This window comes from Brevundimonas sp. (genome assembly GCF_035626535.1).
GTDB lineage: Bacteria > Pseudomonadota > Alphaproteobacteria > Caulobacterales > Caulobacteraceae > Brevundimonas.
The window spans coordinates 1-53,373 of record NZ_DASPNO010000059.1 but is presented as its reverse complement, the minus strand read 5'-3'; the positions used below and the strand labels follow the sequence as shown (position 1 = coordinate 53,373).

At 70.1% G+C, this 53,373-nt stretch carries 58 protein-coding genes; 29 read left to right on the top strand and 29 right to left on the bottom strand.

Annotated elements, in window-relative coordinates; all coding sequences use genetic code 11:
* The first annotated feature begins 55 nt into the window (after positions 1-55).
* Together VEC04_RS09375 and VEC04_RS09370 are read left to right on the top strand one after the other, a co-directional pair.
* A complete protein-coding gene (locus VEC04_RS09375) occupies positions 56-490 on the top strand; it encodes a hypothetical protein (protein WP_324776135.1) in 435 nt (144 codons plus the stop codon).
* 266 nt (positions 491-756) lie between these two features.
* Positions 757-1,101 (top strand): hypothetical protein, encoded by a 345-nt coding sequence (locus tag VEC04_RS09370; RefSeq protein WP_324776134.1) that lies wholly within the window; start codon positions 757-759, stop codon positions 1,099-1,101.
* Positions 1,102-1,123: 22 nt separating this feature from the next.
* Here VEC04_RS09370 and pgi read toward each other — a convergent pair whose 3' ends face one another.
* Entirely contained in the window at positions 1,124-2,749 is a 1,626-nt protein-coding gene (pgi, locus tag VEC04_RS09365; protein WP_324776132.1) for a glucose-6-phosphate isomerase, read from the bottom strand.
* Positions 2,750-2,850: 101 nt separating this feature from the next.
* Between pgi and VEC04_RS09360 the strand changes: the two genes are divergently transcribed.
* Complete coding sequence (locus tag VEC04_RS09360; protein ID WP_324776130.1) at positions 2,851-3,327, top strand: hypothetical protein; 477 nt, start codon at positions 2,851-2,853, stop codon at positions 3,325-3,327.
* On the opposite strand, the gene VEC04_RS09355 is transcribed toward VEC04_RS09360, so the two are convergent.
* From VEC04_RS09355 to VEC04_RS09345, 3 genes are all read right to left on the bottom strand, one after another.
* Entirely contained in the window at positions 3,299-5,479 is a 2,181-nt protein-coding gene (locus VEC04_RS09355) for a protein-disulfide reductase DsbD family protein (protein ID WP_324776128.1), read from the bottom strand. The two genes, VEC04_RS09360 and VEC04_RS09355, sit on opposite strands and share 29 nt — an antisense overlap.
* Positions 5,480-5,536: 57 nt before the next feature.
* Entirely contained in the window at positions 5,537-5,980 is a 444-nt protein-coding gene (locus VEC04_RS09350; RefSeq protein ID WP_324776126.1) for an OmpA family protein, read from the bottom strand.
* Between the two features lie 69 nt (positions 5,981-6,049).
* Complete coding sequence (locus tag VEC04_RS09345) at positions 6,050-6,391, bottom strand: YMGG-like glycine zipper-containing protein (protein WP_324776124.1); 342 nt, start codon at positions 6,389-6,391, stop codon at positions 6,050-6,052.
* Positions 6,392-6,553: 162 nt separating this feature from the next.
* Here VEC04_RS09345 and VEC04_RS09340 point away from each other — a divergent pair, with 162 nt between their 5' ends.
* Genes VEC04_RS09340 through VEC04_RS09330 form a run of 3 tightly spaced genes read left to right on the top strand, consistent with a single transcriptional unit; the run spans position 6,554 to position 8,785 of the window.
* Entirely contained in the window at positions 6,554-6,892 is a 339-nt protein-coding gene (locus VEC04_RS09340; protein WP_324776122.1) for a hypothetical protein, read from the top strand.
* 58 nt (positions 6,893-6,950) lie between these two features.
* Positions 6,951-7,934 carry a diacylglycerol/lipid kinase family protein gene (locus VEC04_RS09335; protein ID WP_324776120.1) on the top strand — a complete coding sequence of 328 codons (984 nt, stop codon included), beginning with the start codon at positions 6,951-6,953 and terminating at the stop codon, positions 7,932-7,934.
* A gap of 8 nt (positions 7,935-7,942) precedes the next feature.
* Positions 7,943-8,785 carry a metallophosphoesterase gene (locus VEC04_RS09330; protein ID WP_324776118.1) on the top strand — a complete coding sequence of 281 codons (843 nt, stop codon included), beginning with the start codon at positions 7,943-7,945 and terminating at the stop codon, positions 8,783-8,785.
* Between the two features lie 72 nt (positions 8,786-8,857).
* Here VEC04_RS09330 and VEC04_RS09325 read toward each other — a convergent pair whose 3' ends face one another.
* From VEC04_RS09325 to VEC04_RS09315, 3 genes are all read right to left on the bottom strand, one after another.
* Positions 8,858-9,025: a DUF1328 family protein gene (locus VEC04_RS09325; RefSeq protein ID WP_324776117.1), complete on the bottom strand. Its 168-nt coding sequence runs from the start codon at positions 9,023-9,025 to the stop codon at positions 8,858-8,860.
* 89 nt (positions 9,026-9,114) lie between these two features.
* The gene (locus VEC04_RS09320) at positions 9,115-9,522 is read right to left on the bottom strand and encodes a hypothetical protein (RefSeq protein WP_324776115.1); all 408 of its coding nucleotides are present in this window, start codon (positions 9,520-9,522) and stop codon (positions 9,115-9,117) included.
* Positions 9,522-9,902, bottom strand: coding sequence for a glycine zipper domain-containing protein (locus VEC04_RS09315; protein WP_324776113.1), 381 nt, complete (start codon positions 9,900-9,902; stop codon positions 9,522-9,524). Before VEC04_RS09315 ends, VEC04_RS09320 begins: the two co-directional genes overlap by 1 nt.
* Before the next feature lie 133 nt (positions 9,903-10,035).
* Here VEC04_RS09315 and VEC04_RS09310 point away from each other — a divergent pair, with 133 nt between their 5' ends.
* Together VEC04_RS09310 and maiA are read left to right on the top strand one after the other, a co-directional pair.
* Positions 10,036-10,689 (top strand): fumarylacetoacetate hydrolase family protein, encoded by a 654-nt coding sequence (locus VEC04_RS09310; RefSeq protein WP_324776111.1) that lies wholly within the window; start codon positions 10,036-10,038, stop codon positions 10,687-10,689.
* Positions 10,686-11,318, top strand: a complete 633-nt coding sequence (maiA, locus tag VEC04_RS09305; RefSeq protein ID WP_324776109.1) for a maleylacetoacetate isomerase — start codon at positions 10,686-10,688, stop codon at positions 11,316-11,318. Before VEC04_RS09310 ends, maiA begins: the two co-directional genes overlap by 4 nt.
* Positions 11,319-11,617: 299 nt before the next feature.
* Here the strand turns inward: maiA and VEC04_RS09300 are convergent, their stop codons facing one another.
* The 4 genes from VEC04_RS09300 to VEC04_RS09285 form a co-directional block, all read right to left on the bottom strand.
* Positions 11,618-13,312: an ATP-binding protein gene (locus VEC04_RS09300; protein ID WP_324776107.1), complete on the bottom strand. Its 1,695-nt coding sequence runs from the start codon at positions 13,310-13,312 to the stop codon at positions 11,618-11,620.
* Positions 13,313-13,392: 80 nt separating this feature from the next.
* Entirely contained in the window at positions 13,393-14,448 is a 1,056-nt protein-coding gene (locus tag VEC04_RS09295) for an FIST signal transduction protein (RefSeq protein WP_324776105.1), read from the bottom strand.
* A gap of 1,667 nt (positions 14,449-16,115) precedes the next feature.
* A complete protein-coding gene (locus tag VEC04_RS09290) occupies positions 16,116-17,048 on the bottom strand; it encodes an alpha/beta hydrolase (protein WP_324776103.1) in 933 nt (310 codons plus the stop codon).
* Between the two features lie 167 nt (positions 17,049-17,215).
* Positions 17,216-18,427 (bottom strand): M23 family metallopeptidase, encoded by a 1,212-nt coding sequence (locus VEC04_RS09285; protein WP_324776102.1) that lies wholly within the window; start codon positions 18,425-18,427, stop codon positions 17,216-17,218.
* Positions 18,428-18,944: 517 nt separating this feature from the next.
* Between VEC04_RS09285 and VEC04_RS09280 the strand changes: the two genes are divergently transcribed.
* The 8 genes from VEC04_RS09280 (at position 18,945) to VEC04_RS09245 (ending at position 26,471) form a co-directional block, all read left to right on the top strand.
* Positions 18,945-22,175 carry an intermembrane phospholipid transport protein YdbH family protein gene (locus VEC04_RS09280; RefSeq protein WP_324776100.1) on the top strand — a complete coding sequence of 1,077 codons (3,231 nt, stop codon included), beginning with the start codon at positions 18,945-18,947 and terminating at the stop codon, positions 22,173-22,175.
* A gap of 80 nt (positions 22,176-22,255) precedes the next feature.
* Positions 22,256-22,444 (top strand): YnbE family lipoprotein, encoded by a 189-nt coding sequence (locus VEC04_RS09275; RefSeq protein WP_324776098.1) that lies wholly within the window; start codon positions 22,256-22,258, stop codon positions 22,442-22,444.
* On the top strand, positions 22,444-22,830 hold the full coding sequence (locus VEC04_RS09270) for a DUF1318 domain-containing protein (protein ID WP_324776096.1): 387 nt from the start codon (positions 22,444-22,446) through the stop codon (positions 22,828-22,830). The genes VEC04_RS09275 and VEC04_RS09270 overlap by 1 nt, the downstream gene beginning before the upstream one ends.
* 340 nt (positions 22,831-23,170) lie before the next feature.
* The gene (locus VEC04_RS09265; RefSeq protein ID WP_324776094.1) at positions 23,171-24,220 is read left to right on the top strand and encodes a sensor histidine kinase; all 1,050 of its coding nucleotides are present in this window, start codon (positions 23,171-23,173) and stop codon (positions 24,218-24,220) included.
* A gap of 59 nt (positions 24,221-24,279) precedes the next feature.
* Positions 24,280-24,564, top strand: a complete 285-nt coding sequence (locus VEC04_RS09260) for a hypothetical protein (protein WP_324776092.1) — start codon at positions 24,280-24,282, stop codon at positions 24,562-24,564.
* Positions 24,565-24,595: 31 nt separating this feature from the next.
* Positions 24,596-25,408 carry a tryptophan 2,3-dioxygenase gene (locus VEC04_RS09255; protein WP_324776090.1) on the top strand — a complete coding sequence of 271 codons (813 nt, stop codon included), beginning with the start codon at positions 24,596-24,598 and terminating at the stop codon, positions 25,406-25,408.
* Between the two features lie 13 nt (positions 25,409-25,421).
* The gene (locus tag VEC04_RS09250) at positions 25,422-25,925 is read left to right on the top strand and encodes a hypothetical protein (RefSeq protein ID WP_324776088.1); all 504 of its coding nucleotides are present in this window, start codon (positions 25,422-25,424) and stop codon (positions 25,923-25,925) included.
* 60 nt (positions 25,926-25,985) lie between these two features.
* Positions 25,986-26,471 carry a PA2169 family four-helix-bundle protein gene (locus VEC04_RS09245; RefSeq protein ID WP_324776086.1) on the top strand — a complete coding sequence of 162 codons (486 nt, stop codon included), beginning with the start codon at positions 25,986-25,988 and terminating at the stop codon, positions 26,469-26,471.
* A 68-nt stretch (positions 26,472-26,539) separates the two neighbouring features.
* Here the strand turns inward: VEC04_RS09245 and rplS are convergent, their stop codons facing one another.
* Together rplS and trmD are read right to left on the bottom strand one after the other, a co-directional pair.
* The gene (gene rplS / locus VEC04_RS09240; protein WP_324776084.1) at positions 26,540-26,971 is read right to left on the bottom strand and encodes a 50S ribosomal protein L19; all 432 of its coding nucleotides are present in this window, start codon (positions 26,969-26,971) and stop codon (positions 26,540-26,542) included.
* Between the two features lies 1 nt (position 26,972).
* The gene (trmD, locus tag VEC04_RS09235; protein WP_324776082.1) at positions 26,973-27,728 is read right to left on the bottom strand and encodes a tRNA (guanosine(37)-N1)-methyltransferase TrmD; all 756 of its coding nucleotides are present in this window, start codon (positions 27,726-27,728) and stop codon (positions 26,973-26,975) included.
* Between the two features lie 194 nt (positions 27,729-27,922).
* Between trmD and VEC04_RS09230 the strand changes: the two genes are divergently transcribed.
* Positions 27,923-28,468: a hypothetical protein gene (locus VEC04_RS09230; protein WP_324776080.1), complete on the top strand. Its 546-nt coding sequence runs from the start codon at positions 27,923-27,925 to the stop codon at positions 28,466-28,468.
* A 51-nt stretch (positions 28,469-28,519) separates the two neighbouring features.
* Here VEC04_RS09230 and VEC04_RS09225 read toward each other — a convergent pair whose 3' ends face one another.
* The 3 genes from VEC04_RS09225 to VEC04_RS09215 form a co-directional block, all read right to left on the bottom strand.
* Positions 28,520-30,355, bottom strand: a complete 1,836-nt coding sequence (locus VEC04_RS09225; protein WP_324776078.1) for a DUF885 domain-containing protein — start codon at positions 30,353-30,355, stop codon at positions 28,520-28,522.
* An 86-nt stretch (positions 30,356-30,441) separates the two neighbouring features.
* Positions 30,442-31,020, bottom strand: a complete 579-nt coding sequence (locus tag VEC04_RS09220) for a DUF6655 family protein (RefSeq protein ID WP_324776139.1) — start codon at positions 31,018-31,020, stop codon at positions 30,442-30,444.
* Between the two features lie 40 nt (positions 31,021-31,060).
* Positions 31,061-31,501, bottom strand: a complete 441-nt coding sequence (locus tag VEC04_RS09215; RefSeq protein ID WP_324776076.1) for a VOC family protein — start codon at positions 31,499-31,501, stop codon at positions 31,061-31,063.
* Positions 31,502-31,656: 155 nt separating this feature from the next.
* Here VEC04_RS09215 and VEC04_RS09210 point away from each other — a divergent pair, with 155 nt between their 5' ends.
* From VEC04_RS09210 to VEC04_RS09200, 3 genes are read left to right on the top strand one after another with little or no spacing between them, the layout of a single operon-like run.
* Positions 31,657-32,232 carry a YqaA family protein gene (locus tag VEC04_RS09210; protein WP_324776074.1) on the top strand — a complete coding sequence of 192 codons (576 nt, stop codon included), beginning with the start codon at positions 31,657-31,659 and terminating at the stop codon, positions 32,230-32,232.
* Between the two features lie 52 nt (positions 32,233-32,284).
* Positions 32,285-32,818 carry a disulfide bond formation protein B gene (locus VEC04_RS09205; RefSeq protein ID WP_324776072.1) on the top strand — a complete coding sequence of 178 codons (534 nt, stop codon included), beginning with the start codon at positions 32,285-32,287 and terminating at the stop codon, positions 32,816-32,818.
* Positions 32,796-33,386, top strand: coding sequence for a demethoxyubiquinone hydroxylase family protein (locus VEC04_RS09200; protein WP_324776070.1), 591 nt, complete (start codon positions 32,796-32,798; stop codon positions 33,384-33,386). Before VEC04_RS09205 ends, VEC04_RS09200 begins: the two co-directional genes overlap by 23 nt.
* Before the next feature lie 83 nt (positions 33,387-33,469).
* Here VEC04_RS09200 and cobT read toward each other — a convergent pair whose 3' ends face one another.
* From cobT to VEC04_RS09185, 3 genes are all read right to left on the bottom strand, one after another.
* Positions 33,470-35,341 (bottom strand): cobaltochelatase subunit CobT, encoded by a 1,872-nt coding sequence (gene cobT / locus VEC04_RS09195; protein ID WP_324776068.1) that lies wholly within the window; start codon positions 35,339-35,341, stop codon positions 33,470-33,472.
* A 22-nt stretch (positions 35,342-35,363) separates the two neighbouring features.
* Positions 35,364-35,603 carry a zinc-finger domain-containing protein gene (locus VEC04_RS09190; protein ID WP_324776066.1) on the bottom strand — a complete coding sequence of 80 codons (240 nt, stop codon included), beginning with the start codon at positions 35,601-35,603 and terminating at the stop codon, positions 35,364-35,366.
* A gap of 62 nt (positions 35,604-35,665) precedes the next feature.
* Positions 35,666-35,920, bottom strand: coding sequence for a hypothetical protein (locus VEC04_RS09185; protein ID WP_324776064.1), 255 nt, complete (start codon positions 35,918-35,920; stop codon positions 35,666-35,668).
* 163 nt (positions 35,921-36,083) lie between these two features.
* On the opposite strand from VEC04_RS09185, the gene VEC04_RS09180 reads away from it, so the two are divergent.
* Positions 36,084-37,058, top strand: a complete 975-nt coding sequence (locus VEC04_RS09180; protein ID WP_324776062.1) for an ABC transporter ATP-binding protein — start codon at positions 36,084-36,086, stop codon at positions 37,056-37,058.
* An 18-nt stretch (positions 37,059-37,076) separates the two neighbouring features.
* Here VEC04_RS09180 and VEC04_RS09175 read toward each other — a convergent pair whose 3' ends face one another.
* From VEC04_RS09175 to VEC04_RS09145, 7 genes are all read right to left on the bottom strand, one after another.
* On the bottom strand, positions 37,077-38,354 hold the full coding sequence (locus VEC04_RS09175) for a hypothetical protein (protein ID WP_324776060.1): 1,278 nt from the start codon (positions 38,352-38,354) through the stop codon (positions 37,077-37,079).
* A 168-nt stretch (positions 38,355-38,522) separates the two neighbouring features.
* A complete protein-coding gene (locus VEC04_RS09170; RefSeq protein WP_324776059.1) occupies positions 38,523-39,107 on the bottom strand; it encodes a hypothetical protein in 585 nt (194 codons plus the stop codon).
* A 70-nt stretch (positions 39,108-39,177) separates the two neighbouring features.
* Positions 39,178-39,939 (bottom strand): transporter, encoded by a 762-nt coding sequence (locus VEC04_RS09165; protein WP_324776057.1) that lies wholly within the window; start codon positions 39,937-39,939, stop codon positions 39,178-39,180.
* Between the two features lie 143 nt (positions 39,940-40,082).
* Positions 40,083-40,460 (bottom strand): Tat pathway signal protein, encoded by a 378-nt coding sequence (locus tag VEC04_RS09160; protein ID WP_324776055.1) that lies wholly within the window; start codon positions 40,458-40,460, stop codon positions 40,083-40,085.
* Between the two features lie 24 nt (positions 40,461-40,484).
* On the bottom strand, positions 40,485-41,126 hold the full coding sequence (locus VEC04_RS09155; RefSeq protein ID WP_324776053.1) for a hypothetical protein: 642 nt from the start codon (positions 41,124-41,126) through the stop codon (positions 40,485-40,487).
* The gene (gene bioB / locus VEC04_RS09150) at positions 41,123-42,118 is read right to left on the bottom strand and encodes a biotin synthase BioB (protein ID WP_324776051.1); all 996 of its coding nucleotides are present in this window, start codon (positions 42,116-42,118) and stop codon (positions 41,123-41,125) included. Before bioB ends, VEC04_RS09155 begins: the two co-directional genes overlap by 4 nt.
* A gap of 48 nt (positions 42,119-42,166) precedes the next feature.
* A complete protein-coding gene (locus VEC04_RS09145) occupies positions 42,167-43,102 on the bottom strand; it encodes a pepsin/retropepsin-like aspartic protease family protein (protein ID WP_324776049.1) in 936 nt (311 codons plus the stop codon).
* Between the two features lie 174 nt (positions 43,103-43,276).
* On the opposite strand from VEC04_RS09145, the gene ahcY reads away from it, so the two are divergent.
* The 4 genes from ahcY (at position 43,277) to VEC04_RS09125 (ending at position 46,547) form a co-directional block, all read left to right on the top strand.
* A complete protein-coding gene (gene ahcY / locus VEC04_RS09140) occupies positions 43,277-44,668 on the top strand; it encodes an adenosylhomocysteinase (protein WP_324776046.1) in 1,392 nt (463 codons plus the stop codon).
* Positions 44,669-44,769: 101 nt separating this feature from the next.
* Positions 44,770-45,756, top strand: a complete 987-nt coding sequence (locus VEC04_RS09135; protein WP_324776044.1) for a bifunctional helix-turn-helix transcriptional regulator/GNAT family N-acetyltransferase — start codon at positions 44,770-44,772, stop codon at positions 45,754-45,756.
* A gap of 9 nt (positions 45,757-45,765) precedes the next feature.
* On the top strand, positions 45,766-45,969 hold the full coding sequence (locus VEC04_RS09130; RefSeq protein ID WP_324776042.1) for a twin transmembrane helix small protein: 204 nt from the start codon (positions 45,766-45,768) through the stop codon (positions 45,967-45,969).
* A gap of 5 nt (positions 45,970-45,974) precedes the next feature.
* A complete protein-coding gene (locus VEC04_RS09125) occupies positions 45,975-46,547 on the top strand; it encodes a cob(I)yrinic acid a,c-diamide adenosyltransferase (protein ID WP_324776138.1) in 573 nt (190 codons plus the stop codon).
* Between the two features lies 1 nt (position 46,548).
* On the opposite strand, the gene VEC04_RS09120 is transcribed toward VEC04_RS09125, so the two are convergent.
* Complete coding sequence (locus VEC04_RS09120; RefSeq protein ID WP_324776041.1) at positions 46,549-46,881, bottom strand: hypothetical protein; 333 nt, start codon at positions 46,879-46,881, stop codon at positions 46,549-46,551.
* A gap of 124 nt (positions 46,882-47,005) precedes the next feature.
* Here VEC04_RS09120 and VEC04_RS09115 point away from each other — a divergent pair, with 124 nt between their 5' ends.
* The gene (locus tag VEC04_RS09115) at positions 47,006-47,770 is read left to right on the top strand and encodes an electron transfer flavoprotein subunit beta/FixA family protein (protein WP_324776039.1); all 765 of its coding nucleotides are present in this window, start codon (positions 47,006-47,008) and stop codon (positions 47,768-47,770) included.
* Positions 47,770-48,699, top strand: a complete 930-nt coding sequence (locus tag VEC04_RS09110) for an electron transfer flavoprotein subunit alpha/FixB family protein (protein ID WP_324776037.1) — start codon at positions 47,770-47,772, stop codon at positions 48,697-48,699. The genes VEC04_RS09115 and VEC04_RS09110 overlap by 1 nt, the downstream gene beginning before the upstream one ends.
* Before the next feature lie 59 nt (positions 48,700-48,758).
* Here the strand turns inward: VEC04_RS09110 and VEC04_RS09105 are convergent, their stop codons facing one another.
* Together VEC04_RS09105 and VEC04_RS09100 are read right to left on the bottom strand one after the other, a co-directional pair.
* Positions 48,759-49,232 (bottom strand): SRPBCC family protein, encoded by a 474-nt coding sequence (locus VEC04_RS09105; protein ID WP_324776035.1) that lies wholly within the window; start codon positions 49,230-49,232, stop codon positions 48,759-48,761.
* A complete protein-coding gene (locus VEC04_RS09100; protein WP_324776033.1) occupies positions 49,225-49,575 on the bottom strand; it encodes a metalloregulator ArsR/SmtB family transcription factor in 351 nt (116 codons plus the stop codon). The genes VEC04_RS09105 and VEC04_RS09100 overlap by 8 nt, the downstream gene beginning before the upstream one ends.
* 652 nt (positions 49,576-50,227) lie before the next feature.
* Between VEC04_RS09100 and VEC04_RS09095 the strand changes: the two genes are divergently transcribed.
* Together VEC04_RS09095 and VEC04_RS09090 are read left to right on the top strand one after the other, a co-directional pair.
* On the top strand, positions 50,228-51,724 hold the full coding sequence (locus tag VEC04_RS09095) for an amidohydrolase (protein ID WP_324776031.1): 1,497 nt from the start codon (positions 50,228-50,230) through the stop codon (positions 51,722-51,724).
* A complete protein-coding gene (locus VEC04_RS09090) occupies positions 51,724-53,076 on the top strand; it encodes an amidohydrolase family protein (protein WP_324776029.1) in 1,353 nt (450 codons plus the stop codon). Before VEC04_RS09095 ends, VEC04_RS09090 begins: the two co-directional genes overlap by 1 nt.
* Positions 53,077-53,373 lie beyond the last annotated feature (297 nt).

The window sequence follows — 53,373 nt, the reverse complement described above, 5'->3', positions numbered from 1 at the left end:
AGGCGGACAGGCGCATACAGGCGGTCATCGCGCGCAGACCGTGAAAGGACCGACCATGAAGACGCTTTCGAAATTCGCCAGCGCCGCGCCCGCCGCGGTCGGCGCCATGGCGCTCACCCTGGCCGCCGCGACGCCCGCCGACGCCCAGAGCCGCTACCGCGACCGTGACCGCGGCGACGACGACGATCGCACCGAGGACGTGCTGATCGGGGCCGCCGTCGGCGCACTGGCCGGCGCCCTGATCGGCAATGGCGACGGCGCCTATATCGCCGGCGGAGCCCTCGCCGGAGCCGCCATCGGCGCCACGGCGGACGACGACGACGACTGCAACTACTACCGCGGCGGCCGCTGCTACCGGAACCGCGGCCACTGGGAGCGCGAGCATGGCATCAACAGCCGCGATTACCGCTCCGACTACCGCTACGAGCGACGCGACCGGCGTGACGAGCGGCGCTACGACCGCGACTACCGCTACGATCGCCGCTGGTAGGACAGCTCCCTTTCGCCCGGCCGCGTGAGTATGGCCGGGTGTGGGCGAGGAAGGCGGGCTCCGGAGACGGCGCCCGCCTTTTTCATGGGCGATCACGGGCGATGCCGACTTCGTGCGTCGCGGAACGAAGGTCCCCCTCAGCGATTTCCCGGGTGATCCGTGTTCGTGGAGAGGAGTGATCCGTTCGCCCCTCCACGGGACCCCGACGCCGCGACGGATGCGGCGGCGGGCGCGGAAACTCCCCGAAATCCTGCAGGAGTCCCATCGTGTCGATCAGCAGAAATCTACAGGCGGCCCTCGCGGCGGCGGCTCTGGCCGGCGCGGCCGCGGCCCCGGTTGTGGCCCAGGACGCCCCCACGCCCGCTCCCGCCGCCCCGGCAACCCGGACCGAGGCGCCCGTCGTCGTCGCCCGCGACGCGAACGGGCGCGCGACTTCGGTCCGCATCGGCGGAACCGTCTACAAGGTGTGCATGAGCGAAAACGAGGACGGCTGCATCCAGCCCCGCGACGCCGGCCTCAACTGGGGCGACCGCCCGCTTGCGCACTGGCCGGGCCGTCCGGCCAGCGAAACGAGCGGCCGCACCCGCGCTCCGGCGGCGACTCCCGGCTGATCGTCTCCCGCGGGAGACGATCCTAGACCATCAGCCGCTTCATCAGCTCGGCCGTCGACGGATCCAGCCCGGCCGACGGCTCGCCCGCCTGCACGTCCTTCAGGATCGCCTTCGCCAGCACCTTGCCCAGTTCGACGCCCCACTGGTCGAAGCTGTTGATGTCCCAGATCACGCCCTCGACGAAGGTCTTGTGCTCATACAGGGCGATCAGGGCCCCGACCGCCTCGGGCGTCAGGGCGTCCATCAGCAGGGTCGTCGACGGCCTGTCGCCCGGGAAGGCCTTGTGCGGCGCCAGCCGGTCGGCCTCCTCGGCGCCCGCGCCGGCCGCCAGCAGTTCCGCTCGCGCCTCGGCCTCGGTCTTGCCGACCATCAGCGCCTGGGCCTGCGCCAGGGCGTTGGACCACAGCGGCGCGTCGCCCTCGCGCGCGTCCACCGCTCCGTCGCCGGTGTGGCGAACGACGATGAACTCGGCCGGGACCACCTGCGGCCCCTGATGAATCTGCTGGAAGAAGGCGTGCTGGCCGTTGGTGCCCGGCTCGCCGAACACGATCGGCCCCGTGGCGGTGTCGACGGCTGAGCCGTCGCGCTTCACCCGCTTGCCGTTCGACTCCATCTCCAGCTGCTGCAGGAAGGCCGGCAGGCGGCGCAGCCCGTGGGCGTAGGGCGCCACCGTGCGCGCGTGACGGCTGCGGCCCTCAACATTGTAGACCTGCGCCAGCGCCATCAGCACCGGGGCGTTGCGCTCCAGATCCGCAGTCAGGAAATGCTCGTCCATCAGCCGGGCTCCGGCGAGGACGCGTTCGAACACGTCCCAGCCCAGCGCCACGGCCACCGACAGGGACACCGCCGACCACAGCGAATAACGGCCGCCAACCCAGTCGCGGAACCCGAAGGTGCGGCCGCAGCCCCAGGCTTCCGCCTTGTCCGGCGCGGCGGTGACGCCGACCAGATGCCGCACCATCCGGCGCGGCGACAGGCTCTCCGCCAGCCAGGCCTTGGCCAGGTCGGCGTTGGCCAGCGTCTCCTGGGTGGTGAAGGTCTTGGACACCACCACCACCAGCGTCGTTTCCGGATCCAGCCCGGCCAGGGCCTCGGCCATGTCGCGCGGATCGATATTCGCCACGAAGCGCAGGTCGATGGTCGGCTCGAGCGGGCGCAGCGCGTCCCACAACAGGCGCGGGCCCAGGTCCGACCCTCCGATGCCGATGTGCACGATGGCGGTGAACGGCTGTTTGGTCCCGCCGGTCTCGGCGCCGGAGCCGACGTCCGCGGCGAATTTCGCCATCTCCCGCCGGGTCGCGGCCACCTGTGCGGACACCGGTTCGCCCAAGGCGCGGAAATCGGCGTCGTCGGCGGCGCGCAGGGCGGGATGCAGCACCGCCCGGCCTTCGGTGTTGTTGACCGCCTCGCCTCCGAACAGCGCCGCCCGCCGTCCCTCGATATCGCAGGCCTTGGCCAAGTCCAGCGCGGCCTCGAAACCCTCGGCGGTCCAGCTCTGTTTGGACAGGTCGAGATAGAGACCGGCCGCCTCGACGCCCATGCGCTCGGTCCGGCGCGGATCGGTCGCGAACTGATGCACGATGCGCGATCCGGCGTCCTTGCGCGCCACGGCGCGAAGCATGTCCAGGGCCTGGGAGCGGGCGGTCATGAGCGGCACTCTGCGGGAGGAGGGTAAACCCTCGTTTACGGGTGGGGCGTAAGCCGGTTCAACGCCGAAACTGCGATTCGGCCAACATAACGAGGATCGCCATGTCCTGCGGCGTCGCCCTGGCCGTCTCCCTCCTGCTTTCGGATCCCAATGTGGCCATGGCCGCGGCGCGGCCGCCGGCTGCCGCGGACGCGCCCGTTTCGGTCGTCGGCGAGCCCCTGTTCGCCGACATCGTCGCCCGCTCGGGCCTTCTGCGCGGCGAGGTGCAGGGCTGGATGGCCGCCGGTGTCGCCGACCGGGCGGACTTCTTCAGCGGCGCCGACTTTCACGGCTTCAAGGCCCGCGCGACCGAGCTCGCCGCCCTCGACATGCAGGGCCACCTCGTTCTGAAGGAGCGCGGCGTCGACGGCGACCTCAAATGCATCCTGCGCGGCATCGCCGAGGACATCCCGGTCAAGCTGGAGAGCGTCGAAAACGCCGCCACCCCCGCCGAACGCCGCGTCGCCCTCGACGAATTGCACTACCTGCTCAACGACAACGTCGAAGTCATTACGGCGCCGCCGCAGCCGGAAGTGTAGGGCGAGAGAGGGTCTCCTCCAGCGCCTCGACCACCACCCCCTCCGTCAGCAGCTGCGGCAGGATGCGCGGCTCCGGCTCGCCCGGCGCGTAGAGCAGATAGAGCGGCACGCCCGAGCGGCCGTGGCGTTTCAGCTCGGCGGTGATGGCGTCGTCGCGCAGCGTCCAGTCCCCGACCAGATAGACGGCGTCGGCGGCACGGAACGCCTCCATGGTCCGGGCCGACGTCAGGGCGCCGGCCTCGTTGATCTTGCAGGTCACGCACCAGTCGGCGGTGAAATTGACCAGCACCGGCCGCCCCTGCGCCAGCGCCGCCTCCACCTTCGCCGGGGACCATGGCGCGCTGGCGGGACCGCTCCCGGGCGCGTCTGCGCCTGCCGGGCTGGCGGGCAGGCGGACGGCCATGACGGCGCCGGCGCCGGCGAGGGCGAGGGCGGCGAGGCCTGCGACGGCCGTGAGCCGCCAGCGCCGGTCCAGCGCCCGCTCGGCCTGGGCGAGGCCGAGAAGCCATCCCGCCAGCGCCAGCAGCAGGCCGGCGATGAACAGCAGGCCCAGGGCATCCCCGCCCGCCTGACGGCTGAACACCCAGGCCAGCCACAGGGCCGCGCCATACATAGGGAAGGCCAGCAGCCCCTTGAGCCGCTCCATCCACGGCCCGGGCCGGGGCAGGCGCGACAGCAGACCGGGCGTCAGGCTGACCAGCACATAGGGCAGGGCCAGACCGAGTCCCAGCATCAGGAAGACGAGCAGCGCCAGCGGCCACGGCATCAGCAGGGCCGAGCCGAGCGCCACGGCCATGAAGGGCGCTGTGCAGGGGGCGGCGACCACCACCGCCAGCACCCCTGTCAGAAAGGCCGCGGCGGCGCCGTTCAGCCGCGCCAGCGGGCCCGAGCCAACGCCCTGAAGTCCCGCGCCGACGTGGAAGACGCCGGACAGGTTCAGGCCGACGGCGAGCATCAGCAGGGCCAGTCCCGCGATGACGGCCGGCGACTGCAGCTGGAAGCCCCAGCCCGCCGCCTGACCGGCCGCCCGCAGCGCCAGCAGGACTCCGGCCAGCAGCAGGAAGGTGGTCAACACGCCCGCGAGGAAGGCCAGCCCGTCGCGCCGCGCCCGTGGGGCGTCGTGGGCGGCTCCGGCCAGCGCCGCCGCCTTCATGGCGAGGATCGGGAAGACGCACGGCATCAGGTTGAGGATCAGGCCGCCGAACAGGGCGAACAGCGCCGCCTGAAGGAAGCCGCCGGCCGGCGCCGGAGCGGCGGCGTCTCCCGGCGCCTCGTCCGGGGCGGGGGGCAAGTCGCCCGACCCGCCGGTTCCCGCCAGCGGCGGGCCTGCTTCGGCGGAAACCTCGAACGCCCCGAGCCGCGTCACCAGCACGCCCCGGATCGGGGTTTCCGCGCTCGCGAAACCGGCCCCCGGGGTCAGGGCCAGGGTCAGGCCCCGCGGGCCGTAGCGCCCCGACTGCGGTGCGGCGTGGTCGATCACCCGCGGCTCGAAGGCGAAGAAATAGCTCGGCCCGGGATTCTGTCCGGCCAGCGGCCCGCCCGCGGCGGTCAAGGTCGCGACCCCGCCCTGCAGGGTGATGCGGGTCGAAATGTCCGCCGGGCGGGGGGCGGTCTCGACGATGCGCTGGATGGCTCCGCCGTGCCGGGCGTCCGGCGGCGCCGCGCCCGTCCGGATCGGCAGGTCCAGCGACAGGGCCAGTTCGTCCGGCACGCACATCTCGGCGCTGCACACGAAGAACAGCGCCCTGACCCGCAGCGGCAGGGTCGATCCGGGCGCGGCGTCGGCGGGGACGGCGATCGGGACCGGCAGATAGACCTCGCCGGAATAGCCGTAGTTCATCAACGGTCCGAGCCGCTGGCGTTGGGGCAGGGGCCAGACGATGTCGCCGGCGGTGACCCTGGCGGGCAGGGTCCACGTCAGCGTGGTCGCGCCGCCGGAATCCCCCGGATTGCGCCAGTAGGTGTGCCAGCCCGGCTCGATGTCCTGCCGCACCGCCACGATCGCTGTGGATCCCGGGGCCGCCCATTGCGACATCGCGACCAGTTCGGCGGCGATGCGCTCGGTGCGCTGAACGCGCCCGTCCTGCGCCGCCACGGTGGTAGGGACGAACAGCAGGGCGACGAGGAGGAAAAGCTTGAGCAGACGGGTCACGCCGCGACCTTAGCCGCGTCGGCCGCGTCGCGTCACGCGTCGTGCTGTCTCAGTCCGTCAGCGCGGGGCGGCGTCGACCAGCACCTCGGTGCGGCGGCGCATCGGTTCGCTGGCCCCGTCGGCGGTCACCGAGCCGGACTCCCCGGCCACGATCAGGCTGAACACCGGCGTGGGCCATCCCGCCGCCTGCAGCGCCTCCGTGACCGCCAGCGCCCGGCGCTCGGACAGGTCCAGATTGGCGTCGGGTCCGCCCGAGGCGTCGGCGAGGCCGATGACATTGACCTTGCGGATGTCGCAGCCCTGCAGCTGGGTGGCGGTCAGGCCGATGGCGTGGCGCGCGGCGTCGGTCAGCCCCGCCTCGCCCTCGCGGAAATAGATGTCGAAGCGCTGCGGCGCGCAGGCTTGCGGCTCCGCGACCAGATCGCCGCGGCTCCACGGCGTCTGCGCGCACCCCGCCAGCGTCAGCGCCAGCGCGCCCAGCGATAAACCCAGCCGCTTCATTCCAGCCCCTTCACGAAAAGGGCGGCCCGTCGCCGACGAACCGCCCTGATCTCTCACGACCAGCCGCGCCTAGTAGCGCCGCTGCCCGTTCTCCCAGTAGCACTCGGTCTGACGGCCGTCGTAGCAATAGTAATAACGGCCCTGGCTGTCGCGGTAGCGCTGCTGGTTGGCGCGGTCCTGCTGCGAGCCGCGGATCGCACCCGCCGCGCCGCCCACGACCGCGCCGATGGCTGCGCCGGTTCCGGCGTCGCCGTCTCCGACATTGTTGCCGATGATCGCGCCGGCGACAGCGCCGATTCCCGCGCCGATCACGCCCTGGCGGACGGTTTCATTGGTGCCGCCGTACGGATCGCTGGCGCACGCGGAGGCCAGCAGACCGGCGCCGGCGATCGCGATGATTGCCTTTTTCATGGGTATGTCCTTCATCCCTCGGGTTCGCCCCACGGGTGATAATGCTGGATTACCGTCACGGTTCCCCGTCTATGCTGCCGGTCGGGCCTGTACCAGGCTTTGCAGTACGTCCCGCGGGGGGCGTGGGTGGGCCCCGCATGGGGCGAGAGACGGGGGTTTCGTATGCGTTTTTCTGAACCGGTCCGCATGGCGGATGACGGCGATCACAGTCCCGTGTGGGCGCGCGGCAAGCGTCGGCGGGGCAATCCGCTCATCAGCCTGCTGATCACCCTGCTGGCCCTGTTCGGCGTCCTGACGGCCGTGCTCGGCATCAAGGAGAAGTCGCTCGCCGAGGGCGGGGCGATGATGGACGGCTGGATCTCCAGCGCCGTCTCCAAGGTCAAGGGCGAGGCCCCCAAGGTGGCGGAAGAAGCCGGCGACGCCGCCGGAGCCGCCGCGGCCAAGGCCGGCGACGCGGCCCAGGCGGGCGCCGCCGCCGCCTCGGACGAACTGAAGAAATAAACAGCCACGCTTCGGCGACCCGCCCGGAACATCGCTCCGGGCGGGACGTTCGGGCGGCATGAGCGCAACTCCGACGCCGGCGGTCGAACCCGCGACCGCGCCTGAAACCACGACCGGCGCGGAGGCCGCGGAGTCGTGCGTGCTGACCAGTCATGTGCCGCTGAAGCGGGTCATGATCCTGGTGAATCCGCTGTCCGGGAGCGTCGGGCCGGGCGCGGCCGAAGAGGCCGGGACCATTCTTGAACGCTACGCCTGCGACGCCTCGGTGGTGACGCTGGAGCCGGGACAGTTCGACGCCCAGATCGAGGAGGCGCTCAAGGCTCGCCCCGACGTGCTGTTCGTCCTCGCCGGCGACGGCACGGCCGGCACCGTCGCCTCCCGCGCCGGGCCGGACGGGCCGCTGGTCGCGCCGCTGCCGGGCGGCACCATGAACATGCTGCCGCGCGCGCTCTACGGCACCTCCGACTGGAAGGCGGCGCTGAAGGTCGCGCTGGAGGAGGGCGCGCCCCAGACCGTGGCCGGCGGCGAGGTCTCGGACGGCGACACGACCCGCGCCTTCTATTGCGCCGCCATCTTCGGCTCGCCGGCCCTGTGGGCCCCGGCGCGCGAGGCCATCCGGGCCGGCAAGCTGGGCCTGGCCTGGGCCTATGCGCGCCGGGCGCTCAAGCGGGCCTTCACCGGCCAGATGCGGTTCGCCCTCGACGGCCGGCCGCCGCGCCGCGCCGAGGCGCTGGTGCTGATCAGTCCGATGATCTCGCGGGCGATGGAGGAGGATACGGGTCTCGAGGCGGCGGCGATGAATCCGGCGGACGCGATGCAGGCCTTCCGGCTCGCCGCCCACGCCGTGCTCGACGACTGGCGGCAGGACCCGGCGGTGACAACCCGGGCGACGCAACGGGTCCAGCTCCAGGCCCGCTCACGGATCCCGGCCGTGGTCGACGGCGAGCCGCTGCTGCTGCACCACCGCGCCCAGGTGCGGTTCATCCGTCGGGCCTTCCAGGCCCTGGCGCCCATCCCGGCGGCGGCGGAGGACAGCGTCTAGTGGGGCGCGTGCTGCAGTTCTCCGACGTGCATTTCGGCCGCGAACACCGTCACGCCTGCGCCGCGGCGCTCGACTACGCCCACGCCACCCCGTGCGATCTGGTCCTGATCACCGGCGACGTGACGCAGCAGGGCCTGCCCGACGAGTTCGAGGCCGCCGGCGACTGGATCCGGCGGATGCCCGAACCGACCTTCGTCATCGTCGGCAATCACGACGTGCCGTACTGGAGCCTCGCCGCGCGCCTGTTCCACCCGTGGCGGGCCTTCGAGCGCGCCATCGGCCATCCCGCCCACGATCACCAGTTCCTGTCCGAGACCGTCATGGTGCGCGGTGTGGTCACGGCCCGCGGCTGGCAGGCGCGTCCCAACTGGTCGAAGGGCGTCATCGATCTGGCCCAGACGCGCAAGGCCGCGGAGGCCCTGCGTCAGGCGCCGGCCGGGGCGCTGCGCATCCTCGCCTGCCATCATCCGCTGGTGGAGATGATCGGCGCGCCGATGACCGGCGAGGTCAGGCGGGGCGACGCCGCGGCGCTGATCTTCGCTGAGGCCGGGGTCGACCTGATCGCCACCGGCCACGTCCATGTCCCCTTCGCCCTGCCCATCCAGCTGGGCGACCACTGCTCCTATGCGGTCGGCTGCGGGACGCTGTCGCACCGGGAGCGGGGGGCGCCGCCCAGCTTCAACCAGATCGACTGGGACGCGAAGGAGATCGTCGTCACCGCCATCGCCTGGACGGGCGACCGGTTCGAGCCGGGGCAGAAATGGCATCTGCCGCGCCGTCAGGACACCCGCAAGCCCTCGACCGCGCCCGACCCGAATGTCCCCGGCGTCCGGGAACAGGCGGCGACCTGAAGTCTGCGCCCAGACACGGAAGAGGGCCGCGGTCCACGACCACGGCCCTCGTCACGTTTCAGCCTGTGAGGGCTAGATCCTCGTGCCTCGTCGGCCCTGGAAGAAGTGCACGGCCAGCAGGATGAGGAAGATGACGAACAGCACGATGGCGATGTTCATCGACAGGCCCGCGACGCCGCCCGCGCCGAGGGCGCCGGCGATGATCGCGAGTACGAGGAAGATAAGGGCCCAGCGAAGCATGAGCGGACTCCCGGAATGTTGATCCAAAGGAGCGGCTCAAGACCGCCGCGCCTGCCGGATCAACTCTCCGGACCCGCGCCTGTTCCGCCTCAGCGGCGACGCCGGCCGTGCGATTTCTCGGTGAAGGCGGCCGCGACCATGGTGGCCAGCGCCGGATTGCGCAGGAAAATCCAGCCGCCGGCCAACGCCGCCGCCGTGCCGAGGATCGGCCGGTTGCGGAACAGCGTATAGGCCCGTTCGCCGAGGCCCATCGGCTCGTCGTCCTCGATCTCTTCCTCATGGGCCTCGCGGCGCAGGAAGATCATCACCACCGCAAGCGCGAGGAGGGCGAACAGCAGCATGGTCAGGGCGGCCGCGGCGAGCGGCACGACCACGAGGCACAGGGCGTAGAAGATCGTCGCCCCGAAGGCGATCACGGCGACCAGCGCCGCCCCGGCCGCCACGGCGGCCGCGACGGCCTTCTTCGCCAGCTTGCGGGCCAGCCCTCCGCCCAACATCAGCGGCGACGGCCGGCGAGCAGCAGGCCGAGGACGACGCCGACGCCGAGCGCGATGGCGGTCGACTGCATCGGGCGCTCCTGCACCCGTTCGGTCAGGTAGCGCTGGGCCTCGTCGAAGCGCTCGGAGGCTTCGTCATAGTATTCGCGGCCGCGCATGCGGGCGGTGTCGTAATAGCCGCGGGCGCGTTCGCGCAGCACCTCCGACTGTTCGCGCAGGCGGGCCTCGGTCTCGGCCGCCTTGGCGCGCAGGCGGGATTCGGCCGCCGTCGCCTTCTCGCGCAGACGCGCCTTCTCCTCGGCGCCCAGGGTCTTGAGGTCGTCCTTGAGGGTGTTGATGTCGTTCTTCACGGCTGTCCGTGCCGCCTTGGTCGTGGCCATGTGCGCGCTCCGCTCTGCAAGCTTGACGGTTAGATAGAGAACCCTGAGCCGGAACGCCACTGCGACGTGCCGGTTCCGCACCGCAGCAAGGCGCGCGCTGGCGAAGCGGCGCGTCCCGGCCTAGACAACGGACATGACCGACTGGCTGTTCCCGCCCGCGCCCATCGCCTCCCTCGCCGTCGTCGGCCGCGCCGAACGCCTGCCCGTGCGGCGCATCCTCTGCGTCGGCCAGAACTACGCCGCCCACGCCCGCGAGATGGGCCACGAGCGGGCCGAACCCTTCTTTTTCTCCAAGCCCGCCGACGCCCTCGTCACCGACGGCGCCGACCCGCGGTATCCGACCGCGACGGCCGACCTGCATCACGAGGTCGAACTGGTCTGCGCCGTCGGCGAGGACGGCGGGATCGTCGGCTGGGCCGTCGGTTGCGACCTGACCCGCCGCGATCTTCAGGCAGCGGCCAAGGCCAAGGGCCGCCCGTGGGACTCCGCCAAGGGCTTCGACCAGTCAGCGCCGTGCGGGGCCCTGACCCTCGGCCCGCTGCCTGATCCAGCCGCCCCGATCCGCCTGTCGGTCAACGGCGATGCCCGCCAGTCGGGTCGGCTCGACGACATGGTCTGGGCGCCGGACGAGATCCTCGCCAAGGCGCGCACCCTCTGGGACCTCCGGCCGGGCGACCTGATCTTCACCGGCACGCCCGAGGGCGTCGGCCCGCTCCAGCCCGGCGACCGGGTCGAGGCTTCGATCGGCGGGCTGCAGACCCTGACCTTCACCCTGAGACCGCGATGATCCTGCACGGCTACTGGCGCTCCGGCGCCGCCTACCGCACCCGTATCGCCCTGAACCTGAAGGGGCTGGCCTATGAACAGAGGGGCGTCGACCTGCGAACCGGCGCGCAGCGGTCGGCGGCCTTCGTCGCGCTGAACCCGCAGGGCATGGTCCCGGCGCTGGAGGTGGACGGCGGGGTCCTGACCCAGAGCCCGGCCATCCTCGAATGGCTGGAGGAGGCCCATCCCGTTCCGCCGCTGCTGCCCGCCGACCCGCTCGACCGCGCCCATGTCCGGGCCATGGCGGCCCTGATCGGCTGCGACATCCACCCTCTCAACAACCTGCGCGTCGGCAAGGCCCTGCGCGAGACCTTCGGCGCCGACCAGACCGCCGTCGACGCCTGGGCCGCCCGCTGGATACGTCCCGGCTTCGAGGCGCTGGAGCGGCTGGTCCGGGTCCACGGCGATGGCTGGTGTTTCGGCGCCGCCCCCACCCTCGCCGATTGCTACCTGATCCCGCAGATCTACTCGGCCCGCCGCTTCAATGTTCCGCTCGAGGCCTTCCCGCGCCTGCTGGCCGTCGACCTCGCGGCGCGGACCCACGCCGCCTTCGTCGCCGCCCACCCGGACAACCAGCCGGACGCGGACTGAGGCCCGGTTGGTCAGCAGGTTCATCTGCAGGCATGGAGCCATTGGCGGCTTTCGCCCCATGGCGGGCGCCCGGTTTGTCCACTGCCGAGTGGTCAAAGGAACGCCGCAAGCCGACCATCGACGTCGCTCAGGCTTCACGTTCAGGGCGCGAGCCTGCGGGGGGCACGGCGATCCCTGGTACGGACAGCCGGGCTTCTCGGGGATCAGCGGTCCGGCCGCTCCACCACTCTGACGAAGCTCCTGTCCAGGACGAGCACAAGCATCTCTTCAGCCCCCGCCGGGCCCTTGCCTGCGGCGGATCACTGCCTGACGTCCTTGCGACGCCTGATGGCGGTCGTGGGCATGAGCGCGGCGATACTCGCCGCCAGTTCGGCCTGGCGGAAGGGTTTGCACAGCCGCGGGATTCCGGCCGGTACGCCGTCAGCTTCAGCATAGCCGGACACGATGAGCACGGGCAGGTCCTGGATTCTGGAAGTCAGCAGCCGAGCCAGCTGGGCGCCGCTCATCCTCGGCATGATGTGATCGGTGACCAGCAGATCAGGGCACAAACCGGCATCCAGCAGGCGCAACGCCGCCTCGGCCGAATTTGCTTCCTCCACGCGGTAGCCGAGCTCCATCAGCATCTGGGCGGTGCACATGCGAACCAGGTCTTCGTCGTCGACGAGCAGCGCCGTGCCGGAACCCCGCAGCGGCTCGGCGGCGTTGCCGGGTCCGTCGTTCGCACCCGCCGGCGCTCCGCTGACCGGCAGCCACAGGTCGACCGTGGTCCCGGCGCCCTCCCGGCTTGTGATCGCCAGATCACCGTTTTGCTGCAGCGCCAGTCCGTGAACCATGGAGAGGCCAAGGCCCGTGCCGCTGCCGACGCCCTTCGTCGAGAAGAAGGGTTCTATGGCGCGAGAAAGCGTCGCTTCATCCATACCGACGCCTGTGTCCGACACGGACAACCGCACATAGCGGCCTGCGCGCAGGCGGTGCGACTTGCCCGGGATGACCTGCTCCGGTTCGGCCGATATCTTCAGCATCCCGCCGCCAGGCATGGCGTCCCGGGCGTTCACCGCGAGATTGAGAAGCGCCATTTCGAGCTGGTTGGCGTCGGCGGTCACGGGAGGAAGATCATCCGGCAGCTCGACCCGAACCTCCACCGTTGCGCCCATGGTGCTCGCGATCAGCTGAGCCATGTCCCGGACGAGCTGGTTCAAATCAACCGCGCCTGGCTGAAGGGGCTGACGTCGTGCAAACGCCAGCAGGCGCTGAACCAGGATTTTCGCCCGCTCGGCGGACTGTAGTGCGCCGTCAACCAATCTCTGCTCGCGCTCGCCGCCCACGCCACGCCGCACGAGCATGTCCAGACTGCCGATAATTGGCGAAAGAAGATTGTTGAAATCGTGTGCGACGCCGCCCGTCAGGCGGCCGATGGCCTCCATTTTCTGCGCCTGGCGCAGTGCGTCCTCGGCCTTCGCGCGCTCGGCGATCTCGTTGCGCACGCGCTGCTCCAGCGTCTCGTTCAGCAGGCGGAGCTCGTCGTTCAGGCGCGCTGCATCGGACAATGCATCGCGCAACGCCGCGGCGTTTTTCGCCAGATCCGCCCGAGCACGGTCCAGAGACGACGCCAGCGCCGTGGCGCGGCGGGTCACGTCGCCGGACGCCCGCGCGCTGGCGGAGGCGGCGTCTTCGCGAGCTTCGGATCGCAGCAGCGCAAGCACCAGACCAGCGGCGCCGGCGAGTTCGGAGGCGCGAACGCGGGGCTGCCCGCCAATGAGCATCAAGACCGCCCCGTCAGGCGTGATGAATACATCCGCCGGGGACAGGCGCTGCACGTCGGGATAGGCGATGGTGGCGCGGAACTCTCCTCCGCCGGCGCATCGACCCAGAAGCTCGGTCCAGGTGGAGCCCCCCGGAAGAGTCTGTCGAAAGCCTGGGGCGGGTCGCAGTATGCCCAGCTCGGGATCCGGCAATAGTATGAGCAGATCGAGCGCGCCGAGCCGCTGCGCCATTGCCGCGGCCTCGGACGCGCGACTCCTTCTGCCGGCGAGAGCCGAAAGAAGGAGGATCAGGTCATGGTCGCCCCGGAGTCTCACGCAGGAACAACAACAACCACTGCCGTGCAGTTGTGGAAGCCCTCGAACTGACCCTCTGCCCGGGCGATCTGGCCGTGGGTGTTGCATCCGACAAGGTCGGCTCCGGCGAGCTGCTCGCGCACGCTGGCGACCTCTTCGCTGAAGTGGTCGCCCATCCGGAGTCTGGTCGCGACGCAGTCGAAGAAGAGCGCCGCCTGCGGCTTCAGCCCTCCGAGAGCGGCGAGAGCGGCCTGGGTCGCCTCCTGGGCGGCCTCGACGGCGGACGCCACGGAAGCCCGCATGATGTAGACGACGGCGCCTTCGGGCACTTCCGCGGCGCAAAGGATCGAGCCGTCGGGGAGGACGGCGAGCGGAACGCGCAGGCGGTGGGACTCACCGGTCTCGACGCCCAGAATATTGTGCAGGAAGAATGGGATCGGCGCCGCGCGATCGAGGGATTGGCCGGTCGTGGCGGCGTAGGTCTCGAAGGCTTCGGCCGCGGGCAGGCCATTGAGGCTGATAAGCCTCATCCCGTCGGCTTCGGTTACCCGGAAGGGAGCGGACGCGGGCGTCCATCCGTGGCGTACGCCGATACCCACTGGCTTCGCCGTAAGCATCTCCAGGGCGACGGCGGCTCCATTCAGCACCTCGCGCCCCAGGAATACCGAGGTGCGTTGAAACGCGGCGTTGTCTCCGGCGCCGCCGCCAAAGAACTGATACTGACCGCCGGTCGCGAGTGTGAGCTCGTCCACCAGCAGGTCGGCGTGACCCGCCAGGGCGTCAGCCATCACCAGAGCCGACCGGTGCGGGAAGGCAAAGTCGACCAGGCCCGTGAAGCCGGACGTGATCTGCCGGGCCGCTTCCGCGGCGCCTCCGGCCACGTCACGAGCGACGCCAACGCCGAAACGGGCATCGTCGCCTGCCAGGCCAAGGGCGCAGGCCAGACCCTCGCCGCGCTGATGGTTCATGAACTCGCCCGCCGATGAGGCGCCCACCACGAGCGCCTCGGGGCAACAGTTGGCGAGCTCGTCCAGAAGCGCTTCGTGGTCGTACGAGGGGGCGGCGAACACCATCAGAGCCTGCGGCTCTCGCCCCAGCCCCCGGGTGATGTTGGCAGCCAGCCGTCGTCCAGCCTCTCGAGCGCCGCGGACATCGGTGGACGCTGCTGCTGTCTGCATGGTTAATTCCCCCGTCCGGCTTCGCCTGCAAGGCGGTCAGAACGTTCGGCTATTCGTCCGGGTTCCCTGCTGCTGGTAGCCGCAGGCAGTCGACTGGAGATGCGGGCGGGGTCCGCCATCGCGCTTGGCCGACGGTCCGCTCCCGACCCATTGCGGACGTTCCCGGGAACCTGTCCTTCAGAATGGCGGCGGCAAACTGCACATCGGCAAGCCGCCGAATGTATCGCCAATGATCGAGTGGTCCCTCGCGGCGACCAGCCTCGCTTGTCTCGGCTCGTTTGCAGGCTTCTGTCCGGTCAGACATGTTGCCGTGGCGACAAATCTGTTCGGTGGCCCGCAGGTTCGACCTTCTGATCCCCACTGGACGCTGGCGTCCGCCCATGCGCCGTCTTGGGCCATACAACGAAGCCAAGGTTCCTCCGCGGTATTTGAGGCGAAATGGACCGTGCCCTCGGAGGCGAGCGGAAGAGCTTCTTCCGGGCTAGCCGCGCAACTGCACAGGATCAGAAAAGCGGAACAGATCAACGGGCGCATTGTAAGAGCCTAGCAGTTCAACGTCCGCTTTCCACCCTTTGCGGACGTTGGCCGCGGCCGCTTAGCGCTGTCAGAACTGCAGACGTTGCAGCGGCCCCAGTCGCCCTTGCGATGCACGACGAACAGCCGCGCGGTGGAACTTCTCGGCGAACTCTCTCGCAAGCATGATGACGGCGACTGCCAACGCCGGCCAGAAAACGATCCAACGCCAGGGCGAGGAGATTGCCTCGGACAGCCCCACCAATGACAGAGCGTTGGGGTTGAGGGCGACCAAGGCCACAAGAATCAGGCTTGATCGAACAAAGGCCAACGTGCTCGCCCGCTTCCCAGGGAGCGGACTGCCTAATCGCATTATCGCCCTGCGGAGAAGCTGGATCATCACCTCAATGCTAACCCGCTCCCGGCGTTCAGCACAAGCTGATCCAAGCAGGGCCGCGAACTCCCCTTACCCGTGGCCGAACTTCAGCGAGGCCACTCCTCGGCCGGCGCGGGGCTGTGGTGCTGAACCAGTGTCAGGCGTCGCGAGGCGACCACGAGCCACCCTCGATCCGGCGCGCGAGTGAGGCGCTGGCGCTCACCGGAATGCCGCTCGCGGGCGTGATCGGGTCACGCGTCGCCTAGCAGCAGTCCTGGCTCGCGGCCTCGCCGCGGGCGAAATCGGCTCGGTCGCGGCGGCGATCGAGATCCGCAACCTGTGGGATTACGCTTCGTCGCTGCTCGCAGGCGCTGGAACACAGACGAACTCTTCCCACCTGAAGCTCGCAAGCGCCTGATGGTGGTGGCCGGATACCGAAACCAAGACGGCGGAGGGCCGCCGCGGCCAGCAAGGGACCGTGGCTCATGCGGCTCTTCATGGGTTGGCTCAGGCGCGGACTCCCACGCTCCTTCTGGTGATCGGCAGGGCGGCCGATATCACCCGGCACGCAGATCCTGCACGGGTCCGACAAGGCATCCATTCTTCGACGTTTGGCGCCGTTTCCGACGACAGCGGAGCCAGGCCGTCTTGTGCGGGCAGAGGCTTCTGTCGCTCAGGAGCAGAGGGTAGAACACCCGCCCTGGTCCAGGAACCGATCCACCGCCGCGAGGAACCGGTTCGGCTGGTCGATCATGACCATGTGCTCGGCCCCTTCGATGCGCTCGAAGACAGCCGGGCGCGGCAGGGAGGCGTAGGCGCCGCGGAACAGGCTGTCGGTGCGGCTGCGCGGCGACGATTCGTCCGGGCTCCAGCCGTAGACAACGGTCACCGGGGCGGTGATGTCCGGCAAGCGGTGGCGCAGGTCGACGGTCATGACCTCGTACAGCGCCTGGGCCAGCACGCGGCGGTCGCCCCCCTGCCAACCCATGGAGCCGAACACCGCGTCGGCGGCGCCGCCCAGCTCCAGCCCGAGGGCCCGGCCGCGTTCGCGCAGGCCCTCGTCGCCGAGGAACTGGACGGCCTGATAGGCGACCTGGGCGATCGGCTCGACGTCGCCCACGGTGGCGCCGGGGCTGATCAGGGCGGGGAAGAAGGGCGAGGCGTCGACCGTCATCAGCCGACCGACCCGGTCCGGCGCATCGGCCGCGACCCGAAGCGCGATCTGCCCGCCCATCGAGTGGCCGATGACCGCGGGCGCCTGCAGCCGGCTCTCCGAAATATAGCGGCGCACCTCGCCTGCGATCCCGGCCATGACCGCACCGCTGGCGTTGCCCTGCGCCGGCAGATCGCCGAACCCCCGCACGGACACCAGATGCAGCCTGCGCCGGTCGGCCAAGCGGGCGGCGGTGCGGCTCCACACCGCCGAGGTGGAGGCGAGGCCGGGGATCAGGATCAGGTCCGGCCCGCTTCCCCGGGTCTCGATCACGATCCGGCGGGACTGGAACGGGGCTCGCGCCAGGGCAGGGGCGCCCGCGAGCGTCCACAGCGCGGCGCCGCCGGCCAAGCCCTTGAGGAAGTTGCGTCGTTGTTCCATCGCGCCATCCATCAGGTCCCTCCGCGCAGAACACGGAGACGGTCCAAGATGATCCGGAGGGTGGGGCCGGATTTTGACGGCGCCGAAAGATCAGGGCGAGCAGCGTCGGCCGCGAGACGGTGCGGCGTTCATCATCAACCGCGCCGCAAACGATTCAGGCGGGTAGCTGAAGCTCCGGATCAGCCCTGGGCGGGACGCAGTCCGCTGTTCAGGCTGGCGCGCTGGACCACCGGGCGCCGCTCGCCGCCCGCGGCGATGATGCGGTCGATGCGGGCCTTCTCGGCGCGGAACGCGACCAGATCGGCCCCCGACAGGACCGTGCCTTCGGTGGTGCGGACGCCGGCCGGATTGATCCGCCGGCCGCCGCGCCAGATCTCATAGTGCAGGTGCGGACCGGTCGAGGCGCCGGTCGAGCCAACGTAGGCCACGACCTGGCCCTGACGGACCCGCTGGCCGGCGCGCATGCCCGAGGCGTAGCGCGACAGGTGGCCGTAGCCGGTCTCGAGGCCGTTCGAATGGCGGATGCGCAGCCAGTTGCCGTAGCCGCCCCAGCGCCGGGCCTCGACCACCACGCCGTCGGCGGGGGCCACGACCGGCGTGCCGGTGCCGGCCGCAAAGTCGATGCCCTGGTGCATCTTGCGATAGCCGGCGATCGGGTGACGGCGGAAGCCGAACGACGACGACACGCGGAAGCCGCGCTCCAGCGGCGTGCGCATGAAGGCCGAGCGGGTGTTCTTGCCGGTGGCGTCGAAATACTGGGCTTCCTTCGCGCCGGCGGGCTGGAAGCGGTAGAAGGCGACGCCCTTCAGCTGGGCGTAGAGCAGGCCGTCGGTGCCGATGGTGCGGCCGTTCTCGGTCACCGTCCGTCCATAGACATAGGTGAAGTCGTCCGAGGCGCGGATGTCGCGGTCCATGTCGAACTTGTGAGAGAACAGCTGGCCGGCCTTGCGGCGCACGGCGGCGGGAACGCCCTCGCGCTGGGCCGAGCGGGACAGCGAGCCCTCGACCTTGCCGTTCAGGACGACGATCTCGTGGGTGACCTTCTCCTCGAGCGCGCGCAGGCGAAGGGCGCCGTCGAAGGTGCGCGACACGGTGACCTGGCTGGCCGGGCCGGTGCGCATGGTCAGGCCGATCAGACGGGGGTCGCCGCGGCCGCCGCGCGGCTTGGCGATGGCGGTCTCGAAGCGGACGCCGGGGCGGATTTCGCTCATGTCCATGGCGTTGGACAGGGTCGCGGCGATGGCCGAGGCTTCCTCGGCGGCGATGCCGGTGCGGCGCACCGCGTCCTCGAAGGTCTCGCCGCGGCGAATCTGGACGGGGATGGCTTCCGGGGCGGTCAGGCCGGCGGGCGTGCCGGCGGCCGCGAAGGCCTGCGCCTCGATCACGGCCATCTGCTGCGGAGTCAGCGCGGGAACTTCTTCAGCCTGTGCGGGCTGGTAAACACGTCCTGCAAGAAGAGCCACCGAGAGCGCTGCAACCGCCGTGAGAGCGTGAGGCGCGAGACGCATCGGCTGGCGACGTGGATCGAACTGAGCCATCGGTCCCCGAAAACTGACGACGCCGAACCGGCGCCCAAGCTACTAAGAAGCAAGGATCGCGCCTGAAGAAGCCCCCGACGCGAGACAGGCCGTATAACCCGTCCATCCCATCATGGGAAGGCAGTTCGTTACAGACCGTTAACCGGAGCGGCTACGGGCGGTAAAGCCTGCGTGAAAGGCCAGCTTATCGTCGGGAGCGAACAGTGTATTGACGACGTTTCGTTGAGGTATTCGGGATCATTTCGTCGCTCCGCCTTGATACCGCCGTCACTGCACTGAAAGTGGCCGATGCGCCACTCTACTGTGTTTCAATAGCCACGCCTGCTGTGCTGTTCCAGGAGTCCGGTTTGTTCATCGTCCAGGTCACGGCATGAGCGACGCCGCCCCAGCAGCGACTGGCCCGGAGCCCACGCCAGCGCGCGCGCCCCGACCACGCCGGAGCGGATCCGGCCGTCGCATCCTGATCGGCCTCGCCGTAGCCCTGTGCGTCCTGCTGGTGCTGGTCGGCCTGCTCTATCTCAACCGCCGGGCGGCGACGCGGCAGATCCTCATCGGCTGGCTCGAGCGGCAGGGCATTCCCGCCGACCTCGACATCGAACGCGTCGAGCTCGACGGCATCGTGGCCCGCGTCCGCATCGGCGACCCGCGGAATCCCGATGCCGTGGTCGAACGGGTCGAGGTCGACTACGCCATTGGCGCGCCCTGGTCGAAGGCGGGACTGGGCGTCACCCCCAGCCGCATCCGGCTCGTCCGCCCGGTGCTGCGCGCCTCGTTCCGCGACGGCGAGTTCTCGGTCGGCAGTCTCGATCCGCTGGTCGAGCGTTTCACCGGCCGGCCGCCGCGGCCGGACGTGCGCGGGCCGTTGGTCCTGATCGAGCAGGGACGGATCCGGCTCGACACCGAATACGGTCCGGTCAGTGTCCTCGGCGACGCCCGCGTCGACGACGGCAAGCTGATCCGGCTCAGCGCCCGGATGCCCGCGGCCGATCTGAAGAGCGGCGGGATCGAGGCCCGCGCCCTCGCCGCCACCTTCAGCGTCGTCACGACCGGCGACCGCATGGCCTTGCAGGCGACGGCCGCCGCCGGTCAGGCGACCCTTCCCGGCTTCACCGGCGCCGGGACCCGGATGACCGTGACCGGGGACCTGCCCTATCCCGATCTGAAGCAGCGTCGGGGCGACGGCCGGGCTCGGCTGGCTGTCCGGCTGGTCGCCGCCCGCCTCACCGCCGGCGACGTCGCGGCCCGGCAGGCCGTCGCGGACCTCGACTTCGACGGCCAGACCACCGGCTGGCTCGAGACGTTCCGGATCGAGGGCGCGGCCGACGCCGACCTCCGCGCGGCCCGTATCGACGGACCCGATCTGGACGCCTCTGCCGCCGCCTTGCGCTGGACCGGGGCGCGTGCCGTGATCGCGCGAAGCAATGCCGGCCTGGGCTGGCGCTTCGACGGTCCGGCCCGGGCCTCCGCCGCCCGCGCCTCCGGCGCCGGACTGGAGGGGGAAGGGGTGGCCCTGACATCCCGCAGCCTCACCGTCGGCGGCCGCGACGCCGCCTTCGAGGTGACCGGGCCGCTGGGCCTGGCCGCCGACCGGCTCGGCTGGGGCGATCTGTCGCTGGCCGGGGCCCGGGGCGCGGCCGACCTCGAACTCGTCTCCGACGCCGGGCTGCGCCTGGGCGTGGCCGGCGGGCTGCGCGCGAGCAGGGGCGCGTGGCCGCTGTTCGGTCCGGCGGCCCGCGACGACGGCGCCGATCTGGCGGAGATGAAGCGGGCTCTCGCCGCCTTCGCGGTCGACATTCCCGCTTTCGCGGTGGTCTCGGGGAGCGGCGGGACCCGGGTGACGCTCGACCGGGCGGCGACCCTGCGCCCGGCCAACGGCGGCGTGCTGACGCTCCGCCCCGCCGCCGGCCCGATCTTCGCCGCCGCGCCCGGCCAGTCCGGCGGCGGCGCCCTCGCCCTCACCGCCACGCGCGGCCGCGGCCTGCCTGAGGCGAGCTTCGCCATTCCGGTCTGGCGGCTGACGCCGGACGGCTTCACCGCCCAGCTCGATGGCCGCGCGGCGCTGGACTTCGAGCTGGCGCGAGGCATCACGCTGGACACCCGCGGGCGGCTCACCTCGTCCAGCGGCCGGGTGACCTATGTCGCTGCCGGATGCACGCCGCTGACCGTCGAGCGCCTTGAGCTGGGCCAGAACGACGTGGTCGACCTCTCCGGCCAGGCCTGCCCGATCGACCGGCCGCTGGTCAGCATCGCCGACGGACGCTGGCGGGCGGACGGCGCCCTGGCCGGAGTCGACGCCTCGGCCCCCTTCCTCGCCCTGCATTTCCGCGACGCCCAAGGGCGGTTCGCGGCCACCGGCGGCCCGGCCGGCCTTGGCCTCGAGACCCGGGTCGACCGGGCGACGATCGAGGACGCCACCTCGCCGCTGCGCTTCGATCCGCTGACGGCCTCGGGCGCGGCCCGACTGGCCGACGAGGACTGGACCGGCGCCTTCGACCTGTCCCGCGGAGGTACAGCGCTCGGTCGCCTCGACCTGACCCACGACGGCCAGTCCGGCGCCGGCGGCCTGACCATCGACGCCCCGTCGATCGTCTTCGCGCCCGAGGGGCTGCAGCCGGCCGACCTCAGTCCGTTGGCCGGAGACTTCGTCGGCTCGCCCGCGAGCGGCTCCGTCGCCTTCGACGGGCGGGTCGACTGGCTGGCCGAGGCCGAGGGCTCCAGCTCCGGCCGCCTGACCATTCCGAACCTCGACTTCGTCAGCCCGGCCGGTCCGGTGAAGGGGATGAAGGGGACCATCGACTTCATCAGCCTGGCCCCGCTGGTCACCGCCCCGGGCCAGCGCCTCACCGCCGATGTTCTCGAATCCGTCGCCCCGCTGACCGACATCGAACTGACCTTCGGCCTCGACAAGGCAGGGGTGACCATCGAGGGCGGCGATCTGACCGTGGCCGGCGGCGTCATCCGGGTCGAGCCCTTCGCCCTGCCCCTGGACCGCAGCCAGCCGTTCAGCGGCGTGATCGTGCTGGAGAACGTCCAGCTGGGCGAGGTGCTCGCCGGCTCGGGGTTCGGCGACAAGGTGACCCTTGACGCGGTGGTGTCGGGACGGCTGCCGTTCACGTCCGATCCGGTGTCGGGCCTGCGCATAACGGCGGGAACCCTCGCCGCCGTCCAGCCCGGCCGGCTGTCGATCCAGCGCGAGGCGCTCAGCGGCCTCGAAGCCGGCGGGGGCGGCGAGGGGGTGCCGCCGAACACGGTGCAGGACCTCGCTTACCAGGCCATGGAGAACCTGTCGTTCGACATCCTCTCGGCGGAGGTCAACAGCCTCGACGAGGGCCGCATCGGCGTCCTGTTCCACATCCGGGGCCGCCATGACCCGCCGCAGCACCAGGAACTGCGCATCGGCATCTCCGAGTTCATCAGCCGCGAATTCCTCAACCGCGAACTGCCCCTCCCGTCGGATACCCAGATCGACCTGACGCTCGACACCACCCTCAACGTCAACCAGTTGATCGGCGACCTGCTGGAGCTGAACCGCGCCCGCGCCGGCCAGCCCTCGGCGGAGGCCGCCGCTCCGCCGCGAACCGAGCCCGTCCCGACGCCTTGATCCCGCCGGCTTGGCCGTTCAGAACCCGTTCACCCTGCGCGGCGTTACATCGTCGCAGATCACCACCGGAGACCTCCGCCATGACCCGGACGCGCGCACGCCTCGCCCTGATCGGCTTCATCGCCGCCGTCAGCGCGGGCGCCTGCACGCCCACGGTCCGGCTCCAGGTCGACCCGATCCAGATCTACGCCAAGCTGGACGCTGATATCCGCGTCCGCCTCGACAAGGAGCTTCAGGACCTCCTCGTCGAGAATCCGAACCTGTTCTGATGCGAAAGTCGCCTCCGATGTCCTTCCGCAAGCTCTTCGTCCTCGCCGCCGCCGTCGCCGCGCTCGGCGTGGCCGCCGGCGCCGCCTTCGCGCAGACGGCCCAGCAGAAGGCGATGATCGACGCCGCCAAGGCCCAGGGAACCGTCGGCGAACAGGCCGACGGCTACCTCGGCTTCCGCCAGCCCTCGCCCGACCCTGCCCTGACGCAGGCCGTGACGGTGACCAACAACGCCCGCCGCGAGGGCTACGCCCGCAGCGCCCAGGCGGCCGGCGACGGCGCGACGACCGAAGCCGCCGCCGCGCGGGCCTTCCAGACCATCGTCATGCCGCGCATCCAGAGCGGGCAATGGTACCGCAACGCCCAGGGCCAGTGGGTCCAGCGCTAAGGGTCAGCGGAGCCTTTGGCCTCCGGCAGGGTTATCCCTGCGGCCGTTTCGTCCGGCCGTCACCGGAAAGCCGATGCGAACCGCCTCAGAATGTATGGCCATGGCCGCGCGAATGGACGGCTACGCCGCGCGCGATATCGAGCCGCGCCTGCGCGCCGAATGGACCATCATGGCCTCCCATTGGCGCGGTCTGGCCCGTCAGGCGGACTGGCAAGACCGCTACGCCGCAAGCGCGTCCCAGAGTCGGCTTTCCGACTTGTTGCTCCCAATGGCTGCGAGTGTGTCATAGGTATCCGGTCGGCCGCCCTTTCGCGCGCCCGCCCCGGACTGCCCTTCCGTCATGCCGACCACGATACCCGCGATCGAGGATGCCCAAACGCTCGCTCAGGCGATCGTCGACACCATCCATGAGCCGCTGATCGTCCTCGACGGGGGCCTGCGGGTCCTCGCCGCCAGTCGCGCCTTCTACGAGATATTCAGGGTCGACTCCGAGCGCACCATGGGCTGCCTCCTCTACGACCTGGGCGACGGCCAATGGAACATCCCGGCCCTGCGCCTGCTGCTCGAAACCATCATTCCCGAAAAGACGGCCATGGACGGGTTCGAGGTCGATCACGACTTCCCCGGTGTCGGCCGACGCACCATGCTGCTCAACGCCCGCAAGGTGATCTACGAGACCAGCGCTGACAGCACCATCCTGCTGGCCTTCACGGATATCACCGCGCGGCGGGCCGTCGAGCGCAACCTCGCCGACCTGCTCGAACACACCGAAGAGCTTCTGCGTCAGAAGCAGGTCCTGCTGCAGGAGATGCAGCACCGCGTCGCCAACAGCCTGCAGATCATCGCCAGCATCCTGCTGATCAAGGCGCGCGCCGTGACCTCCGAGGAGACCCGCCTCCATCTCAAGGATGCGCACCAGCGGGTCCTGTCGGTGGCGGAGGTTCAGGCTCACCTCCATGCCTCCGGCGACCTCGACCAGATCGAGGTCGGGCCCTACCTGTCCAAACTGTGCGCCAGCCTCGCCGCCTCGATGATCGGCGACAGCTATCCCATCGCCCTCGACGTGGAGGCGGACCACGGCTGGATCGGTTCGGACAAGGCCGTGAGCATGGGCCTGATCGTCACCGAACTGGTCATAAACGCCATCAAATACGCCTTTCCGACGACGCGCGCCGACGCCCGGATACGGGTGGGTTTCGACAGCACCGACGCAGGCTGGTTGCTGACCGTCAGCGACAACGGGGTCGGCGGCGTCGAAACCGCCGCGCCGCTCGTCCACGGCGGCCTCGGCACGGCCATCGTCGAAGCGCTGGTCAAACAGCTCGACGCCCGAATGCAGGTGCAGTCCGCCGAGGGCATGGCGGTGTCCATCCGACACCCCGCGGCCTGAGGGTCCCTGCGGAAGGGGCGCCGCTCGCCCGGGGCGATCCTGCGCGCTAGTCTTCCGCCATGCCCCGTCCGGTGGTTCGACTGATCGGCAATCTCCTCGTGGCCGCGGGCGTGGCGATCGCGGCCACTCTCGGCATCGGCGTCGCCTGGGCGGCGATCGGCGGCGGGGACCTGCCGGTCCATGGCTGGATCGCCCTGCTGCTGGGCGTCTTCGGCACCGTCGGCCTCGCCTGGGGGCTGATGGCCCTGGCCTTCAAGTCGGACCGCGAGGGCTGGGACGACCGGGTCGACAACACCCTCGATCCGGCCGGCGACCGCGACGCCGATCACGACGACAAGTCTTGAGCCCGGCTCCGGCGCGGGCGATAGGTCGCGGATGACCGACGCTCCCGACGCGCCACCCTCCGTGATCACCTACGCCGGCTATCTCGCCCTCGACGACCTGCTGGCGGCCCAACACCCGATCTCGTCCGAGCATGACGAGATGCTGTTCGTCATCATCCATCAGGCCAAGGAGCTGTGGCTGAAGCAGATCCTGCACGAGGTGGCGATGGCGCAGCGCCTCGTCCGCGCCGGCGATCTGGTCCCCGCCTACAAATGCCTCGCCCGGGTCAGCCGCATCCAGGCGGTGATGACCATGAGCTGGGACATCCTGGCCACGATGACCCCGGCCGAATACCTGCGCTTCCGCGGCGTGCTCGGCTCCTCCTCCGGCTTCCAGAGCGACCAGTTCCGCCGCCTCGAATACATGCTGGGCCTCAAGGACGAACGCTTCCTGCGCTTCCACGAAGGGCGGCCCGCCGCCCACGCCGCGCTGAAGGGGGCGCTCGAGGCGCCCAGCCTCTATGACGACGCCATGGCTCAGCTCGCCGCCGCAGGCCTGCCCGTCCCCGCCGAGGTGCTGAACCGGGACTTCAGCAAGCCGTGGGAGCCGTCGGAAGGCGTGGAGGCGGCGTGGCTGGAGGTCTACCGCGACACCGCGCGCTGGTGGTCGCTCTACCAGTTGGCCGAGAAACTGGTCGATCTGGACGACGCCCTGCTGACCTGGCGGCACAAGCATGTGGTCACGGTCGAGCGGATCATCGGCCGCCGCCGTGGAACGGGCGGCACCGAGGGGGTTTCCTATCTGACCGAGACCCTGCAGCGCCGCTGCTTCCCCGAGCTGTGGTCGCTGCGCACCAGACTCTGAAGGAGGCCCCGGGATGCGAACCGCCCTGTTAGCCGCCGCCCTGCTGGCCCTGGCCGCGTGCGGCCGGAACGAGACGGCCGCCCCGACCGAACCGGCCGAGCCCGCGCCGATCCCGTCCAAGCCGCCGCTGGTGGAGCCGCCCGAGACGCCCGCCGCCGCCTCGCCCGGGCGGCTGACCCTGGTCGACGCCTCGGGCGCGCCCGCCCTGCATCTGTCCTGCGACGACCGGCCGGGGGCCATCGTCATCCATGTGCCCGGCTTCGAACCGATCGGCAGCGAGGACCGGCTGACGCTGGGCGCCGGGGACGAGGCCTTCGCCTTCGTCGCGGACCTCGAAGCGTCGGGACCCGGGGTTACCGCCGGCGGCGCGCCGGAAGCGGATCTGTTCGCCCGGATGGCGCGTGGCGAACCGGTCCGGGCCGTCTACGGGGCCCAGTCCGTCGGCCCCGCCCGGGCGGCGACCCCCGCGGCGCTGCGCGCCTTCGTCGCCCGGTGCGGCGGCCTGCGGGACCGCTGACAAGGCAACCAATACCGCCACGGTGAGGTTTAACCCCGCACAGCCTGCGGGAATCCCGTCATGTCCAACGCCAATCGCCACGACATCCACGTCCTGAACAGCCTGATCCAGACCGCCATCGACAGCGCCGACGGCTACCGCGAAGCCTCCACCGAGGCCGAGGATCCCGGCCGCCGCGACCTGTTCGGACGGCGCAGCTTCGAGCGCCGGCAGGTCGCCGAGGAGCTCCAGTCGACCGTCCGCGCGCTCGGCGGCGACCCCGCCGCCGACGGCTCCATCCTGGCCAAGGCCCAGCGCGCCTTCGCCGACGTCAAACACGCCCTGATGCGAGACGAGACCAGCATGGTCGGCGCCGTGGAAAGCGCCGAGGAGGCCGTCCGGGCCCGGTTCGAAAAGGCGCTGGAGGACAGCCAGATCTCCGCCACCACCCGCGAGACCATCCGCCGCGCCTTCGCCCGGGTCAGCGGGGGCCGCGACGAGATGCACGAGCTCCGTCACAGCCTCGAAGGCCAGCGCGACGCCGGCAACCGGCTGTATCCGCACTAGCGGCGGCGCATGAAAAAGGCCCCGGCGTCACCGCCGGGGCCTTCGTCATTTCTGGACCGTGAAACGGATCAGGCTTCGGTGTCGACCGCCGGGGTTTCGGCCTGGCCGGTTTCCGGGACCACGACGCCCTTGGGCGCGCGGACGGTCTGCTTCTCGGCGATCCGCGCCGACTTGCCGCGGCGATCGCGCAGGTAATAGAGCTTGGCGCGACGCACGACGCCGCGACGCTTGACCTCGATGGAGTCGATGTTCGGCGACAGGATCGGGAACACCCGCTCCACGCCCTCGCCGAACGAAATCTTCCGCACGGTGAAATTCTCGTTCACGCCGCCGCCGGCGCGGGCGATGCAGACGCCCTCGAAGGCCTGGATGCGTTCGCGCTCGCCTTCCTTGATCTTGACCATGACCCGCAGCGTGTCGCCGGGCTGGAAGTCGGGGATCGCGCGCTTCTCGATCAGGCGGGCTTTTTCTTCGGCTGCGATCGTCTGCAGGATGTTCATGTCATTCTCCTCGAGCTTTTTTGCTCTTTACCTGTGATTTGGCGGAGTCAGGCTCCGCATGGGTCGTCTTCGCCAGATGCGCCGCCCAGAGGTCCGGCCGCCGCTCCCGGGTCGTCTTCTCCCGCTGCTCTTCGCGCCATTGTGCGACCTTCTTGTGGTCGCCCGACAGAAGCACCTCGGGAATCTCCAGCCCCTCGAACGTCCGCGGTCGCGTGTACTGCGGATGCTCCAGAAGACCGTCCTCGAAGCTCTCCGAACTCAGGCTTTCCGCCTGGCCCAGCACTCCGGGGATCAATCGAACGCACGCCTCGATCACCACCATCGCCGCCGCCTCGCCGCCGGCGAGCACCGCGTCTCCGACGGAGACCTCCTCGAACCCGCGCGCGTCGAGCACACGCTGGTCCACCCCCTCGAAGCGGCCGCAGAGGACGGTAATCCCGTCCGCCTTCGCCCATTCCTTCACCCGCGCCTGGGTCAGGGGCCGACCCCGGGCGCTCATGTACAAAAGCGGCCGGGGCGGCCCGGAAACGCTGTCCAGCGCCCTCGCCACCACGTCCGCCTTGAGCACGGCTCCCGGTCCGCCACCCGCGGGGGTGTCGTCCAGGAAGCCGCGCCTATCCTCGCTGAACCCCCGAATGTCAAGGGTTTCGAGGCTCCACAGCCCCCGTTCGCGCCACGCCGAGCCGATCAGCGACACGCCGAGCGGGCCCGGAAAGGCTTCCGGAAACATGGTCAGGACGGTGGCGGTGAAGGGCATGGGCGGAGGATGTAGCCGTGAAACGCACGGCCGCGAAGACCCAACTGGAAGCCTGTGGAGGGCGCTTGACTTGGTCCGGAGAGGCCAATCACAGTCGGGAAAACAGGACGCCACGAATGCGAACGCTCCCCTGGGCCCTTACAGTCCTCGTTCTCTCTTCCTGCTCGACGCTGCCCGAAACCGACGCAGATCGGATGCGGACGGAGACCGTCAGGCTTGAGCCGACAGGGGATCTGTCCCTCAAGGCTGGAGGCTATGTCGATGTCGCGGGATTCGCGTTCGACATCTGGTTCGAGAATGACGCCGTCGATCTGTCCACGCCCAAATCAGTGACGTGGTCGGTTGGTTTCAGGAACTACTGCCGAACTCGGGACAGCTGGGTTCAGTCCGTGGTCGAGGGGCCTTCGGGGCAGGTCTGGCGCGGCTATCGCACTTTCGTTCCCGCGGGGCCGGACCACCCACAGCATTGGTCCAGCGGTGGGAGCGGAGCCCATGTCTACGGCGGTCCCGCAACACCGGGACTTCTGGAAGCTGTCACCCAGGGCGGTCGCTTCATCCTCGCGGTTGAGGACGACGAGGGTCGGCGTTGGAATGCTGTGGAGATCGACACGCTCACGCCGACGGAAAGAAGCCAGCTTTTTGCTGCCCAGCCCGCATCGGAGCCTCGTGAGACCGAGATGCTGGTGGTCGCCTCGGCTCCGCCGGTGGCCGCGGTCTCCCCTCCCCGGACCTGTCCCTGAGAGGTTGCGCCGCGACCAGGCTGCGAGCGATCGCGTCGCGCGCGTTGCGCCCTACCGCCGGGACTCGATCCAGCTGTCCACCTGGTCCTCCAGCACGTCCAGCGGCACCGAGCCGGAACCCAGCACCACGGCGTGGAAGTCGCGGATGTCGAACCGCTCTCCCAGCGCCGCCTGCGCCCTTTGCCGCAGCTCCATGATCTTCAGCTCGCCGATCTTGTAGCTGGTCGCCTGCCCCGGATTGGTGATGTAGCGCTCCACCTCCTTGACGATGTCGCGCTCGCTCAGCAGCGAGTTCTGGCGGAAGTAGTCGATGGCCTGCTCACGGCTCCAGCGCTTCGAATGCAGGCCGGTGTCGGTGACCAGCCGCACCGCCCGCCACAGCTCGGTCGAGAGCCGGCCGAAGTCCGAATAGGGGTCCTGGTAGAAGCCCATCTCCTTGCCCAGCCGCTCGGCGTAGAGCCCCCAGCCCTCGGCGTAGGCGCCGTAGCCGCCAAAGCGCCGGAACGACGGCAGGCCCTGCATCTCCTGTGCCCAGGCGATCTGAAAATGGTGCCCCGGCGCGCCCTCGTGATAGCTGATGCCCTCGATCTGCGGCTTCAGCACCTGGGTCATGTCCGACAGGTTGACGTAGTAGATGCCCGGCCGCGAGCCGTCCGGTGCCGGGGCGTTGTAGAAGGCGATCGAGGCCGTCGCCTCGCGCCACGGCTCCACCGCCCGCACCTCCAGCGCCGCCTCCGGCAGGTCGCTGAACCACTGCGGGGCCGCCGCCATCACCTGGGCGATGAAGGCGCGGCTGTCGGTCAGATACTGCTCCTTGCCCTCCGGCGTGTTCGGATACTGGAAGCGCGAATCGGTCTTCAGATGCGCGAACATCTCCTGCAGCGAGCCCTCGAACCCGACCTGGTCCATAATCGTCTGCATCTCGCCGTGCAGGCGCTCGACCTCCCTCAGACCGATCTCGTGGATCTGGTCAGCGGTCAGATCGGTCGTCGTCGAGAGCCTCAGGCGGGCGTTATAGTAGTCCTCGCCCTGCGGCAGCCGCCACACGCCGCCGTCGCGGTCCGGCATCGTCGCCGCCAGCGCCTGCACCTCGGCCAGGGCCGTCAACACGTGCTCGTAGCCGCGCTTCCACTCGCCCGTCAGCGCCGCGCGCCCCTCGGCCAGCAGCCGGTCCTTTTCGGCCCGGTCCGCCGTCAGGGCGGTGACCTTCTTCTGGAAGTCCGCCCACACCGGATTGTCGGCCCCGCCGTCGAACGGTGCGCCGGTGATGATATTGCGGGTGTTGGCGATCGACGGCTCGAACACGAAATTCGGCGAGATCACCCCCGCCGCGGCCCGCTGGCGCAGCTCGGCGGCGATCTCGCCCATGACCCGCTCCGAGTCGCGCAGGCGCGAAACATAGGCGTCGGCGTCGCTGACGCTGTCGACCCGGTGATTGTTGATCATGAACACCGGCAGGCCGGTGGTCGGATTGCCGTTCGCCGCGAACTGATAGCCCCAGTCCCGCCAGCGGTTCGCCAGCCGCGCCTGCTCGACGCCGTATTCGAACAGCCGCCACGACATACGGCTCTCTGCGCTTAGCGCCTGCGGATTGAACTGGTCGTTGAGCTGCTCCAGCTGCCGCTCCGCCAGCGCCAGCCCGCGCTCGGCCGCGGCGTCCGTCGCGTCGTCCAGCCTGCCGTAGTCGCGCTTGATGCCCAGCGAGGTCATGGTCTGCGGCGACAGGGCGATCCGCTCCTGGAAGGCCTGTTCGAAGAAGGCCGCCAGCCGCGCGTCCTCCCTCTGGACGGTGGCCGCCGGCGCGGCGGCGTCCTGCGCCAGAACCATGGCTGGCGCGCCCGCCAGAACAGCGACGGCGCAGACGGTGGAGACGAGCAGACGACGCATGGAAACCCTCCCGGACACTTCAGGCCGGGACCATCACCGCTGACACGCCGCGGCGCAAGTTACGGCCCTGTCAGGTGTGCGCGCCTCTAGAACTCCCGCCAGCTGTCGCCCGGATCCCGCTCGCCGGGGTCGATACGCTGCTGGCCCCAGGCGACGATCATCAGCAGCTTGTGGCTGCGCAGGCGGAACTCGCCGGTCATCGGAATGACCGCCCCCAGCGGCGCCCCGGTGCTCGGCTCGTAGAGGAAGCCCGAGAATTCGGCCACGCCGACCCGGTCGCGGCGGCTGTAGACCGACAGCTCGGGCACCGAGACGACGTTGAAGCTGTCGTTGATCGGGATGCGCATCTCCGGCACGCCGAACACCCGCCGCATCTGCTCCAGCGACAGGGCCCCGGCGCGCAGCTCCAGCACCGCGGCGGCCTCCTGCTTCGACGCCGCCAGCGAATAGCCGGCCTCGGACAGCGCCGCCCGCACGGCGCTGACCGCATAGGGAGCGTTCTCGGCGCGGAAATAGGAGTCGTCGACGAACACCCGGGTGCCGCGAGGGATCGGCAGGGTCAGGCCCTCGACGGCGCGGTCGGCGGCGCGGGCCACCAGCAGCTGCTCGGTGGCGGTGCGCGACGGATAGGTTTCCGAGGTCGAGGCGCAGGCGGCGAGGGTCAGGCCGGCCGAGGCGAGGGCGGCGAGGGTGCGAATGTTCAGCTTACCAGCTCCCGGTGTTGGGCATGGAGATCCAGGGTTCGGCGGGCGGCAGGTGTTCGCCCTCCTGCAGCAGTTCGATGGAGATGCCGTCCGGCGAGCGGACGAAGGCCATGTGGCCGTCGCGCGGCGGGCGGTTGATCGTCACCCCGCCGTCCATCAGCCGCCGGCAGACGGCGTAGATGTCCTCGACGCGATACGCCAGATGGCCGAAATTGCGGCCGCCGCCGTAGGGCTCCGGGTCCCAGTTGAAGGTCAGTTCGACCTCGGGGGACCGTTCCGCCTCCGAGCGCGCCCGGTCGGCCGGCGCGGCCAGGAAGACGAGGGTGTAGCGGCCGGCCTCGTTCTCCATCCGGCGCACCTCCTCCAGACCGAGCAGGTCGCGGTAGAAGCGCAGCGAGGCGTCGAGGTCCGTTACGCGGACCATGGTGTGCAGATAGCGCATGGTCTTCCGGTCCTGGGGAGAGGCGGGGAGGCGGTCTCTATAGCGACCGATGGCCGCGACCGCGACTCACGCCCTGTTTCGGCAGGTGCGCCGGGCGGCGACGCCTGCTAGAGCCGAAGGTTCAGGCGCCCCGCGGGGCTTCCGTCGGGGATCGAATGTTCCGCAAGCTTTACGACTGGGTCTTCTCTCTGGCCCGACACCGGCACGCCACGCCGGCCCTCGCCGTCATCTCCTTCGCAGAGAGCTCGATCTTCCCCGTTCCTCCCGACGTGATGCTGGCGCCGATGATCCTGGCGCGGCCCGACAAGGCCTATTTCTACGCCTTCGTCTGCACCGTCGCCTCCGTTCTGGGCGGCATTCTCGGCTACGCCATCGGCTATTATCTGACCGACGTCGGCCTGTGGCTGATGAATCTGCTGGGCCATTCCGACGGTCTCGCCGAGTTCCAGCACTGGTTCGACCGGTGGGGCCTGGCGGTGATCCTGATCAAGGGGCTGACGCCCGTGCCCTACAAGCTGGTGACCATCGCCTCCGGGCTCGCGGCCTTCAGCTTCCCGGTGTTCGTTGCCGCCTCCGTGGTCACCCGCGGCGCCCGCTTCTTCCTCGAGGCCTGGGTGCTGCGCCGCTGGGGACCGGCCATGCTGGCCCAGGTCGAGAAGCGGCTGGCCATGTGGAGCATCATCGGCATCGTGTTGCTGGTCGGCGCCATCGTCGCGGTGAAGCTTCTCTGACCGGGCGAGCCGCATCGACGCCGCCCTCCGGCCCGGCTATGAACGGGGTCCGATGAGAGGCCTTTATCGACTCCTGACGCGGTGGTGGACCGCCTTCGCCCTCGCCGCCTCGCTGGCGCTGCTCGGCGCGGCGCATGCGTTCGAGCGTTTCGGCGGTCTCGCGCCCTGCAATCTCTGCCTCAAGCAGCGCGAGGTCTACTGGGGCGCGGTCGCCATCGCCCTGACCGCCACCCTGTGGCACGTGATCAGCCGGGGCAGCCGCGGCACGCCGCGCATCGCCGCCTTCCTGCTGGCGGTGGTCTTCACCACCGGCGCCGTCGCGGCGGTCTTCCACATGGGCGGCGAGAACGGCTGGTGGGAGCTGCCGGCCGCCTGCATGGGCGGCGGCGACGTCAGCCTCGAAGGCCTCGCGGCCCTGGCCATGGGCACGGCCCAGATCGAGCCGCCGGTCTACTGCGACGCGGTGACGTGGCGCTTCCTCGGTCTCAGCATGGCAGGATGGAACGCGCTGATCTCGATCGCGCTTGCGGTGTTCAGCCTGTTCGCCGCCAAGAGGCCCAAGGATGCCCGTGCGCCCCGCCCCTGACGCCGCCGCAAGGCCGGTTCGTCTGGCCCACCCGGGCCGGGGCGCCGGCCGCCGCCGCCGCGCTGAAATCCTCCGCGTCGACCACGCGGGCGAATACGCCGCCGTCCACATCTATCGCGCCCAGCGCGCCGTCTTCGAGGGTCGCGCCGGCAAGGACGCCATCGCCGCCGACATGAGAGAGATGCAGGCGCAGGAGGCCGTCCATCTCGCCCGTTTCGACGCCCTGCTCAACGCCGAACGGGTGCGACCCACGCTCATGACTCCGGTCTGGCGCCTCGCCGCCCTGGGTCTCGGCGCCGGCACCGCCCTGCTGGGCGAGAAGGCCGCCCACGCCTGCACCGAGGCGGTCGAAAGCGTCATCGAGGAACACTACGCCGAGCAGATTTCGGAACTGGCGGACCGCGACCCCGAGCTGGCCGCCGAGCTGTCGAAATTCCGCGAAGAGGAACTGGCCCACCATGACCACGCCGTCGACCACGGCAGCCGCGAGGCGCCCGGCTACGGCCTGCTCAGCGCGGTGATCAAGGCCGGCTGCCGCGCCGCCATCAAGATCAGCGAGCGGGTCTGAGCGGACGCCGGCGGCGGGGCCTGCTGGCGACCGTCCTTCGCGGCGGCGCCGCGCCGCCCTGTCATTGACCGGGCGATGGCCGGTCAGGCCGCCTTTCGCCGCCGCTTCGGCGCCGCCTTGGGCTCGCTGTCGAAGAGCTCGGCCAGCTTCTCGATCATGACGCCCCCCAGCTGCTCGACGTCGACGATGGTCACCGCCCGGCGGTACCAGCGGGTCACGTCGTGGCCGATGCCGATGGCGATCAGCTCGACCGCCGAGCGGTTTTCGATCTCGGCGATCACCTGCCGCAAATGCTTGTCCAGATAGAGGGCGGCGTTCGCCGACTGGGTCGAGTCGTCGACGGGCGAGCCGTCCGAGATGACCATCAGGATCTGCCGCGCTTCGGGCCGGCCCAGCAGCCGCTCGTGCGCCCAGGTCAGCGCCTCGCCGTCGATGTTCTCCTTCAGCAGCCCCTCGCGCATCATCAGGCCGAGGTTCTTCTTGGCCCGACGCCACGGCGCGTCGGCCGACTTGTAGATGATGTGCCTCAGGTCGTTCAGCCGCCCGGGATTGGCCGGCTTGCCGGCGCTGATCCACGCCTCGCGGGCCTGGCCGCCCTTCCACGCCCGGGTGGTGAAGCCGAGAATCTCGACCTTGACCCCGCAGCGCTCCAGCGTTCGCGCCAGGATGTCGGCGCACACTGCCGCCACCATGATCGGTCGCCCGCGCATCGAGCCGGAGTTGTCCAGCAGCAGGGTCACCACCGTGTCCCGGAACGGGCTCTCGCTTTCGGCCTTGAAGCTCAGCGGGCTGGTCGGGTCGGTGATGATCCGCGTCAGCCGGGCGGTGTCCAGCACACCCTCCTCGAGGTCGAAGGCCCAGCTGCGGTTCTGCTGCGCCATCAGCCGCCGTTGCAGCTTGTTGGCCAGCCGCGCCACCACCGACGACAGCGCCGTCAGCTGCTGGTCCAGCAGCGACCGCAGCCGCTCCAGCTCGTTGGGGTCGCACAGGTCGGCCGCGTCGATGACCTCGTCGTGGGCGGTGGTGAAGACGCGGTAGGCGTCGATCGGTCGGCCGTCGTCGCCGACCTCCTGCCGGTTGGGCAGGGCCCCCTCATTGATCTCCGGCCCCTCGTCCGAGGCGTCGCCGTCCGGATCGGCCGGGGCGCCGTCGGGGCGAGCGTCGCGTTCCTGGCCGGCGGTCTGGTCGTCGGTCGAGCCGTCCATCGACTGGCCCTCGCCGCCGCCGGCGTCGTCCTCGTCATCCTGCTCGTCGGAGGCGTCCGGCTCCTGCGGATCGGGCTCCTCGTCGCCCTTGTCGTCCGAGGCGTCGTCGCCGCGTCCGTCGCCCGGATCGAGGTCCAGCGCGCGCAGAACCTCCTTCAGCCGCGCCGCGAAGACCGTCTGGTTGCCCGCCACCTCGGTCAGGGCGTCGATCTTCGTTCCGGCCCGGCGCTCCAGGTCGCCGCGCACCAGATCGAGCAGGGCGCCCGCCCCGTCCGGGGCCCGCTGGCCGGTCAGCCGTTCGCGCACCAGCAGGGCCACCGCCTCGGCGGCCGGCACGCGCTCGGCCTCCGTGACCCGCAGCGCCCCCGACCGCTCCAGCCGCGTCAGCAGCGCCGCGTTCATGTTGGCCCGCACCCCCGCCAGAGATTGCGAGCCGACCGCCTCGACCCGCGCCTGCTCGACCGCCTCGAAGACGTCGGCCGCCCGGCTGTCGACGGGCCGCAGCCGGGCGTGCAGCCCCTCGTCGTGATTGGCCAGTCGCAGGGCCAGCCGGTCGGCCTGTCCGCGCAGCGCCGCGCTCTCGGGGCCGGCGGGGTCGCGCGGCGGATGGGGCAGGGTCAGGACGCCGTCGGCCAGCTTCGGTCCGTCCGAGCCGAACAGCACCTCCAGCTCCGACTGCTCCGCCAGCGCCCGCGCCGCATGGGCCAGCGCGCGCTTGAAGATTTCGGCGGGTGTCTCGGCGGAGGCCATGGCGTCCGGTCAGCCTTTCGCCTCAGTGCGCGTCGGGCGGCCGGGCGGCGGGGCTGAAATATTCGCTCTCCGGCTTGGGCCGCGGCGACAGCACGAAGCGCCGGTCGCAGTAGCCGCACTCGACGTGGTCGTCATCGCCCATGTCCATATAGACCAGCGGATGGCCCAGGGCGCCGCCGCCGCCGTCGCAGGCCACGCGCTTCGTCGAGACCACGATCTCTTCCGGCGGCGGGATGATCGCATCGGGGTGGCGGGGCGGCATGATCGACCTTTGGGACTGGGAGGGCGCGTCGGCGGACTCCCTAGGCGGCAAGCCCGCCGTCGTCAAACCTCGCGGGGCTTGCGGTTGAACATCCGGTCGAACAGGGCCTTGCGCCGCCGGAAGATGGTCCAGCCGAGGCAGCCCGCCGCCACCCACAGGCCGATCTCTCCGATCACCGCAGCCGGTCCGCCGAAGACCAGCAGGTCGCGCGTCCCCAGCTCGCCCATCCGGTTCAGCACGAGGATCGCCGTGAAGGCGCCGTAGCCGAGCACGCAAAACCCGAAGGCCGTCCAGCCGATCAATTTGGTCCGGGACATTCCATTACTCCGTCAAGCAAACTGTCCATAATGACAAGGATGCTAGACATCACGCCCGATTGTGTCAAGCACCGTTGACACGATGCCTTCCCGCTCAAGCGAGGGCTTGGCCGCGGCGGGTCGCGCGCCTACCTAGGCGAACCGCTCCGCCTGAAAGCCGCCGATGATCGCCCACGACCCGCTCCCCGCCAACGCCATCGAGGTCCGCGGGCTGGAGAAGACCTACGCCGGTTCGAAGAAGGCGCCGCCCAAGACCGCCCTGCGCGGCGTCGACCTGATCATCCCGCGCGGCTCGATGTTCGGCCTGCTCGGCCCCAACGGCGCCGGCAAGTCGACCCTGATCAACATCCTCGCCGGGGTGGTCAACAAGACCGGCGGCTCCGCCTCGATCTGGGGCCGCGACATCGACCGCCAGCCGCGCGACGCCCGCGCCGCGCTCGGCGTGGTGCCGCAGGAGATCGTCGCCGACGTCTTCTTCACCCCCCGCGAGGCGCTCGAGGTCCAGGCCGGCTTCTACGGCGTGCCGGCCCATGAGCGCCGCTCCGACGAGCTGCTGGCCGCCCTCGGCTTGACCGACAAGGCCCACGCCTATGTCCGCACCCTGTCCGGCGGTATGAAGCGCCGCCTGATGGTGGCCAAGGCCCTGGTGCACAATCCGCCCATCCTGATCCTCGACGAACCCACCGCCGGCGTCGACGTCGAGCTGCGCCGCCAGCTCTGGGAGTACGTCCGCCGCATCAACGCCGAGGGCGTCACCATCCTGCTGACCACCCACTATCTGGAGGAGGCGCAGGAGCTCTGCGACACCATCGCCATCATGAACCGCGGTGAGGTGGTGGCGTGCGAGCCGACGCCGCAGCTGCTGCGCCGCCTCGATACGCGCAACGTGGTGGTCAGCCCCGAGGGCGAACTCGCCGGCGCGCCCGCCCTGCCGGGTTTCGAGGTCACCCCCCGCCCGAACGGCGCCTTCGCGGTCAGCTACAAGAAGGGCCAGTCGTCGGTGGAGCAGGTCCTCGCCGCCGTCCGCGCCGCCGGCGTCACCATCGCCGACATCTCCACCGAGGATCCCGATCTGGAAGACGTCTTCCTCGCCCTGACCTACGGCGACGCCGGGCAGGGGGATCCGACGAGGGACTGACGGAGGCCTTGCCGGGAGTCAGCGCAGGGCGAGCACGTCGGAAAGCAGCATCGGCTCGCTCTGCATCCGCCGGATGAGGGCCCACTGTTCCTCGGGCGACCTGCCGCGCATGACCTGTTCCACCGCGTACCAGCCGAAGTCCGAGGCGATCAGGAACGAGCCGAAGGCGGAGATCATCCGGATGGTCTGCTGCGCCGCCTCCGGCGTCTGAAGCCGGTATTTGACCAGCAAGGCCCGCGCGGTCTCCTCGTCGATCGCGCCGGTCAGGAAGTCCCGGGTGATCGTGGCCGTCGATCCCAGCAGCCGCGGCCGCGCCGTCAGATAGGCCCGCCATTGCTCTTCGTCCTGCATCGTCAGACCGGCGAGGGGGTACAACACGTCCCGCTGGAAGGCGATGCGCTCCTCAACCGGGAAGGCCAGGTAGACGCCATGTTCGGCGATCGCCTCGGCGACCGGGAAGACGGGTTCGCTGTCGATCGCCGCCCCCCATTCAGACCACCCCCTGGCCCGGTACAGGGCCCTGTCCAGGGTGAGGAGGTGGACGTGATGGCCCGGATAGACCTCATGACAGGCGTTCTGCAGCAGCCGGTCGACGTCTGTCGGTATGACCCGGCTGATCCGGACGACGCTGCGGCCGTTTCCGCGGTACATCGTCTGCGCGGGCGTGAGGTCGTCGTCGACGAACTCCACCTCGACCGTCTCCGGTTCGAGCGGCGCATGGGCGGCGGTCCGGCGTCGGCACTCTGCCAGGGCGGCGTGAAACACGGCTTCGATCCTGTCCGCCGGGACGGCGGCCGACCGCCGCATCGCCGCGATCCGTTCCGGCAGCGTTCCTTCGCCGGGCATGGTGGCCTCGAGACCGGCCAGGGTCGCGTCGTAGTCCGCGAGCGCCGGGAACTGCGGCGTGAACCCGAACCGCCGCTGGACCTCCTCCGCGACGTCCAGCGGTTCAGCCGGCGGCCGGACGCGCAGGTCCAGAGCGGCCAGGCGAGCGCGCAGCGATCGGCGGCGCATATCCGCCACTGCATCATCTGTCGGAACCAGCGCATCCAGCCGGCCGATCAGCGCTTCAGCCGCCTCTCCGATCTGAGCGGATGTGCGGGCTTCCGCCTTGGCGCCGGCCAGCTGTTCGGCGAGGCCCATATCCACCTCGACGTTCGGGGATTGGAGGAGTTGGGCGCCCAGCGCCAGTTCGGCGTAGTCGAGGGCGATCTCGTCGACGGGATCGGCCCGCACCGGCGTGGCGCCGCCGAAGAACAGGATCAGGCCGGACAGCAGGCAGAGCAGCTTTTTCACGGGGAGCTCCTCGGTCGATGGGCCGAGGCTGTCTCAACCTCCCGGTCTTGGCAATGTCGGATCCGGCGTGGTGACGCCGACGACGGGCGAAGTCCGGGGCTCCGGGTCCACCGCAAACGAAAATGGGGCCGCCGGCGGCGACCCCATTCGACGGCGCTGGCCGTGGGGTCAGTCGGGGCTGACTTCGTTTTGCTGCAAGCGCCGGGGCCCCTCACGGCCGCTCTCGGTGCCGGTATCGCGGTCCCGGCCCTCCGGGGCGGCCCCGGCGCTTCCGGACGTGTCGCCGCTGCTCTGGTTGCCGGCGGCCGAGCGAGTCTCACCTGATCCGGACTGCGCGTCCCGGAGGCTGCGGCGGTTCAGCTCGGCGGTGGTGGCCCGGGCGTCAGCAGCGCCGCCCGCCGTGGCGGAGGCGCGGCGCAGGGCGGTGTCGACGTCCCCATCGGCCGAGCCGCTGCCGTTCGCGCCGGTTCCGCCGGCACTGACCGAAGCCGAACCGTCGACACGGGCGCTCGCCGACGCGTTCGGCGGGGTGACGGACGGCGGGGCGACGGAGGGGATCGAGGCCGGCGGCGTGCTGACCGACGGAACGCTGACCGCGGGGGTCCGGACAGACGGCACCGTCACCGGCGGGGTGCTCACCCGGGGAACCTGAACGGGCGGCGTCCGGACAACCGGCACGCTCGGAACGACCTGGGCGGAAGCGGCGCTCGCAAGAGCAGTAGCGGCCGCGGAGAGAAAGAGTACGAGTTTCATCTTGTAATTCCTTTGCTTCCCCCTCGCCCCTCTAAACCCCCCGCCGCGTTGAGGGGTTCCTCCGGCTCAGCTAGAAGACGCGTCCCACGATCAGCCCCACGCCCAGGTCGGGGGTGCTGTCGGTCAGGCCCACGGTCCCGTAGCCGGTCAGCGCCCAGCCTCCCTGCGAGTCGATCCGGAAATAGGGGTTGATCATCAGCTGCTCGTCGAAACCGTCCAGATAGGCGGAGCGGTACGTCGCCTGAACGCCGAAATTGGCGCGCGGATGGGAGGCGTAGTTCACGCCCACCATCGCCGTCGGCCCGTCCTCGAGCTCGAAGGCCGCCGGATCGCCCAGCCACTGGTACCCGATACTGCCCGTCAGGGTGAAGCTGTCGCTCAACGGCTGCCGGACTCCGAGCTGAACATTGTAGTCGGTTTCGCCCGTGCCCAGATCCTCGTCGGCCGTCGGCAGCTTGACACCTGCGCCCAGCTCCCACTGGGTCCGCCCCGCGACGGGCTCGACCAGCTGATAGGTCGCGGACATCGTCACGTCGCCGAGCCCCGAGCGCGTGGTGACGGGCCCCGCTCCGGGAATGACGACCCCGCCGACCACGGCTCCGGCCGGCCCCTTGACCCGCAGGTAGGGCACGGCGGCCTCGAAGCGCCAGCGTGGCGTCGTGGCCCGTAAACCGAGCGGGGCGTAGAGGACTTCCGTGTCCTCGGCCGCGCCGTACGAGCCTTTCGAATAGTCGACGCCGATGGACGGCTCCCACGTGACCTGGGCCACGGCTGCCGACGGGATGAGGATGAGGACCGCAGCGGCGGTTGCGACGAGATGTGATTTGGCCACGATGAGATTCCGCGATGTTTAACCGTCGCCTTAATCCCGCAGTGGGCTTTCGGTTGCTCGCCGGCAGGTGAGCATGGGCGAACAATGTCGGAGGGATGGGCGAGGGGGTGTCGCCGGAGGCCCCTGCGACCGCCGTCTCGACCCTAGACCACCATCACCGTCCCGATCAGCAGCCGCGCGCCTCTGCGGCCCAGCGTCCGGTCCGTGGCGGCCTGCAGCTGGGCCACCAGCCGCTCCACGTCCGGCGGCGCGCCGGGCAGCAGGCTGTTCGCCGCCGTCTGCACCACCGCCGCATAGGCGGCCCTCAGCCGCGGCGCGGACTGCGCCACCCGCTCCCGCAGCGCCGCGTCGGGCGTGTCCAGCCCGGTTTCGACCGTCATCACGCCGCGCCGTCCGCCGGAACGCATCACATTGGCGGTGATGGTCGGCAGACGCAGATAGCTGTTCTGCGGCGCGCCACCGCCGCCGCCGCCGGTCTTGCGGGCGGTGTCCTTCAGTCCAGGTAGGGCGCGACGATCCATGCCGGCGAACCTGCCATGCACGGTTTAAGGCCCGGTTACGGGTCCCCATGGCAGGGTCGGCCAGCGCCGTCGCGCCTCGTCTCCCTCGGCGACCTCGACCAGCCGCCCCGTCTCCACGTCGGCGGCCACGACGACGTTGTCCACGCCGGTCCAGACGCAGCCGCCCGTCTGCCGCCGGACCTGGGCCAGCACATAGACGCGCGAGCCGTCCGGCGACCAGCCCATGCCGCGGGTCGTGGCGTCCGGCTCCGGCAGGCTGGCGCACCCGTTCCGCCGGCCCAGTTCGGCGATGGCCGCCTCGCGGATCGTCGAGGTCTCCTCCGCCTGCGCCCGGGCGTCCACCGTCCACAGCCGGAAGGTGCTCCACGCGGCGTTGCCGGAGTCATTGACGAAAAACCGTTCGGAGTCGGGCGACCACGAGAGCCGGGACGCGGCCCTGACCTCTCCGACCGGGCTGCGCCGCAGGAAGCCCGCGCTCAGCAGCAGGGTCGGGTCGCTCTCGCCGCCGTAGACCACGCTCATCGTTCCCCCCGGCGATTTGATCGTGGCGGGCCTGACTTCCAGCGGCGTCGAGCCGGTGGCCGGAGCCGCGTCCCTCGATGGCTCCGACGTGCAGGCGGCGACGGCGACACACGCCGCCAGACCGAGGCGCCGGAAACCCTTCACGCCGCCACCCCGACCGCCTTCGGCTCCATCGGCTTCAGGTCCAGCAGGGTGAACAGCGCCGCATCCTCGTCCTGTTCCGGGTTCGGGGTGGTCAGCAGCTTGCCGCCGACGAAGATGGAGTTGGCCCCGGCGAGGAAGCACAGCGCCTGCATCTCCGGGCTCATCGTCTCGCGCCCGGCCGACAGCCGCACCATGGCCCTGGGGCAGACCAGCCGCGCCACCGCCACCGTCCGCACGAATTCGATCGGATCGATCTCGCCCTCCCGCTTCACGCGGTCGCCAAGCGGGGTTCCGGTCACCGGCACAAGCGCATTGACCGGCAGACTGTCGGGGTGCTCGGGCAGGGTGGCCAGGGCGTGCAGCAGCCCCGCCCGGTCGCGCCGGCTCTCCCCCATGCCGACGATGCCGCCGCAGCAGGTGCTCATCCCCGCCTCGCGTACATGGGCCAGCGTATCCAGCCGGTCCTGATAGGTCCGCGTCGTCACCACCTCGGCGTAGTAGTCCGGCCCGGTGTCGAGGTTGTGGTTGTAATAATCCAGCCCGGCCGCCTTCAGCTGCCGCGCCTGATCGGCCGTCAGCATCCCCAGCGTGGCGCAGGTCTCCAGCCCGAGCGCCTTCACCCCGGCGATCATCGTCGCCAGCTTCGGCGTGTCGCGGTCCTTCAGCTCGCGCCACGCCGCCCCCATGCAGAAGCGGCTGGCCCCGCCCGCCTTCGCCGCCATGGCCTCGGCCAGCACCGCCTGCGCGTCCATCAGCTTCTCGGCCTTCAGCCCGGTCTGGAAACTGGCCGATTGCGAGCAGTAGCCGCAGTTCTCGGCGCAGCCGCCGGTCTTGATCGACAGCAGCTGGCTCTTTTGCACCTCGGAGGGATCGAACCAGCGCCGGTGCACGGTCGCGGCCTCGAAGACCAATTCCATGAAGGGCCGGGCGAACAGGGCCTCGACCTCTTCCAGGGTCCAGTCGTGTCGGGGAACGGACAGATCGCGCGTCATGGCCGCTTCCCTGACGCAGGCCGCGCGCTATCGCAACCCCGCGCGCCCCTAGACGTCCATGATGATCTCGCCCCGCTTCAGGTCGATCACCACCCGCTGGAACACGCCCAGCACGTCGACGCCCATCAGCATCGCGGGCGTATTCTCCAGCCCCAGCAGCCGGAAGATGTGGAAGTCGCCCATCAGCACGGCCAGCCGGTCCAGCACCAGTTCGTCGAAATGCACCGCCGACACGACCATGGCCTGCGCCAGCGCCGCCCGCCCCGTCGGCGACTGCACCAGCGCATTGCCGGTCGAGGCCGCGCGGCTCTGGAACGGCCGGGCGCCAGCGGCCTCGGCGAGGGCCGGGTTGATCAGCGTGACCTGTGCCCCGGTGTCGACCACGGCCTGCACCGCCTGGCCGCGAACCAGGGCGTTGACCACCATCAACTCCGCGCCGCCCCCGCGCGGCGGCTGGAACCGCACCCGAGGCCGCACCACGCCGAGGAACTGGTCTGGATCGGGCCGCGACCGGCTGATCGACGACCGGCCTCCGCCGCGAAAGCGCATCACCAGCCGCTGCTCGGCCAGCAGATCGAGCCCGAGCAGACCGTCCAGTCCGATCAGGCCGGGGCGGGAGCCGACCGCCATCCGCGCCTCGCCCACCGACAGCGATCCGCTCGACAGGGTGCGCGCCCGGACCGCGGGGACGCGCTCCAGTCCGATCACCGTGTGCATGTCCACTTCGCCCGCCGGCGCGATCCCCAGCCGCTCCACCAGATCGCTGGCGACGACGGAGGCGCTGGCCGCCGTGTCGACGGCGAAACTGAACGGTCCCTGATCGTTGATGAAGACCGGCACGGTCGAGCGGCGCACCCGGTCCGTCGTCTGGTCGGCGCGGAACTCGTCGACCCGCGGCTCCTGCGCCAGCACAAGGCCGGGCGCGGCCAGCGCCCCGAGCAGGGCGCCGCCCAGGACGCGTCGACTGAGTCCGTCTGCCGTCATCACGCTCCTCCCCGGGCGGATGGTGGCATGGAAACCGGCGGTCCGCGAGCCGGTAGCCCGTTTCTGTCCGAAGCTTCATATAAGGATATCCTTATATGTTCATTGCCCCTGATCGGCCGGCGGGCTATAGCGGCGCCCGATCCCAGACGCGCCAGCGGTTTTCCAGAGGCTTTCATGACCGACTACATCGTCCGCGACCTGTCGCTCGCCGCCTACGGCGAGAAGGAAATCGCCATCGCCGAGACCGAAATGCCGGGCCTGATGGCGCTGCGGGCGGAATACGGCGCGGCGAAACCGCTGAAGGGCGCGCGCATCGCGGGCTCGCTGCACATGACCATCCAGACGGCGGTGCTGATCCAGACGCTGGAGGCGCTGGGCGCCGAGGTGCGCTGGGCCTCGTGCAACATCTTCTCGACCCAGGACCACGCCGCGGCCGCCATCGCCGCCAACGGCACGCCGGTGTTCGCGGTCAAGGGCGAGACCTTGGTCGAGTACTGGGATTACGCCCACAGGATCTTTGAATGGGCGGACGGCGGCTATCCGAACCTGATCCTCGACGACGGTGGCGACGCCACCCTGCTGTGCGTGCTCGGACCCAAGGCGGAGAAGGACCCCTCGGTCCTGAACAATCCGCAGAACGAGGAGGAGGAGGCCCTCTACGCGGTGATGAAGCGGTATCTGAAGGAGAAGCCCGGCTTCTATTCGGCCATCCGCGACGCCATCGGCGGCGTCTCCGAAGAGACCACCACCGGCGTGCACCGCCTCTACCAGATGGCCGAGCGGGGCGAGTTGCCGTTCCCCGCCATCAACGTCAACGACAGCGTCACCAAGTCCAAGTTCGACAACCTCTACGGCTGCCGGGAATCGCTCGTCGACGCCATCCGCCGCGGCACCGACGTTATGCTGTCCGGCAAGGTCGCCGTGGTCTGCGGCTACGGTGATGTCGGCAAGGGCTCGGCCGCCTCGCTGCGCCAGGGCGGAGCCCGGGTGGTGGTCACCGAGATCGATCCGATCTGCGCCCTGCAGGCCGCCATGGAAGGCTATGAGGTCCAGACCCTCGAGGACGTCGCCGGCAAGGCCGACATCTTCGTCACCGCCACGGGCAACAAGGACGTCATCACCGTCGACCACATGCGGGCGATGAAGAACAACGCCATCGTCTGCAACATCGGCCACTTCGACTCGGAGATTCAGGTCGCAGGCCTGAAGAACTTCAAGTGGGACGAGATCAAGCCGCAGGTCCACCACATCGAGTTTCCGGACGGCAAGAAGATCATCCTGCTGTCGGAAGGCCGTCTGGTGAACCTCGGCAACGCCACCGGCCATCCGTCCTTCGTGATGAGCGCCAGCTTTACCAACCAGACGCTGGCCCAGATCGAGCTGTGGACCAACAAGGCGCAGTACCAGAACCAGGTCTACGTCCTGCCCAAGCATCTCGACGAGAAGGTCGCCCGCCTGCACCTCGACAAGCTGGGCGCGAAGCTCACCACGCTGAAGCCCGAGCAGGCGGACTACATCTCGGTCCCCATCGAGGGTCCCTTCAAGCCGGACCACTACCGCTACTGACCACGGGCGACGGACGGACGGCGATTGTCCGCCGCCCGCTTGCGCCGTATGCTCCACCCGATATATATCAAGTTATATAACTTGATATGCAGAGCGTTGTCATGATCGAGGATGTTGTTCGCCAGAGCCCCCACCTGTTCCTCGGAAGCCGCCTCAAGCGCTTGGGGGAACGGATGCAGGCCGAGGTGGCGCGCGTCGTCGAGCATGCCGGCCTGCCGATCCAGCCGGCCCAGTATCCCCTGCTGGCGGCCCTCGACCGCCATGGGCCGATGTCCGTCGGCGACCTCGTGCTGGCGACCGGCGTCAGCCAGCCCGGGGTGACCCGCAACCTCGCCCGTCTGGCCGACGCCGGACTGATCGCCACGGACGCCCCGGGCGCCGACCGCCGCCGCAAGGTCGTGTCCCTGACCGATCACGGCCGCGAGTTGATGGACCGGTCCCGGCGCGAGGTCTGGCCCCATGTCGAGCGGGCGGTGGTCGAGCTGTGCGCCGAGATCGACCCCCGGCTGACCAGCCGGATCGACGCGGTCGAGGCGGCCCTCGACCGCAAGTCCCTCGACCGCCGGGCGTTGGAGCCGGTCCGCGCCGGGCTCGAGATCCTGCCCTTCTCGGACGAACTCGCCGGCGCCTTCCATGACATCAACGCCCGCTGGATCGAGACGATGTTCGTCCTCGAGCCCACCGACCGCGAGGTGCTGGAGAACCCGCGCCGGAAGATTCTCGAGCCGGGTGGAGACATCCTGTTCGTCCGCGCCGGCGACCTCGGCGTCGTCGGGGCGTGCGCGCTGCAGAAGACCGGACCGGACCAGTTCGAACTGACCAAGATGGGCGTCCTCGAAAGCGCGCGCGGACGCAAGGCCGGCGAGTTCCTGCTCCACGCCACGATCCGCCGCGCGATGGATCTGGGCGCGACCCGGCTCTACCTGCTCACCAATCGCAAATGCGCCCCCGCCATCCACCTCTACGAAAAGGCCGGCTTCGAGCACGATGCCGGGATCATGGCCGAGTTCGGAAGCCGCTATGCGCGCTGTGATGTCGCCATGCTGTACCGGGGCCCGCTACTGGCTTCGCCGTCGCCCGCCGCCTAGAGTGCGGCCATGAACGCCTTCGACATTCTCATCATCCTGGCCATCATCGCGGTGGCGATCACCCTCGCCTTCGGCATCCGCTCGCTCTACCAGACCGGCCCGGAGGCACGCTCGCGCTCCAACAAACTGATGCGCCTGCGGGTCGCCCTGCAGGCCCTCGCGGTCGTGCTGCTGGTCACCGGCATGTGGTGGAAGTCCACGCACGGGGGCTGAACCGGATGGTGGTGCTGAACCGCATCTATACGAAGACCGGCGACGGCGGCGAGACGCGGCTGGCCTCCGGCGCACCGGTGTCCAAGACCGACCCCCGGGTCGAGGCCTACGGGGCCGTTGACGAACTGAACGCCGTCATCGGCGTGGCCCGCCTCCACGCCGGCCAGAACGACCGCATCGACGCCATGCTGGGCCGCATCCAGAACGAGCTGTTCGACCTCGGCGCCGACCTCGCCACCCCGCACGATCCGCCGCCCAAATGGGAGGCCCTGCGCATCCTCGACAGCCAGGTCGAGCGGCTCGAATCCGAGATCGACTGGATGAACGAGAGCCTTGGGGCCCTCGACAGCTTCATCCTGCCCGGCGGCTCCGCCCTGTCGGCGCATCTGCATCTGGCCCGCACTGTCTGCCGGCGCGCCGAGCGCGACGCGATCCGGGCCCGCGAGGCGGGCTGCGAGCTTTCGCCAGTCGCCCTCCGCTATCTGAACCGGCTGTCGGACCATCTGTTCGTGGCCGCCCGCCGGGCCAACGCCAATGGCGCCGACGACGTCAAATGGACTCCCGGCGCGACCCGCTGACCTAACGGCCGGCGAGGGCCTCGCGCTGGCGCTCCACCTCGGCGTCCCGCGCGGCCCTGGCCGCGTCGAGCCGGTCCTCCAGTTCGATCAGTTCGCGGTTCTTGGCGTCCGAGGCTTCGGCCCGGCTCTGCCCGTTCGGCCGGCCGGTGATCTCGGCGATCGAGATCGGCGTGCCGCAGATTCCGCGCTCCGGGTCCCACCATCCGCCGTCGGCCTCGCAGCGCTCGCCCGGCGCGACGACCAGGGACTGGTAGGCGAACACCCCGCCCACAAGCACGGCGAAGGTCGCCAGGAACAGCACGCTCAGGCGCTTCATGGTCAGCAGGCGATGCATCGCTCTCTTCCGTTTCTGATCCGGACACCGGGCCGCAGGCCCGTTGACGCGGCGTTACGTTGACAGGCCGGGGCAGGCGTTCCATTCCCTGCCCGCACATTCCGGCGATCTCATGGACAGCGCAATGAAGGTACTCGTCCCCGTCAAACGGGTGATCGACTCCAACGTCAAGGCCCGCGTCAAGGCGGACCAGACCGGCGTCGATCTGGCCAACGTCAAGATGAGCATGAACCCGTTCGACGAAATCGCCGTCGAGGAGGCCGTGCGCATGAAGGAAGGCAAGGAGCACCACGCCGCCGGCACGGCCGACGAGATCGTGGTCGTCTCCATCGGCGCTGCCCAGGCCCAGGAGACCATCCGCACCGCCCTTGCCATGGGCGCCGACCGCGGCCTGCTGATCCAGTCCGACGCCGACCTCGAGCCCCTCGCCGTCGCCAAGCTGCTCAAGGCCGTGGTCGACGAGGAGAAGCCCGACCTCGTCCTGATGGGCAAGCAGTCGATCGACGGCGACAACAACGCGGTCGGCCAGATGCTCGCCGCCCTGCTCGACTGGCCGCAGGCCACCTTCGCCTCGAAGATCGTCATCGGGGCCGGCAAGGCGACTGTCACCCGCGAGGTTGACGGCGGTCTCCAGACCCTCGCCGCGACCCTGCCGGCCGTGGTCACCGTCGACCTGCGCCTCAACACGCCGCGCTACGCCTCCCTGCCCAACATCATGAAGGCCAAGAAGAAGGAGATCGCCATGAAGGCGGTCGCCGATTACGGCGTCGACGTTGCGCCCCGCCTGAAGGTGACGAAGGTCACGGAGCCGCCCAAGCGCGGCGCCGGCGTCAAGGTCACCGACGCGGCCGATCTGGTCGCCAAACTCAAGACCGCGGGGGTCCTGTAATGGCCGTTCTCGTCATCGCCGACCACGACGGCTCCACCGTCCGCGAGACCACCCACAAGACCGTCACCGCCGCTTCGAAGCTGGGCGGCGACGTCGACGTCCTCGTCGTCGGGCAGGGGGCGAAAGCCGCCGCTGACAGCGCCGCGAAGATCGCCGGCGTGCGCAAGGTCCTGCTCGCCGAATCCGCCGCCCTGGGTCACCAGCTGGCCGAAGCCGTCGAGGCCACGGTCATGGGTCTGGCGTCCGGCTACGACGGCTTCCTCGCCCCGGCCAGCATGGACGGAAAGAACTCCATGCCGCGCATCGCCGCGAAACTGGACGTCGCCCCGATCTCCGACATCGTCGAGGTCGTCAGCGCCGATACGTTCGTGCGCCCGATCTACGCCGGCAACGCCCTGGAGACGATCCAGACCTCCGACGCCAAGAAGGTCATCACCGTCCGCCCGACCGCCTTCGACGCGGCCGGCGAGGGCGGCTCCGCCTCCATCGAGACCGTCGCGGGCGCCGACGCCGGCAGGTCGGCCTTCGTCAGCGAAGAGATGGTCAAGTCCGACCGCCCCGAGCTCGGCGCCGCCAAGATCGTCGTCTCCGGCGGCCGCGCCATGGGCTCGGCGGAAGAGTTCCACGCCGTCATGGACCCGCTGGCCGACCGGCTGGGCGCCGCCGTCGGGGCCTCGCGCGCCGCGGTCGACGCCGGCTACGCCCCCAACGACTACCAGGTCGGCCAGACCGGCAAGGTCGTCGCCCCGGCCCTCTACATCGCCATCGGCATCTCGGGCGCCATCCAGCACCTCGCCGGCATGAAGGACTCGAAGATCATCGTCGCCATCAACAAGGACGCCGACGCCCCGATTTTCCAGGTCGCCGACTTCGGCTGGGTCGCCGACTACAAGACCGCCGTCCCGGAGCTGATGAAGGCGCTGGGGTAGGGTTCCGTCAACCCGGAACGAGACGGGCGCGGCGCCTTCGGGCCCGCGCCCTTTCCCGTTCACACGCTTGCGCTCAGGGCGACCAGCAGCTCGTCCAGCTGTTCGAACTGTTCCGGCATCCCTTCCTCCGCCCCGTGACCGGCCTCGAGAGCCTCCTTCGAGGGGTAGAGCTCGTGGACCGTCAGGAGCGTCCGGCCGTCCCGTTCCTCGAAGGTCACCGTGGTCACGGCGCCGTCCTCGCTCTCCTCGTTCGTCCAGACGAGGCGCGAGGGCGGGGTCACTTCGAGATACCTGCCGACGAACGCCATGGACTCCGAGGCGTCGTGTCCGAACTCGAGGCGGTAGCCGCCCCCGGTCCGAACGTCCATCTCGCACGAACGCAGGGGCACGCCGATCGACTTCGGCGCCCACCAGCGCTTCATCAGCTCGGGCTTCGTCCACGCCTCGAACACGATGCGGGCGGGGGCGTCGAAGGTTCGCGTGACGACGAGCTCGCGCCCGGAGGTCCGTTCGATGGTGGTGCGGTCAGGCATCGCGTGTTTCCTTGCGTTTGAGGTCCTCGATAACCCCGTCCAGCGCGTCGAAGCGCGCCGCCCAGAGCTGACGATAGGTCTCGATCCAGGCCGCCTCTTCCTCCAGCCTGCGCAGGCCGAGCCTGCAGGTCCGCACCCGCCCGACCTTCTCCGTCTCGACGAGCCCGGCCTGCTCCAGCACGCCGACGTGCTTCTTCATGCCCGTGAGAGTCATGTGAAACCTGTCGGCCAGCTCCGTGATCGAGGCGTCCGACTGTCCGAGCTGCTCCAGAACCCCACGGCGGGTGGCGTCCGAAAGGGCGGAGAAGGAATCGCTGAGGCGGGATGTCGAATACTGAACCATTTGGTGCAGTGTTAGCGCGCGGAGGGGCGGCAGGCAAGGGGCGGCGAAGAAAGGAACGGGCCGTTGAAATTCAGGTGCCGCCCTGATCTCCCATTCCCATGGCCAGCCTCCCCGTCCGCCTCACCCCCGGCGCGCCCGCCTGCCCGGATCGTACAGTTTCCGGCGTTTGTCCCGTGAGGTAGGCTGGGAGTCATGAAGGCGATCGACCCAACGGAGAGACGCGGCAAGCTTCGGGAAATCCTCAAAGCAATCGCCGTGATCATCCCCGTGTTCGCGATCGTGGATTTCTTCTCCAGCCCGGAGAAGGCGTTCCTGGCCTCTGTGGTCACGGCGGTCTTGTGGACCGCGGCCGAGGAGCGTTGGGCGCACAGCCACAGGGCAGGCTTCTGGTGGATTCTCGTCCTCGCCGCGCTCGCCACGCCACAGCGATCTGGCTCATTCCGATCGATCGGGAATTCAAGGCTTCGCTCGTGGTCGGCCACGTACTGGCGGCGTCGGAACTCTTCCTGCTGTACTGGCTGCTCGGACGACTCGGCCGATCAGACGAGAGCCGCCTTACCGACTTGTAATGTTTCCGCCTTTGACGGATCAGCGCCAAGCCTCTTGTAATCCCCCCTCGTTCTGCGCCGCCGGCGCATCAGGGGAGCGTCCGATGACCGTCAACCGCCTGCGGGGCCCCAGCCTCGCCGCCCTCGCCTGCGTGCTCGCCGGCGCCATGGCCCTGTCCGCCTGCGCCACCACCGCCGGCGACGATACGCCCGCCGCGGACGGCTCCTCCGACGCCGAGGCGCGCGAGCCCCTCGCCCGCGGGCTCGACTACGCCGCCAACCCCGATCCCTTCCCCTCGACCTATCGCGGCCTGCCGCGCGAGAACATGGCCATCCTGGGTGGCACAGTGTTCGACGGGGCCGGCCGGCGCATCGAGAACGGCGTGGTCATCGTCACCGACGGCCGGGTCGCCGCCGTCGGCGGGGCCTCGACCCCGATCCCGGCCGGCCACCGCCGCGTCGACGCCGCCGGCCGCTTCGTCACTCCCGGCATCATCGACACCCACAGCCACCTCGGCGTCTATCCGTCGCCGGGCGTACAGGGCATGAGCGACGGCAACGAGGCGACCCAGCCCAACACCGCCGAGGTCTGGGCCGAACACTCCATCTGGCCGCAGGACCCCGGCTTCAACGCCGCCCGCGCCGGCGGCGTCACCACCCTCCAGATCCTGCCGGGCTCGGCCAACCTGTTCGGCGGCCGCGGCGTCACCGTCCGCAACGTCCCGTCGGTGACCATGCAGGGCATGAAGATGCCCGGCGCCCCCTACGGGCTGAAGATGGCCTGCGGCGAGAACCCCAGCCGCGTCTACGGCGGTCGCAACTCCTCGCCGGCCACCGGCATGGGCAATGTCGCCGGCTACCGCGCCGCCTTCATCGCCGCCCGCGAGTACAAGGCCAAATGGGAAAAGTGGCGCGAGGACGGCGAGGGTTCGCCCCCGACCCGCAACCTCGAGCTGGAGACCCTCGTCGGGGTCCTCGACGGTTCGGTGCTGATCCAGAACCACTGCTACCGCGCCGACGAGATGGCGGTGATGATCGATATCGCCAGGGAGTTCGGCTACCGCATCACCGCCTTCCACCATGCGGTCGAGGCCTACAAGGTCGCGCCGTTGCTGGCCCGCGAGGGCATCTGCGCCGACATGTGGACCGGCTGGTGGGGCTTCAAGATGGAGGCCCTCGACGGGGTCGAGGCGAACGTCGCCCTCGTCGACGCCCCGCCCGGCGGCTGCGCCGTCATCCACTCGGACGACGCCGAACTGACCCAGCGCCTCAACCAGGAAGCCGCCGCGGCCCTCGCCGCCGGCCGCCGCATCGGCATGGCCATCCCTGAAGAGCGGGCCATCGGCTGGATCACCCTCAATCCGGCGAAGTCGCTCGGCATCGCCGACCAGACCGGCTCGCTGGAAGCCGGCAAGCGCGCCGACGTGGTCATCTGGAGCGCCAATCCGTTCAGCGTCTACGCCCGGGCCGACCAGGTCTTCATCGACGGCGGCCTGGCCTTCGACCGCTTCAACCCCGCCTACCAGCCGGTCTCCGACTTCGAGCTCGGCCAGCCCGGCTACGGCGTTTCCGCCGCCAACGTGACGCAGGGAGCCCGCTGATGCGCCTCAGGACCCTCATCCTCGCGGCCGCTTCGGTCGCCGTCCTCGCCGGCCCCGCCCTCGCCCAGGAGCTCACCGCTATCACCGGTGGCCGCGTCCTCACCGGCGCCTCGGTGATCGAGAACGGGACCGTCGTCATCCAGAACGGCCGCGTCGTCTCGGTCGGGACCGGCGCCGCCCCCTCGGGCGCCCGCGTCATCGACGCTCGCGGCAAGGTCGTCGCGCCCGGCTTCGTGGCCGTCGACTCCGGCCTTGGCGGTTCGGAGATCTCGTCGGTCGGCGACTCCGACGACCTGACCAACGGCGCCAACTCCATCAGCGCCTCGTTCGACGTCTCCTACGGCCTCGATCCGTGGTCCTTCACCCTGCCGGTGGCCCGTCTCGGCGGCATCACCCGCGCCATCGTCGTCCCCAATCATCCGGGCGGCTCGGGCGGTCACAACCACCAGGACGACAGCGACTTCGCGGGCGTCGGCGACGGCGGCTTCCAGTCGCCCAGCCTGTTCGCCGGTCAGGCGGCCATCATCCATCTCGCCGAGGGGACCGACATCCTCGTCAAGCCGCGCGTGGCCATGGTCGCGCCGTTCGGCGAGGCCGGGGCCGGCGTCGCCGGCGGGGCCCGCGGGGCCGAGTTCGTCCAGTTCAAGGAAACCCTCGCCGAGGTCCGCCTCTACGCCCGCAACCGCGCCGCCTACGACCGCGCCGGACTGCGCGACCTGTCCCTGTCGCGGGCCGATCTCGAGGCCCTGATCCCGGTATCCAACGGGACCATGCCGCTGATCGTGACCGTGCATCGCGCCGCCGACATCCTGCAGGTCCTGCGGCTCGCCCGCGAGGAAGGCGTGAAGATCATTCTCGACGGGGCCGAGGAGGGCTGGCTGGTCGCCGACCAGATCGCCGACGCCGGCGTGCCGGTGCTGCTCAATCCGATCTCCAACCTGCCGGGCAGCATCGAGACCCGCGCGACGCGGATGCAGAATGCCGCCGTGCTCGACGCCGCCGGCGTGACCATCGCCATCAAGGGCAACGAGGGCTCGATCCACCGCGCCCGCGAGACCCGCTACAACGCCGGGAACGCCGTTTCGCACGGCCTGTCGTACGAGTCGGCGATCGAGGCGATCACGGTCAATCCGGCCCGCATCTTCGGCATGGCCGGTCAGTTCGGCGAATTGCGCCCCGGCGCCGCCGCCGACGTCGTGGTCTGGTCCGGCGACCCGCTCGAGCCCCTCAGCATCGCCGAGACCATCTTCGTCAACGGCCAGGAACAGGCCCCGACCAGCCGCCAGTTCTTGCTGCGCGACCGCTACGCCCGCGGCGGCGAAGGCCCCATGCCGCCGGCGTACAGCCGCTGATCCGATTCACCTCCCCATTCGTGTCAGGCGAATGGGGAGGTGAACGCCACTCGGCCATTACTGCGCTGCAAATCCGCCGTCTGTCCGCATACTTTCCGCGGCCAACCCGCTGTTTCCGAACGACATCACCTCCGGTCCAGCGTCACGAACGCGCCTGGGAGAAACCGCGCCCATACTGGTCCCATCCCGTCGGACGGGGAGGGCGTCGGATCCACGTTCTCGATGGCGGCGGGCTGTGGTCGAGCGATGAAGCCCGGGCGATGGAGAGTCCGGGGGTCCTCGCGGAGGTCGATGGAT

What these genes read in the sequence shown, in the direction of transcription:
- VEC04_RS09375 (WP_324776135.1), top strand. Translation starts at nt 56, where the DNA reads ATGAAGACGCTTTCGAAATTCGCCAGCGCCGCGCCCGCCGCGGTCGGC.
- pgi (WP_324776132.1), bottom strand. Translation starts at nt 2,749, where the DNA reads ATGACCGCCCGCTCCCAGGCCCTGGACATGCTTCGCGCCGTGGCGCGC.
- VEC04_RS09360 (WP_324776130.1), top strand. Translation starts at nt 2,851, where the DNA reads ATGTCCTGCGGCGTCGCCCTGGCCGTCTCCCTCCTGCTTTCGGATCCC.
- VEC04_RS09350 (WP_324776126.1), bottom strand. Translation starts at nt 5,980, where the DNA reads ATGAAGCGGCTGGGTTTATCGCTGGGCGCGCTGGCGCTGACGCTGGCG.
- VEC04_RS09345 (WP_324776124.1), bottom strand. Translation starts at nt 6,391, where the DNA reads ATGAAAAAGGCAATCATCGCGATCGCCGGCGCCGGTCTGCTGGCCTCC.
- VEC04_RS09340 (WP_324776122.1), top strand. Translation starts at nt 6,554, where the DNA reads ATGCGTTTTTCTGAACCGGTCCGCATGGCGGATGACGGCGATCACAGT.
- VEC04_RS09335 (WP_324776120.1), top strand. Translation starts at nt 6,951, where the DNA reads ATGAGCGCAACTCCGACGCCGGCGGTCGAACCCGCGACCGCGCCTGAA.
- VEC04_RS09325 (WP_324776117.1), bottom strand. Translation starts at nt 9,025, where the DNA reads ATGCTTCGCTGGGCCCTTATCTTCCTCGTACTCGCGATCATCGCCGGC.
- VEC04_RS09320 (WP_324776115.1), bottom strand. Translation starts at nt 9,522, where the DNA reads ATGTTGGGCGGAGGGCTGGCCCGCAAGCTGGCGAAGAAGGCCGTCGCG.
- VEC04_RS09315 (WP_324776113.1), bottom strand. Translation starts at nt 9,902, where the DNA reads ATGGCCACGACCAAGGCGGCACGGACAGCCGTGAAGAACGACATCAAC.
- VEC04_RS09310 (WP_324776111.1), top strand. Translation starts at nt 10,036, where the DNA reads ATGACCGACTGGCTGTTCCCGCCCGCGCCCATCGCCTCCCTCGCCGTC.
- maiA (WP_324776109.1), top strand. Translation starts at nt 10,686, where the DNA reads ATGATCCTGCACGGCTACTGGCGCTCCGGCGCCGCCTACCGCACCCGT.
- VEC04_RS09300 (WP_324776107.1), bottom strand. Translation starts at nt 13,312, where the DNA reads ATGGCGCAGCGGCTCGGCGCGCTCGATCTGCTCATACTATTGCCGGAT.
- VEC04_RS09295 (WP_324776105.1), bottom strand. Translation starts at nt 14,448, where the DNA reads ATGGTGTTCGCCGCCCCCTCGTACGACCACGAAGCGCTTCTGGACGAG.
- VEC04_RS09290 (WP_324776103.1), bottom strand. Translation starts at nt 17,048, where the DNA reads ATGGATGGCGCGATGGAACAACGACGCAACTTCCTCAAGGGCTTGGCC.
- VEC04_RS09285 (WP_324776102.1), bottom strand. Translation starts at nt 18,427, where the DNA reads ATGGCCGTGATCGAGGCGCAGGCCTTCGCGGCCGCCGGCACGCCCGCC.
- VEC04_RS09280 (WP_324776100.1), top strand. Translation starts at nt 18,945, where the DNA reads ATGAGCGACGCCGCCCCAGCAGCGACTGGCCCGGAGCCCACGCCAGCG.
- VEC04_RS09275 (WP_324776098.1), top strand. Translation starts at nt 22,256, where the DNA reads ATGACCCGGACGCGCGCACGCCTCGCCCTGATCGGCTTCATCGCCGCC.
- VEC04_RS09270 (WP_324776096.1), top strand. Translation starts at nt 22,444, where the DNA reads ATGCGAAAGTCGCCTCCGATGTCCTTCCGCAAGCTCTTCGTCCTCGCC.
- VEC04_RS09265 (WP_324776094.1), top strand. Translation starts at nt 23,171, where the DNA reads ATGCCGACCACGATACCCGCGATCGAGGATGCCCAAACGCTCGCTCAG.
- VEC04_RS09260 (WP_324776092.1), top strand. Translation starts at nt 24,280, where the DNA reads ATGCCCCGTCCGGTGGTTCGACTGATCGGCAATCTCCTCGTGGCCGCG.
- VEC04_RS09255 (WP_324776090.1), top strand. Translation starts at nt 24,596, where the DNA reads ATGACCGACGCTCCCGACGCGCCACCCTCCGTGATCACCTACGCCGGC.
- VEC04_RS09250 (WP_324776088.1), top strand. Translation starts at nt 25,422, where the DNA reads ATGCGAACCGCCCTGTTAGCCGCCGCCCTGCTGGCCCTGGCCGCGTGC.
- VEC04_RS09245 (WP_324776086.1), top strand. Translation starts at nt 25,986, where the DNA reads ATGTCCAACGCCAATCGCCACGACATCCACGTCCTGAACAGCCTGATC.
- rplS (WP_324776084.1), bottom strand. Translation starts at nt 26,971, where the DNA reads ATGAACATCCTGCAGACGATCGCAGCCGAAGAAAAAGCCCGCCTGATC.
- trmD (WP_324776082.1), bottom strand. Translation starts at nt 27,728, where the DNA reads ATGCCCTTCACCGCCACCGTCCTGACCATGTTTCCGGAAGCCTTTCCG.
- VEC04_RS09230 (WP_324776080.1), top strand. Translation starts at nt 27,923, where the DNA reads ATGCGGACGGAGACCGTCAGGCTTGAGCCGACAGGGGATCTGTCCCTC.
- VEC04_RS09225 (WP_324776078.1), bottom strand. Translation starts at nt 30,355, where the DNA reads ATGCGTCGTCTGCTCGTCTCCACCGTCTGCGCCGTCGCTGTTCTGGCG.
- VEC04_RS09215 (WP_324776076.1), bottom strand. Translation starts at nt 31,501, where the DNA reads ATGCGCTATCTGCACACCATGGTCCGCGTAACGGACCTCGACGCCTCG.
- VEC04_RS09210 (WP_324776074.1), top strand. Translation starts at nt 31,657, where the DNA reads ATGTTCCGCAAGCTTTACGACTGGGTCTTCTCTCTGGCCCGACACCGG.
- VEC04_RS09205 (WP_324776072.1), top strand. Translation starts at nt 32,285, where the DNA reads ATGAGAGGCCTTTATCGACTCCTGACGCGGTGGTGGACCGCCTTCGCC.
- VEC04_RS09200 (WP_324776070.1), top strand. Translation starts at nt 32,796, where the DNA reads ATGCCCGTGCGCCCCGCCCCTGACGCCGCCGCAAGGCCGGTTCGTCTG.
- cobT (WP_324776068.1), bottom strand. Translation starts at nt 35,341, where the DNA reads ATGGCCTCCGCCGAGACACCCGCCGAAATCTTCAAGCGCGCGCTGGCC.
- VEC04_RS09190 (WP_324776066.1), bottom strand. Translation starts at nt 35,603, where the DNA reads ATGCCGCCCCGCCACCCCGATGCGATCATCCCGCCGCCGGAAGAGATC.
- VEC04_RS09185 (WP_324776064.1), bottom strand. Translation starts at nt 35,920, where the DNA reads ATGTCCCGGACCAAATTGATCGGCTGGACGGCCTTCGGGTTTTGCGTG.
- VEC04_RS09180 (WP_324776062.1), top strand. Translation starts at nt 36,084, where the DNA reads ATGATCGCCCACGACCCGCTCCCCGCCAACGCCATCGAGGTCCGCGGG.
- VEC04_RS09170 (WP_324776059.1), bottom strand. Translation starts at nt 39,107, where the DNA reads ATGAAACTCGTACTCTTTCTCTCCGCGGCCGCTACTGCTCTTGCGAGC.
- VEC04_RS09160 (WP_324776055.1), bottom strand. Translation starts at nt 40,460, where the DNA reads ATGGATCGTCGCGCCCTACCTGGACTGAAGGACACCGCCCGCAAGACC.
- bioB (WP_324776051.1), bottom strand. Translation starts at nt 42,118, where the DNA reads ATGACGCGCGATCTGTCCGTTCCCCGACACGACTGGACCCTGGAAGAG.
- VEC04_RS09145 (WP_324776049.1), bottom strand. Translation starts at nt 43,102, where the DNA reads ATGACGGCAGACGGACTCAGTCGACGCGTCCTGGGCGGCGCCCTGCTC.
- ahcY (WP_324776046.1), top strand. Translation starts at nt 43,277, where the DNA reads ATGACCGACTACATCGTCCGCGACCTGTCGCTCGCCGCCTACGGCGAG.
- VEC04_RS09135 (WP_324776044.1), top strand. Translation starts at nt 44,770, where the DNA reads ATGATCGAGGATGTTGTTCGCCAGAGCCCCCACCTGTTCCTCGGAAGC.
- VEC04_RS09130 (WP_324776042.1), top strand. Translation starts at nt 45,766, where the DNA reads ATGAACGCCTTCGACATTCTCATCATCCTGGCCATCATCGCGGTGGCG.
- VEC04_RS09125 (WP_324776138.1), top strand. Translation starts at nt 45,975, where the DNA reads ATGGTGGTGCTGAACCGCATCTATACGAAGACCGGCGACGGCGGCGAG.
- VEC04_RS09120 (WP_324776041.1), bottom strand. Translation starts at nt 46,881, where the DNA reads ATGCATCGCCTGCTGACCATGAAGCGCCTGAGCGTGCTGTTCCTGGCG.
- VEC04_RS09115 (WP_324776039.1), top strand. Translation starts at nt 47,006, where the DNA reads ATGAAGGTACTCGTCCCCGTCAAACGGGTGATCGACTCCAACGTCAAG.
- VEC04_RS09110 (WP_324776037.1), top strand. Translation starts at nt 47,770, where the DNA reads ATGGCCGTTCTCGTCATCGCCGACCACGACGGCTCCACCGTCCGCGAG.
- VEC04_RS09105 (WP_324776035.1), bottom strand. Translation starts at nt 49,232, where the DNA reads ATGCCTGACCGCACCACCATCGAACGGACCTCCGGGCGCGAGCTCGTC.
- VEC04_RS09100 (WP_324776033.1), bottom strand. Translation starts at nt 49,575, where the DNA reads ATGGTTCAGTATTCGACATCCCGCCTCAGCGATTCCTTCTCCGCCCTT.
- VEC04_RS09095 (WP_324776031.1), top strand. Translation starts at nt 50,228, where the DNA reads ATGACCGTCAACCGCCTGCGGGGCCCCAGCCTCGCCGCCCTCGCCTGC.
- VEC04_RS09090 (WP_324776029.1), top strand. Translation starts at nt 51,724, where the DNA reads ATGCGCCTCAGGACCCTCATCCTCGCGGCCGCTTCGGTCGCCGTCCTC.